Source organism: Shewanella sp. 10N.286.52.B9, assembly GCF_002873635.1.
Taxonomy (GTDB): Bacteria; Pseudomonadota; Gammaproteobacteria; order Enterobacterales; family Shewanellaceae; genus Shewanella.
This window is the reverse complement of record NZ_MCTY01000185.1, coordinates 1-53,775: the sequence shown is the minus strand read 5'-3', so window position 1 is coordinate 53,775 and position 53,775 is coordinate 1. Positions and strand designations below refer to the sequence as shown.

The following is a 53,775-nucleotide window of genomic DNA, read 5'->3' as shown; positions in this document are numbered from 1 at the left end:
TCGCCCTAGTTTTATTTAATGGCCACGGTTTTGTGTTTCACACTAATCTGATGCCATGTTGTCTGAGCGAGTTTAATTGCAACCAGACTCATAAAAACACAGCTCATCGCTGATTGAGCCGGCTTGGTGAGTGACAACATACCGCAACAGAGTAGCGGTATTTTTTGTTAGTGATTAGCACTTACTTCTAACTCCTAACTCCTAACTCCTTAGTGATTAGTGCTTGCAGATAGTGCTGAGGGTTAACTAAATACTGGCTCAATAACGCTATTTGTCAGCTGTTTTTTTACTGGGCGCGGTAAGCCTAATGCTGCCTCAATTGTTGGCTGGGGTTTACCCAGTAAATAGCCTTGGGCGTAATCAATTTGGTAGTGCTTGACCATATTTAGCACCTTGTCAGAATCCACAAATTCAGCCACGGTTTGAATATGCATTTTGCGAGCAAACTCAGATACGGTTTCAACTAAATGTTGGGCTTTTTTATCATGATCTAGGTGACGGATAAGCGAGCCATCAATCTTAATGATATCCACATCTAAGCTGAGTAAATGACTAAAGTTAGAATAACCAGCTCCAAAGTCATCAATGGCTATTTTACAGCCAAAAGGTTTTACTTTTGCAATGAAGTCTTTTACTAATTGGTAGTTGGTGATCTCATCACTTTCAAGTAATTCAAAGGTTAATCTTTGCGCCACCCCAGAGTATTGCTTCAGTAAATTAAGCAGCTGATTCACTTGTTCAGGTAGGGCAATATCATCGATAGAGATATTGACTGAAAACTCGTAGGGCTGTAGATGAAATAATGCAAAAGATTTTGTTAGCATACTCTGCATCAATAGTGGGTAAATACGCGATTGCACGGCGGTTTTCATAAACATTGCAGGCGTTAAATAATCGCCATCAGCTTGTTTTATTCGCATTAAACATTCAAATTTCGGGGCGCTATTGCCATCCAGTGGCTGGATTAATTGTACAAAGGGCACTACGGCATCATTTTGTATTGCCAGCGCCAACATACGGCTTTGCTGCATGTTGTGTTCAAAAGCTTGTGGGTTGACCATTGATAAAGAAAACAGCTGATAACGCTGAAACTGTTTAAGGGCAATTCTTCTGGCTAAATCAGCATGTTGATGCAGTTGTGAGTAATTACTATCAATACAGTGGGCTCCACCGGCGCTGAGGTTAACATATACCTCGTTGCCATCTATGGTGATGGCATGTTGAGTGACATCATCAATAATGGCTTCTGCTAGTTGTTGTAAGTGCAGATCTTCAACTTGATTGCTAAGGGTGACGACAAACTCGTTAGCGCCGGTTTTGTAAACCGTGTGCTGACTAGCGGCAGCGACGATCCGCTTGGCAATAACTTTGATAGTCGCATCGCCAGTTTTTACCCCGTAAAAATCATTTATTTGGCCAAACTGATTAATGTTAAAGGCAATTAAAGAGTGCGCAGTTTTGCCTGCTAAATCTGCGTAAAGCTTTTTGCGGTTAGGCAAGCCTGTAAGGTTATTAAAATAAGCCTCGGTATACAGATTAGTATTTTGCTGCTCAATTTTATTAAAACTGGTGACCAAGGACTGACGCATTAATTCGAAGTCTTCAGCCAGTTGTTGAATTTCATCTTGGCTATTTATGTAAAGTTTTTGGTTTAAATTACCCTTAACGATTCTTTGGGTCCAACTGGTCAGTATTAGAATGTCTTTGGTGACAATTTTACCGACGCGCATAAACAACCAGCTAGCGACAGCAATCAGCCCCAGCAAAAGCAACAACTGAAAAAACAGTATATTTAATAGTTCAGTGCCATAAAGCTTTACTTGAATCGACGCACCATAAAAGCCTTTTAATTGACCTCGGTAGACAATAGGCTGCATCAACTGGCTAAAACCTAGTACCCATTCAGCTTGTTGGGTACGGGCGGTTTCTATTTTACGCATATTGCGTGGGCGTTTTTTTACCTGTAATTGCCCAGTAAGCGCTTGTTGTTGTGCCTTGGGAATTAATTGCGCCCATAAGCCCTTCATAAAGTAATCTTCAGAGCTAGCAAAGCCAAGTTTTGAGGCTCTATCTTGTTGGATGGTTTCATTCTGACGGCGGTGATGCAAACTGACTAATTGGCCGTTTTTATCCAGCACCGCAAAATCAGACAAGGTAATTTGAAATAAGCTGTTTTGTTTTTTATCGATGCGGGTAGTCGCTTGAGAAAAAAAACGCTCAATGGTCGCTGAGATTTGTTGTTGCTGGCTTGCTATGTTGTCAAAATCAATTTGTTCACTGGCTAGCAGTAAGTGCATGTTATGCAAGGTGTCACTAACCGAAAGCTTTATCAATTGGCGGCTTTGATGCAGTTGATAGCCAAAAAACACCACTTGTACACAAATAAGGATCAACATGTTGCTGATCATCAGTTTACGGTGAAAGGGCATTTTTAAATGCAGTAACCAATATAAAAAAGGCTCTAATACACAAAATAGTAAAAATGCCCCCACAATCGATAGAGTAAATAGCTGCACTGTGGTGGCAATCTTGGGCCAGTCAAACACGTGTAACACAGAGTTGGTATCACCCCAAGGGTTACTGGTTGTGTTAGGGGTATTCGGATCTAAAATCCAAATCGGTGTCGGCTGTCCATCGAGATGCAGCACCAGTTTATATTCAATGTCACCGGGATGAATGGAAAGATCATATTGCCACTGGTTAGCAGAGACTTGCTGCATTTGATAATAAGGGTCGTCACTATACCAGTCAGAAAAACTGCCACTGACAAAAACCTTATTCACTTTAGCATCAGGGCTAAGACCATAATCTTGATTGAGGGCGTCAGAGAGCGGCAAGGTTAGCGTGATGCGATAAGGGCTTAACGCATCTGTAGTCATTGCATTAATTAGCCAAGTTTGAATCGGCCACAAACAGACTAGTGCAACCAAAATGCCCAGCCTCATTTTCCATTTATGTAAATAATGAGCAACTATACTCACAGACACGACCTTGTATCTTAAAAAAGTAACTACAGATGACTATATTACTTAGCCTTTGGTAAGCAATATGAGCTGCAATTTCACAGAGGTCAACAAATAGCAGTATAAAAAATGCCTTAAACAGTGTTCGGAAAAATCACCAATGATCGCAAGCCCTTATGAGGCCAGAGTTTGGGCTTAAAATAACTGATGTAACATGTTTAACACACTTGTATGAAAAATAACACCTTGGCCAGTTCAGTCTCACATCAAGGTGCTAATTTGTGAAGCTCAGCAAATAAGCTGTCTAGCAGATATAGCTTATTTTGCGTATAATAACTGCTATCTGTTTCTGCAATAAAAGTGCTATTTAAGCCACTTAAAGGCAGACAATCATTCATTTAAAGAGAACTCACCATGAGCAATATCCCACCATGTCCAAAATGTGAATCAGCCTACGTATACGAAGATGGCTCACAACTAGTTTGTCCAGAATGTGCTCATGAATGGAACCCAAACGAAGAAATCGTTGATCCAGATGCAATCATCCTAAAAGATGCAGTAGGTAACCTACTTGCAGAAGAAGACAAAGTGACCCTGATTAAAGACCTTAAAGTAAAAGGTTCTTCATTAGTGCTTAAAGTTGGTACTAAAGCGGTTATCAAACGTTTTGTTGATGCTGACCATGATATTGACTGTAAAGTTGATGGTCACGGCCAAATGATGCTCAAATCAAAGTTTGTTAGAAAGCAAAACTAAATCGCTTTTTAATTGAGTTTGATAAAAACCTGCCAAGTGCAGGTTTTTTTATGGCCGGCAGTTCAGTTGCCACCGCCTCATTGGAATCGAGAAAGTTATTGATTGGGATTGATAAAAGTTGTTTGAACTAGCCAAAGAAAAAGGGCTTAACCTTGCGGTTAAGCCCTTTTAGAATTTGGTGGAGGCGGCGGGATTTGAACCCGCGTCCAGAAAGCCTACATCCAAGGCGCTACATGTTTAGTCTCTCTTTTGGTTAACCAAGTACACTCCGAAAGACAGGATTGCAATTGGCGAGTCCGATACTATTTCGCGGTTCACCCTCGGACGGAGTTCCCTCGCTATCAAATGTAATATGACCATCTTGAATCCCTGCCCATTTGAGAGACGTGGGTAAGATGGCTAGCTAGCCTAAGCTGCTAGAGAGTAGTTAGAGTCGTTAGCAACTATAACAGTGCGGCTTTTTACGAGGCCAACCGCCCCTCGACATGCTCCCAGGGTTTCGTGAATCCTGTCGAATCCAGAATCGCCCCCAAAGTTTGTTGATTGTATCGGGTAAATACTAAAATACCTAATGTATTTGACCACAGTTACAATCGTTTGTTCATTATCCGTCCAGTCTCGACTTCTTCATTACTCGAGATTGTTCAACTTTCCACTCACGTTCTTTAGTGTCTTGGCGTTTATCGTGATCTTTTTTACCTTTACCGAGTCCTATTTCCACCTTTACCCAAGCGCTTTTGCGCCAGTAAAGTGACAATGGCACTAAGGTGTAGCCTTGACGCTCAATTAAGCCTTCAAGTTTATCAATTTCACTGCGCTTTAATAACAGCTTTTTAGTACGCACTGGGTCGCAAACTACATGGGTGGTTGCAGTGTTAAGTGGCTGAATGGTACAGCCATGCATAAAGGCTTCACCGTTTTTAATAAAAACGTAGCAATCTGCGAGGGTCACTTTACCCATACGCAAAGATTTTACTTCCCAGCCTTGAAGCTCTAAACCGGCTTCGACTTTTTCTTCGATTTTAAATTCAAAGGTGGCGCGCTTATTACGTGTAATCGTAGCGGGCGGATTCTTTGATTTTTTTGAATTCTTTTTTACCATAATCGCGTGTGATACCCGCTGTTATCCCATTTAAAAACTCTGCTTACTCGTTGACGTGTGGCAGAGATGGGGGAGAGAGAAAACTAATCTGTGGATTATACCCAAACGGCTTAAAGATGCGAGTACATTCATCAAGCTGTAATGGATGCGTTTTCTTGGGAGCATGTTAAAATCGACTCATTGTTAATATGAGTGTTGTTTTTCATGCCAAAAATTTCAAAAAGTGTACTGGTTCGATTTAGTGCAATGCAGATGTATGATCTGGTTAATGATGTGGAGTCATATCATGCATTTTTACCCGGCTGTGTGGGTGGGAAAGTGCTGGAGTTTGATGGACAAACTATGGTGGCGTCGGTTGATGTCTCTAAAGCTGGGATCCGTAAAACCTTCACCACTCGTAACCAAGTGGTGCCAGGTAAAACGATTGAGTTAAGGCTTGAGAATGGCCCTTTTAAACATTTAGACGGTTTATGGCGCTTTACCGAGTTAACGGACGATGCCTGTAAAGTTGAATTTGATTTAAATTTCGATTTTTCAAATCCATTAGCTGATTTGGCCTTTGGCAAAGTGTTTAAAGATCTGATGAATTCAATGGTGACGGCATTCACTGAAAGAGCCAAGGTGATTTACAATGACAAATGATGTTGAAACATTTGCGGTGGATGTGATTTATGCGCTACCGACTCAGCAAAAAATTATTAGCGTGAATGTGCTGCCTGGCACCACATTTATTGAGGCGGTAAAGCAAAGCAATATTGTCAGCTTTTTTCCAGAAATTGATTTAGCCAAGGTGAAGCTAGGGGTGTTTAGCCGTCAGGTCAAGCATGATGAAGTATTGGTGTCCGGTCAACGAATAGAAATATATCGGCCATTAATTGCAGATCCTAAAGATGTGCGTCGCAAGCGTGCTGAAAAAGCCAAAGAAGAAGGCCGCAGCAATAAGATAACGGGTGCAAAAGTTAACTGATTTGAACTAAAAGCGGTCATGTATTACTGCTATTACATAAATAAAAACGGAGAGAATGAAACATTCTCTCCGTTTTTATTTTTATTGCTTAAATCTGTTTTTCATTACTGCTCATCTTGCTGCGGTACATCATTTTCAGTTTCTAAGCGCTCTTCTTCAACAAGTGGGTGAATATCGCCCCTCATCGCTTTAGGTTCTTGCTCAGGTAGTAATGGTGCAACAACTGGGGCTGACACTGTTGGCAATGCCCCTTCGTTTAAAGGCGTATTAAAGTCATCACTGAGTTCATAGTCGCCTTCAACTTTGGTGAGTAAGTCGCCATCAAAGTATAAAATAAGTTCTTTATGAGTCACTTTAGCGTTACGGCCACTTTTAAAGTGATAAACGTAATACCAAATATTGTCTGCGAAACTATCACGCAACACTGGGCGACCTAAGATGTATTCAGCCTGCTCTTTAGTCATGTCGATACGCAGTTTTTCAACTTGCTGTAACTCCATGTAGTTACCTTGCGGTATATCTGGCTTGTAAATTAAGTAGTCAAAAACGCTACATGCACTTAGTGATACAGAAAGCGCAACGGCGCCTAAAAGGGTAAGACTTTGTTTTTTATTTATCATTGTCTGCGCTATTTCCTAAAAATCTGACGCCATCATACCCAAGGCTTCCCTATGCTGACAAGTGGCTATTGATACTTCATTACTACTTCAATGACGGTTATGACTCATTAGTGACTCAGTTAGTTCCCCAAATTTGACCAATGATGATTTTATTGGCGCTAAATATGTTGTGTAAATGTTTAAAAGAGGTGGTAATAGCGCTGCTATTTATATAAGTTTGATAGTAACTGGAGTTATTTTTAAATGCCGTGTGCCGCCATGGTAATGCTAGGGCATTTAGTGCAGAAAACTCTTAACCTTTTTTTGAAAAAAATTGAGCACAATGTCATTAACAAGAGTTGAACCGGGTGAGACTGGACGTTTAGTTTTTGTAGGGACGGGACTGCAACTTGCCGGCCATATCAGTAAATTAAGTCAAAGTTATATTGAGAATGCAGATATTGTATTTTCTATTGTGCCCGATGGTTTTGCTAACCGTTGGCTTGAAAGCTTAAATGGCAATCATATCTCATTACAGTGCCATTATGCTCAAGAGGGTGAAGTGAAGAATCGCCGCGACAGCTATGCTGAGATGGTTGAGGCGATTTTGCAGCAAGTTCGTCAGGATAAGCTGGTGGTGGTAGCCTTATATGGTCACCCTGGGGTATTTTCTTGTGTATCTCATTTAGCCATTAAGCAAGCGGTTAACGAAGGCTATGAGGCGAATATGCTGCCGGGTATTTCCGCTGAAGCATGTTTGTGGGCAGATTTAGGCATTGACCCCGGCTCTAATGGTCATCAAAGCTTTGAAGCAACACAATTTATGCTTTACCAGCATCATCCAGATCCTGCGACTTACTTGCTATTATGGCAAATCGCTTTGGCTGGTGAGCATACTTTGACCGAGTTTAGTACTGATCAACACCGCTTGGAGATTTTGGTTGATCACTTAAGCCAATGGTACCCACTTGATCACCAAGTTATTATATATGAAGCGGCAAACTTGCCAATTCAATCTCCAAGAATTGACCAAATTCCTTTAAAGGATTTGCCGTTTGCGCCATTAAGTATGATCAGTACTTTATTAATCCCACCTTCAATGCCGCTGAAGTTAAATCAGCTGATGATGAAAAAATTAGGGATTAATGCCAATGATATTGGTTAACAGAATACGGGTTATTGTGGACAATAACCGCGCTTGATAGCTGTACTAATCAATAGTGATAACAACCTTGAAGACAAATAAGGAAATAACATGTCAAATTTAACCGAGTTTTTTACTCAATTAAGCTCAGATGCCAAGTTGTTAGAGGCTTATAAGAAAGATCCTCGCGGCGTTATGCAGGCCAATGGTTTATCAGATAAAGACATTGACGCTGTGATGTCAGGGGATATGGCGCAAGTTAAATCCTTGGTGGGTGATGTTGAACTGAAATCAATTTTACTCGTCCATCACTTATCGTAATCTTAGCCTCATGCTAAAAGCGCTTAATCGGTTACTTTGCTCCACGTTATTCATTTTCTGCGCAGCAGTGAGTGCCGATGACGTCAGCGCTGACGATATTGACCAAAAATTAGATCTGCTAGATGTATCAATACTTAAAGATATTGATACCTCTAGCGCCAGCATTAATGAACTGTTTGGTTTGTTTGATAGTCTAAGTCGAGCGCAAAAAATAAGGCTTTATATTTTTGAGTCGGTACGGCTTATTCTTGCCGGAAAATATGAAAGTGCCTTACAGACTTTAGATAAGGCTCTATTACTCAACCCGAACGATGAGCAATTAACGAATATTTATGCTTATAAAATTTCTGCTAGTATTCCTTTAAAGCGCTATGAAGATGCTTTTAGCCTACTGGAGAAAAGCCTAGCACGCATTGACAGCTTTCAAGATAACTCGATTAAAATCAGTTCCTATGTCAGGCTAATGAATACCTATCTAGATTTAGATAAATATGACGAGGTACTTAGGCTTTCGAAGATTGTTTTTATGTTAAATAAAGGCCAAGATAGCAAATCCCATTGCTATGCCATGGTACTGACATCTGCAGCGCAATTATCATTGAACCAAATCCCTTATCTAGAACAATTACAATTATTGGCAGATACCCAAGATTATTGTCAGCAAAATAATTTCCCGTTAATTGCAGCTATGGCCATTAAAGGCAAGGCTATAGTTGAGTTTGAACACCATCATTATCAAACCGCAGAAGTGTTATTTCTTAAAGCGTTAGCAGCTTATCAACCGTTTAATTTTGAGTTAGAAATTAATAATATTTACGCTTATTTAAGTGAAGTTTATTTTCAGTTACAACAATTTCAACAGGCGGTTGAGTATGCCGAATTGGTCGATAAACTGACTAACGAGCCTAATAATTATAAGGCTAAGCAGCGTGCTTATAATGTGCTTTCAATGGTGGCTAGTAAACGTGGTCAATTTAAAGTTGCTTATCAATATCATGTGCAAGCCCATGCCATAGGGATGCTGTTAATTAATGATAAAAAGGTCAAAGAAACGGCATACCAAGTTGCAAAATTCGATAATGCAGAAAAGACTCGCCAGTTAAATAAACTGGCACAAGATCAAGAAATGCTAGCGAAAGAGCGCAGCATTATGAATAACGAAAAAAGCGCTTCGTTTATGTTTTCTACCGTCTTGACGGGCACGGTAGCATTTTTGAGTTTGTTGCTTGCCACCGCATGGATGCAAAGAAATCAATTTCGTAAACAAGCTCAAATTGATTTACTCACCGGCTTGTTAAATCGTGGTACTGGCGAAGAAAAAGCCGAAGATGAATTTGTCCAAGTGCTTGCCCGTGGCGGACAATATAGCGTTATAGTGATTGATTTAGACTTTTTTAAACAGATCAACGACACCTTTGGCCACGGCACTGGGGATTGGGCACTGAAAAAGGTTGCTGAGGTGATAACGGCGAATACCCGTAGTACAGATATCGTCAGTCGAATGGGTGGTGAAGAGTTTGCTATTTTTATGCCTTTTACCACAATTGAATTAGCAGTTGAGTTAGCGAAAAAAATACGATTTGATATTGAGTCGATTGATACTCGTTTTTCTGGTCATCAATTTACAATTACCGCAAGTTTTGGGGTTAGCCAAATAACGGCAGATGATCTAAGCCTTGATCCCATCATTAACCGTGCAGATACAGCCTTATATAAAGCAAAATCTGAAGGTCGAAATAAAGTGGTTTATTTATCATAGCTACCTGCTTTGGGCGTTTTTATCTGCACCAATATGGCTTCTGTATTTGCAAGCTTTGACCTTCCTTAGTGCAAAAATGCTTTAAATTGTGACTGTTTTTAACTTTTTATAAAAAAAGATGCATTTTTTTTCGACTAAACCAATAACTTTTGTGATGTTGATCCGGTTACAACTCCACCAGTCTAGAGTATATATTCTATATAGCCTATTTTGTTTACGTAAACGTCAAATTAAAACAGTTGTTTAAATTTGGTTGTGATTAAGCATATTATAACTCAATGATTTTAATTATTTTAATGGCTTTACCTCAGGGTATGTTCAAAACAAAATGCTATTTCTACTTTAGTAGAAAACTGCCTTAAGGCTGTACACAATTATTTGCGACATGTAATTAAAGTACTTGTGTAATTACCTTTTTGTGCTGTTGGTAAATTGGTTGGACAAGTTACCAACTAAAACCAATTAAATGTTGTTTTAATTTTTATCTGTTTTAAATCAGTGTTTTGTTGTGTTTTTGCTGTTGGTGTTACCAATTATTAGGTTGCTGTTTGGCTTGTTGAGGATGTTATTTGGTTGTTGCAAATGCAAACGTTTCTGGTTAGGTTTTAGTACGAAACAAACATTTGATGGTTAAAAAGTAGCAGGGTTTGTTTTTAGATATGTGGAAGTAAGTTGTCTGTTTATAAACACTGATAGAGGTGTACAGATAAATACGCTTACTGACCACCATTTAACTTTTAAAAACGAATTATTGCTCAAGGGGCTAAATATGACAGCAGAACAACTAATGGCTAAATATGCTAAATCACAGCCAAGTGCTGAAACTGATTTACCAACAAGCTCAGAGCTTGCTTTGATTGGCCCAGAAGTCCCTGGCCAAGAGGTTATCTTCAATGATGGCTCACTGTCATTATTGGCTAGTTTATGTGGTGCTTTTGCTGCTGAAGTTCCTGAGTTGCTATCACAGCGAAAATTAAAGCAGCAACGCATTGATGATGGTCAATTACCTGGCTTCTTACCTGAAACCCGCGCTATTCGAGATGGTGAGTGGGCGATTAGAGGGATACCTGAAGATCTTACTGACCGTAGAGTTGAAATTACTGGCCCCGTAGATCGCAAAATGATTATTAATGCGCTGAATGCCAACGTAAAAGTATTCATGGCAGATTTTGAAGACTCACTAGCACCAAGCTGGGAAAAAGTCGTTCAAGGTCAAATTAACTTACGTGATGCAGTGCGAGGCGATATTAGCTTTACTGCTGAGGCAACAGGCAAACATTACAGTTTAGATGAAGATCCTGCAGTACTTATCTGTCGAGTACGTGGATTACACCTTAAAGAAAAGCACGTTGAGTTCAAGGGCGAGTCTATTCCAGGTGGTCTGTTCGACTTCGCGATGTATTTTTATCACAACTACCATCAATTATTAGCTAATGGCAGCGGCCCTTACTTTTATCTTCCTAAGCTTGAAAGTCATGTTGAAGCGCGCTGGTGGGCAAAAGTGTTCGCATTCGTTGAAGAACGTTTTTGTTTAAAGTCAGGCACAATAAAATGTACCTGCCTAATTGAAACGCTGCCGGCAGTATTCGAAATGGACGAGATTTTATATGAACTACGTTCAAATATTGTGGCATTAAATTGTGGCCGCTGGGATTACATTTTCAGCTATATCAAAACCTTGAACAAACATGCTGACCGTGTTTTACCAGATCGCCAAGCAGTCACTATGGATACGCCTTTTTTAAGTGCTTATTCACGTCTACTGATTAAAACCTGTCACAAGCGTGGCGCATTAGCTATGGGCGGCATGGCAGCATTAATTCCGGCTAAAACAGCCGAAGAAAATGAAATTATTTTGCAAAAAGTAAAAGGTGATAAAGAGCTTGAAGCGCGTAATGGACATGACGGTACTTGGGTGGCACACCCTGGTTTAGCCGATACCGCCATGGCGATTTTCAATGATTATATTGGCGCCGGAACTAACCAGTTGCACATTACCCGTGATGTCGATGCACCGATATTAGCCGAAGAGCTGCTGACACCTTGTGATGGTGAACGTACCGAAGCGGGCATGCGTTTAAACATTCGTATCGCAGTGCAATATATCGAAGCGTGGATCCAAGGTAATGGTTGCGTTCCTATCTACGGATTGATGGAAGATGCCGCTACAGCAGAAATCTCACGCACCTCGATCTGGCAGTGGATCCAACATGAAAAGTCACTTTCTAATGGCAAGTTAGTCACTAAAGACTTATTCAAAACCATGCTGGCTGAAGAGCTAATTAATGTCGAGCAAGAGCTAGGGCAGCAAAGGTTTACCAGTGGTCAGTTTACTAAAGCGGCCAGTCTGTTTGAGGAAATTACCACCTCTGATGAGTTGGTCGATTTCTTAACACTACCGGGTTATGAGTTATTAACAGCTTAAATTCAGTAGACGTATTACAAAAGTTTAATTTATAGCGGCTGAGAAAGGTTATAGATTCGTGTCGCATCAACAAGAAGTGGGCACAGGTTACTTTGACCAAGTGACAAGCTGTATTCAAGGCGGTTAATCTTCAGTGACGGCATTGACCGGCTTTACCGAAGAAGAGCTGTTTTAATACCACTTCTGTAACAGTTTAGCTGCCATGCAGCTGATGTCCCCCGATGTAGTTCACCTACAGGCTACATCGGGTTTTATCCAGTATTTGGAATTTTAGCGCAAGCTAGTTGTCGTTCTTAATGCGAGGATTTTTACTTCCTACCCAGTAAGTTTTCAACCATTTGCTTGTGTTGCGGCTCTTATGAGCCGTTTTTTTTTGCTTAAAATTTATAGCGAAATCACAGCTGATTCAGTTAAACCTTCTAGTTATGTTATTGATTAATATCAATCCAAAGCGGCTAAAGGATTAGTGAGTCATTATCGAAGGCACCTAATGCTAGAGTAAATAACATAGACACTAATAGGGGGGAGTTTTGTTGCTGTATTCTTTTGCTTATGGACTTTTTTGACTGATAGCTCGTTAAACTCATATCTTGAGAAACTAATCGATTGTTTGGCTTAAGCGCTCAAGTAAGCAAAGCCAGCGTAGCTAAGTTGCTGGCTTAGGTTTTTAATCAATATTAACTTATCGATAGAGGTTATTTAGCTTGTTTCTTTGCGCCTATCAACCGCGCCACGGCTTTGGCATTGTCGTTAGGCACTGCAATACTTAAATGATATTGAATAATTTTCCAGCCATCATCAGTTAATTGTAGTGCACCTGTACCGCGACATAGACCATAACTGGCGCTTTCAAGTAATTCATCAAAAACAATGGTGTTATCAAACTGCAGTAGCTGGCGTGAGCTGACTTCATAATGCCAACCATCTGTAGGTCTGGCATAACCGGCAAATTGTTGCATATCCCAGCGCTCTGTGGCATCAGTGCCTAAAAACACCGCTTGCTGGTGATATAGCGAAAAGTAACTGTCCCAGTTCGCCTGGCTGGCATTTTGGTGTAGTTGGTCGAGAATGCTATTAGCTTGTTGCTTTGACTCGTCAGAGAGTGCCTCTTGAGCTGCTAGGGGTAAAGAAGACATTAAACATAAACTAGTGGTTAATAATAATCTTAAGATGGCTTTGTGCATGAAAATTCCTTGTCTGCTAAATGCTGGCTGGTAATGATAGCCGCGAAAATCAATGACTCAATGCTGATCTTAATGCCAATTGATTGGGTCTAGCTGATAAAACTGACTCAGTTCTTTATAAAGCAATTGATGCTGTTGGTAAAACGCTAACGGTTTCTCGAAAAAGGTTTCACTAATGACGGCAAAAAACTCAGCAGGATTGGTCGCACCATAGTAGTTAAACAGCGAGGGTAATTGATGCTGGGCACAATATTGCAGCGCTTTAAACTCACGACCGAGTGTTGCTGACCAAGTGGCATAATCGGTGAACTCTTTTAATGGCGGTGCGCCATTGGCATTGCCGTTTTCCTGATCTAGCTGATGAGCAAACTCATGAATAACCACATTTTGACCATCAAATGGCGCTGCAGCGCCGTCCAAAGTACTTTTCCACGACAAGATGATCTTGCCATTACCCCAGGACTCTCCCAGTAACACATTACGTTCATTAGAGGATACGCCGGCAAAGTCGGTGTTATTTTTCTCAACAATAAACGCATAGGGATACACTAAAATTTGATTTAACTTGGGGTAAAAATTGGTTTTTCGATTGAGTAATAACAAGCAGGCTTGCGCGGCAATGGTCACTCTTACTTCGTCGGTAATGTTGAAGCCATCACAGCCGACAAATTGTTTTTCATCAATAAAAATCTGGATTAACTTTTTTAGTTGTAGCTGCAGATCTGTGGGCAATGCATGAAAATAGGGTAAGCGACGCTTAAGGATTTGCCGCCATGCTTTAGGGAAAGGCCTTGTCATAAGCTGTTGCCTGCGCTTTTCAGTGCGTTGAGACTTAGTCATAATCAACGCGATGGCAGTTACCGCAACGGTGACAAGTAAAAACACTGCAAACATTCAGCTCTCCCAGATTATATTAGCTTGTCATTATGTTATTGGGTGAATTTGCGCCAAATTCAAGTGGCTGATTTTTATTGAGACAAAAAAAACTGGCAAACAACCAAGGTTGCTGCCAGAAAGAAGGGGAGGGAGTTTATTTTTATAGTTGATTTAACGTATTTGCAGTCGTTGCTCTATTTGCTGTTGTTCTTCAAGTGATAATGAAAAATGCTGTTTAATCATTATTCTAATTAACTTTGACTTTGCCGATTGGCTGCTTTGACTTAAGCAGTTTAATTGCTCAATTGCCGCTTCACTTAAGGTAAATGTTGCCCGTCTAAATGGTTTAGGTTTTTCATTTATGGGTTCATTCGCTTCAGCTTGGGTGGTTAATTCCCATAGTTGCTGCATCGCCTGTTGGTTTGAATCTGCATTTTTACAGGCGCTCGACTGCTGTGGTTTGCCCATAGCGTAAAGATTTGCTGCCTCAATAAAGTCATCAACTGACATTTGCGGCAAAAAAGGCGTACTACATGGCGTAACGGTTTTCTTCAGATCGGCCAGGCCCATAACTTCCCCCTAATTGCGTTACATTATCGTTATTATTTCGCTGCCTGATTAGCTGTTTGGCATCGCTTACTTCTAGCAATTCACAAGCAATATTACGGATTTCAACCGCGGCTTTTCCATTGGGGTCTATTTCAATGACTGACAAGCCAGACTCTTCACTGTCGTCATAAATATTTCGGCTGTAAGTAATCGCATCAAGCACGTTAATATCGTAAGTTTTACATACCTCTTTAGCTTCGAGTATTCGACCTGCTTGGTTAGGCAAACTTGGACACTGAGTTACCACAAAAGAGGCTTTCATGGTGGGATTAATCATTTTGCAGGTAGCGACAATATCATCCATGTGACTGACCGTTTTTAGGTCTCTACGCTTGGGTCTTAGGGGCATTAAGGCGTGAGAGGCCACTGATAATGTAGCGCGCAGGGCTAAATTGTCTTGGCCGCCGCAGTCAACGAGTACATAATCATAATGTTTCTCAAGACTGAGTAAGTCGTTACGGATTTTTCCGTACAATTGGACGCAATTTATTGCTGGTAATTCAGGGTTGTTATTGCGCGCTTGGATCCAATCTGATGTGGTTCTTTGCGGGTCGCAATCGACCATGATAATACTGGCTGTGGCTTCTTTAGCGAGAAATACTGCGATATTTTGGGCTAAGCAGCTTTTACCACTACCGCCTTTTTCACCACCGACTAAGATAATCATCAAAACATCTCCTGATGTGGTATAACGCCATTGGATTGTCAATCATTATTGATTCGCTTGGTTATAAAAGGTTGATTTTTTGTTGGCGCTTTATGTTGCACTTGTTATTAACTTTATGTTGCTATGACTTGGTCGTCAATGTGCTATAAATTGACGTTTTTAGTGGCTTTGACAGGCGTTTGTTTTTTGACAAAATAGCGGCTAATGGCGATTTTTTGACTGTGTTAACCTTATGAGCTATTCACTATAATTTTAGTAATAAATTGAATTGCTTAAGTTGATTATTTGATAAATTAATGACCAGAAAAGTGGCTAGTGTTGCCAACCGCTAAATGTAAATGACTCTTATCTATAACTAAACTTTGCTTTTGTATTTATCGCTATTCCAAAATGTTATATTGCTATTGTTAACTAAATCTCCTGAACAAAAAGACTTTGACACTATGAATGAAAAATTATTATTAGAAGCCATTAACCAAACCATGCCATTTGGTAAATATGCTGGACGAAAGTTACTGGAATTACCCGAGCCATACCTGGTGTGGTTTCATAGTAAAGGTTTTCCTGAGGGGAAGTTAGGCGAGCAATTGGCATTGATGTATGAAGTAAAACTTAATGGTTTAGAGCAGATGCTGCAGCCGTTATTAACAAAGTAAATCCACTGGTTAACGTGTTTGTAAGACTTGTCTTTATCAGTTGATATCTTGCCTTGTGCTGCTGAGGATTAAGATTTAAGTGAGCGGCTTGCTTAAATAGAAACTATTAATCACCTGCTGTTGACTGATTTGGTAGCTTGGCTGGATCAGTGTAAACCCTTGCTTGATGAAAAATGCTTTTGATAAGTATGACGCATCAACATTCAATTCTGCGTAGCCTTGGCTGAGAGCCCACTTTTCTAAGGTTTCATAAAGCTGACATGCTAGCCCTTGTTGCTGATAGGCGGGGGCGATATACAAACTATCAATATAACCGCGGCTTTTAAAATGGGTTTCGACATTGATAACCCCAATAACCTTTGGCTGCTGACTTGCTAAAGTATCGGCTTTGTTTGTTGCCAGCATTAACCAAGATTGCGATCGCGTCAGCCGTAATTGCCAATGTTTTGCTGAGCGCGGTTTAGTTGACCATGCGGCTAACTGGGCTTGAGAGTATCGTCGGTGTGAGATTTGTCGAACACTTTGATGAACTAGCTCACTGACTTGCTGAGTAAAAGCAGGCCTGAAGGTGATAATTGAATATTGCGCTGTTTGAGTCATGGCTGCTTGATATCAGATAAAAAATCGGCTAATGAGAATTAGCCGATTATGGGGTATTTATTGCTAAAGCGAGTTATTTTTTCTCGATTTTGCCAACAAATAATAATTTATCAAAGGTTTTGTTTAATGTGCTGCTGGTGAAATCTTGCATCCACATTTGCTCATTCATGATCACAGTGTCACCTTTAGTGATCGCAACTTGTGGGCCAGCAGCCCAAAAAGTTTTATCTTCTGCTTTAACTTGAACATAGGTATAACCACCGCTGTTCATCGTTTCTACTACTTCACCTTGGTGCATAATACCAGCAGCCCATGCTGATGATACGCCTAATGCTAATGTTGCTGCTGCAGCTAATTTGATCAGTTTTGCTTTCATGAATACGTTCCCTATTTGATTAGGCTAAATTTTGCAATGATTCAGGTCATGAATCTACATAAAGATAGTTTATTAAATCATGAAGCGCACACAGGGTCTGTGATCCGCGGCAGATTTGTGAATACTAAATTACTACACAAGGCAAAATTTAAACTCAATATTACCTGTGGCTAATATAGTAAACATTAGGCTGTAATGGGTTTTCGATTAAGTTTCCATGCTGGGTAACAAAATCAACAAAGGCTTCAGGTAACGTCTTGGTATCTAAGTCTTGTTGCCAATGGGCTTTTAGTAATGCGTCATAACCTTCTTTACCTAAGGCGGTATAGGCCGAAGACACCCCAATATAGAGCTTTTCAGGATCAATTGCCGACCATAAACCGTCTTGATATAACTCAACGGAGGTAATACGTTGATGCATCGCTAAGGTGCCATCATAGAAATAGCGGATACCATAAGTGTAGGGGAAGCTACCAGCGCCAGTGCCAGTTACCCCATTATTGGTGGCGGCATTAATGGCCGACTCCAGCACTTCATAAAGGTATTTGCCTTGAATTTGATATTTCACTAATGGCAACTCAAAAGGCAAAATCCGCCCTAATACATCCGCCATTGATAAGCTGCCTTTATTTAATGACTGCCGAACGCCACCGGCATTATGTAAGGCAAAATCGAGTTTTTCACCTGAATGCTTAGTGGCTTTAAACATACTTCTACAAACCCAAGGGGCAATTTCACTGCCATGGGGAAAGTGCTTACTGGGTAAACGGGTATGAATGAAATCATGGGGTATGTAAGCAAGCACTTGCTCTTCTAGCGCATTTAGCGCTGGGCGGTATTGCTCCATTATGGTGTTATGAATGCTTTCACAGGCCTGATCACCACGGATAGCAGGGTGGCTGATAAGCTTGGTTTTTACGCTATTTATTTGCTGCTCTGTGGGCAAAGTATTGAGGTTAGTAAGCTGATTATCTTGCTTAGGATTAAACAGCACTTCTAATTCATCATCAATCATAAAGTAGTTATTACCATTTATGGCAATACAGGCGCCAGAGCGATCAAAAGTGATATTAGCTAAGCCTAAGACTTCAGCGTATTTACTGGCATGGATGATAGGGGTGTTATTTACCCGCTCAGCATAGGGAGTGTGGCTAAGACCTAGTTCATCGAATCGACCTTGTAAGGTATGTGAGTGCCCACCAACTATGACGCTGATCCCAGATACTTTTTCTGCTAACTCTCGGTCTTGATCTAGCCCTAAATGGCTGAGGACAATAATATGCTGTATGCCTTGCTGCTGCAGACTGGCAATGGTATTAGCCGTCGTGTCAATGGCATTGATAAAATGGGTATCAGGATCGGGGCGAGCAATCAGCGGCATCTGATCCAGCGTAATCCCGACAATGGCGATGTGAGTATCATAAAACGGCTTAACTAGCACCTTGGCACATTGGGTCTGATTGTCGTAATCATAAAGCATAGGGTGACCACTTAGGCGGCCTTCTTTATCGGTTAACTCTTGGCTGAGATCCATATTGCCAGCTAACACCGGAAATTCGATACGATTTAAAAAAGCCAGTACTGGGCTATTACCTGCATCTATTTCATGATTACCTAACACCATAGCATCGGGTTTGAGCATATTGAGTAGGTGCGCGTTAGCCGCGCCTTGAAATTCTCTAAAATATAAGGTGCCTTGAAAGCTATCGCCGCCATGCAAAAACAAAAACTCATGGTTATGTTGAGCAGCTTGTTGCCTTGCTGATTCAATTTGATGGCCTAAACGGGCGTAGCCACCTGTTTTCGTGTTGACGTGATAATGCTGTTGCTCGACCGATAAGGAAAATTGAACACTGCTAGGCTCAAAATTAGAATGAGTATCGTTAATATGAGCAAGGCTAAGGCGATAGTTATTGGGCATCTTTTACTCTAATACAGAAAAAGGAGGCTGTTCCTGATCCGGCGTTTAATGAACTTAATGGGTGACTGATTTTTGTAGCTGTTTACTTTAGTCGTTGTTTACTTTAGTTGCTGCTAATGCATAGCCGTTAAACCAAGGCTGTGGTTATATTAACTAAATTAAAAAGGGAGCTTAAGCTCCCTTAAATCTATAGCTATAAAGCTAGAGTATTATTGCGGTGGGGTTTGAGATTGCTTGGTAAACTCACCGTCATCAGATAATACAATGCCTTTATGCTTCATGCGGCTACTCCACAATTTACGCGCTAATTGCTGCATATCGGTGACAGGATCGTTTGAATCGACAATTTCTAGTCCCAGTAAAGACTCAACAATATCTTCTAAGGTGACAATACCTTCACCAGAACCATACTCATCGACAATCATAGCGATTTTAGTATTTCGCTTAATCATCAATTCAAATATCGGTAAAATCTTGGCGGTTTCAGGAATAACCAGCAGGTTTTTCTTCAATACACCAATGGATTCTTTCTGGGTGTAACGTTCTGCTTGAATGATATTATTACGGTTAACATAACCAATAATATTATCAGGGTCGTCTTCATATACAGGAATACGGGTAAAGGGTTTAGCTAAAAACTGCTGCACAAATTGCCCTTGGGTCAGAGTCACCGGTAATTTAAACATCACGGTTCGCGGTGTCATAATCGCTGAAACGGGCATTTCTTTAACCGATAACATTTGCGTTAAAATGGCAGACTCTTGTTTATCAAGTTCACCTGATTGTCGCCCAATTTCGGCCATCGCACTCATTTCTTGACGAATATACTGCCCTTCGTCGCCTTTACCCATTAATTTGGTGACTTTTGAAGACATCCAGATTAGTGGTTTGGTAATACGCTCTAACCACACTAAAACTAGCGACACTGATGGCGCTAATGAACGCCAATAGTTTGCACCTAAGGTTTTAGGAATGATTTCTGAGAAAAATAAGATGAGAAAGGTCAGTACCCCGGAAAATACCCCTAGCATTTCATCGCCAAAGACCTTTGCCGCTTGAGCACCAGCAACAGCTGCGCCTACGGTATGGGAAATGGTGTTGAGAGTCAGGATAGAAACCAGTGGTGATTCCACGTTTTCTTTCTGTTTATTAAGCCGATCGGCAGCTTTACGATTCGTTTTAGCCAAAGTGGCAATATAACTAGGCGTAACAGACAGTAGTACCGCCTCAAATACACTACAAAGAAAAGAGATTGCAATGGCGATAAATACTATAATGATAAGGGTTATCATAAAGGTGGAATTACACCTCCAAATGGCAGACCAATATTAGTCCGAGGAAATTCTAGCATAGTCTCTAAGCTTTGTTGCTACTTCTATAGCCAAATTTTGTTAGGATCTGTATAATTCGCCGCCCGCAAGCAAGTTTTAGGTTTTTTGAGGTTACACAACATGAGTGAAAAAAAGATCAATTTATTGGATCTTGATCGAAAATCGATGAGAGCGCTATTCGCAGAAATGGGCGAAAAACCGTTCCGAGCCGATCAATTGATGAAATGGCTTTATCACTTTGGTGTTAGCGACTTCGAAGAAATGAACAATATTAACAAGGCACTGCGCGCTAAGTTAGCTCGAAAGTGTGAAATTGTTGCCCCTGAGATTGCTAGCTTTCAAAAGTCATCTGATGGGACCATTAAGTTTGCGATCAATGTTGGTCAAGGCCAAGAAGTCGAGACTGTTTACATCCCTGAAGAAGACCGTGCAACCCTGTGTGTATCATCACAAGTGGGCTGTGCATTGGAATGTACTTTCTGCTCAACAGGGCAGCAAGGCTTCAACCGTAACCTCTCAGTGGCTGAAATCATCGGTCAAGTATGGCGTGTATCAGAATTTTTAGGTTTCCATAAAGACACTGGCGATCGTCCAATCACTAACGTTGTTATGATGGGAATGGGTGAGCCACTATTAAACTTAGCCAATGTGATCCCTGCAATGGACATCATGTTAGATGACTTTGGTTTTAGTCTGTCTAAGCGTCGTGTGACCTTATCGACTTCAGGTGTCGTGCCTGCGTTAGACAAATTAGGTGACGTGATCGATGTGGCTTTAGCGGTGAGTATTCATGCGCCAAATGATGAGCTGCGTGATGTATTGGTGCCGGTAAACAAGAAATACCCGCTAGAAGAATTTTTAGCTGGGATTCGTCGTTACCTAGAAAAGTCCAATGCTAACCGCGGACGTGTTACAGTCGAATACGTGATGCTTGATCATATCAATGACAGTACAGATCAAGCCCATGAATTAGCCAAGCTAATGAAAGACACGCCGTGTAAGATTAACTTAATTCCGTTTAATCCTTATCCTGGTTCGCCATATGGTCGCTCTTCTAATTCTAGAATTGACCGTTTTTCTAAAGTATTAATGGAATACGGCTTAACGGTTATTGTGCGTAAAACCCGTGGTGATGATATTGATGCGGCTTGTGGACAATTAGCCGGTGATATTCGTGATCGCACTAAACGTTTAGCAAAAAAACAAATGCAACAAAATCAGATTTCGGTCACAATGGATTAACTCATTGTTTGTATAGATTAATAGGCGTTGGAATATGCATGGATTGCCAAAGTTTTTGATTGTAGTCGCGATGGCATTACCTCTAACGGGTTGTGTTACTGAGCGAACTTATAGCGGTACTGATATTCCTGTTGCCGAAAGAACCTTAGATAAGCAAGCCGCAGCTATTGAGCGAATGCAGCTGGGACTGACTTATTTAAATCGAGGCAATATTGAACAAGCTAAATTTAATTTAAATCGTGCGGTTGAATATGCACCGCAGTTAAGTTCAGTGCATATCGCGATGGCGTATTATTACCAAACGGTAGGTGATACTGTACGTACAGAGGCGGCTTACCGTAAAGCCATTGCCGCGCCAGATGCAGGTGGTGATGCGAAAAATAACTTTGGCGTGTTTCTTTGCCAGCAAGATAAATTCGCACAAGCTGAAGAAATGCTATTAGCCGCGATTGAAACCAAACAATACACTCGCACCGCTTCAAGCTACGAAAACTTAGGCGTGTGTAGTATGTCTGCAGGTGACACCGAAAAAGCCAAGGGCTATTTTGAAGATGCGCTGCGATATGATCCAAGACGACAATCAACCTTGAAAGAATTGATTGAGCTTGCGATAGTAGAAAATGATTATCAAGCCGCTAAAGCGAATTTAACGCGTCTTCACCGTGTGGCACAACAAACACCAGAAAGCTTAGCATTAGGTATTAAAATTTCCCGTGAGTTAGCGGATGATGAAGCGGTAAAACGCTACGGAATTACTTTAATTGCCAAATATCCTGCTTCAGAACAAGCGAAAGAATACAGGGCTAATTTGCATTAATGACAAATAAAATTACAGAGATAGAAACAGATAATAATCTCGAGCAAGCTGAATTACTCGAAACTGTTTCAACAGCGGGTATGCTGCTACGCACTGCCCGCGAAAAAAAGGGTGTCTCGATAGATGCTGTGGCATTACAGCTGCATTTGCGTCCCAGTGTTATTGAAGATATTGAAAATGATATTTTTGATAATATTGCTTCAGCAACCTATGCCCGCGGCTACGCTAAAAACTTTGCCAAGTACGTTGAAGCAGATGTTAATGCCGTTCAACAATGTTTAGCCCAGCAACTTCCTGATGAAACTGCTGCTATGCAAAGCTTTTCTCGCAAAACTACCCGCGAAGCCCGTGACAGCCGTCTCACCTTAGTTACTTATCTCATCGTAGCGATATTACTTGCGCTATTATTGTTGTGGTGGGTACAAAAAGACTCAATGCTAACGGGAGTTGATTTATCAAAGCCGACAGCAGAAGAAGTCGCAGCTGCTAATGTGGCGCAGCAAACACAAGACTTATTAGAGCCAGAAATCGATCCTAAACTGGCTTATCGGGAACCCGTTGCCAGCGAGGTAATCTCAGCACAAAGTCAAAACGATGACGCAGTTCAAGTGAGCAGTAATGTTCAGGAGAGTAACCGTGTTATTAAGCCAGCAACGGCGACTGACACACTTGACTCTGTTGCTGTGTCACCAGCAATAACAGCTGCAGTTGATACTGCAGTAACCACTGCTGATGTGATTGAAACTGATACTATATCGCTTAGCTTTAGTGATGATTGCTGGGTTAACATTATCGATGCCGATGGTAAAACATTGGTTGATGGCGTTAAGGGCTCAGCTAGAGTCGTTGAAGTCACCGGCAAGGCACCTTTTAAAGTGATATTGGGTGCGCCGCAAGTTGTCACCATGAGCTTTAATAATGAAAATGTCAGCCTTGCTGAGTTTTCTGACCGTGTGGCCAAGTTAACCCTGCCTAAAGCCTAGTCTTTAAAGCTTAGTGTTAACTCAATTTTGGTAAGTAGTAGAGCAACAGATTATGTATAACGAATCTCCAATCATCCGCCGTCCTTCTAGCCGCATTTATGTAGGGGATGTTCCGATCGGCGATGGTGCACCAATTGCGGTGCAATCGATGACAAATACTAAAACCACTGATGTCGACGCCACAGTTGCACAAATTTTGGCCCTTGAAAAAGTCGGTGCAGACATAGTGCGAGTCTCAGTACCAACAATGGATGCCGCTGAAGCGTTTAAGCTTATCAAGCAGCGCGTTAGTGTACCTTTAGTTGCCGATATTCATTTTGATTACCGTATCGCACTTAAAGTGGCTGAATACGGTGTTGATTGTTTGCGGATTAACCCCGGCAACATTGGTAATGAAGAACGTATTCGCAATGTAGTTGAATGTGCGCGTGATAAAAATATTCCAATTCGCATTGGTGTTAATGGCGGTTCATTAGAAAAAGATCTGATGGACAAGTATCATGAGCCAACACCAGAAGCATTGCTTGAATCAGCCATGCGTCATGTGGATATTTTAGACCGTCTAAACTTTGACCAGTTTAAAGTCAGTGTAAAAGCTTCAGACGTATTTTTAGCGGTTGAATCATACCGTTTACTCGCCAAGCAAATTAAGCAGCCATTGCATTTAGGCATTACTGAAGCAGGCGGCGCTCGTGCGGGTTCGGTTAAATCAGCAGTGGGCTTAGGCATGTTACTGGCTGAAGGTATTGGTGATACTTTACGTATCTCATTAGCGGCAGATCCAGTCGAAGAAATTAAAGTCGGTTTTGATATCTTAAAATCATTACGTATTCGCAGCCGCGGCATTAACTTTATTGCCTGTCCGTCTTGTTCACGCCAAGAGTTTGATGTGATTAACACTGTCAATGCGTTAGAAATGCGCCTTGAAGATATCACCACCCCAATGGATGTGTCGATTATCGGCTGTGTGGTCAATGGCCCAGGTGAAGCGTTAGTTTCAGATATTGGTTTAACCGGTAGCCACGGAAAAAGTGGTTATTATGATGACGGTAAACGTCAAAAAGAGCGCTTTGATAACAACAATATAGTGGATTCACTGGAAGCAAAAATTCGCGCAAAAGCAGCGATAATGCAAAACCGAATCGATATCAAAGACGCAACAGAATAAGTTAGTTTTAGATAAAAACACACTTACCAGCAGTGGTAGGTGTTTTTTTTGTGTAAGGCATATGATTAATTAATTAGCTAAAAATTAGGCGAATTAAACGTGGCAAAACAGATCCAAGCAATCCGTGGAATGAACGACATTCTGCCAACTCAAAGCCCTTTATGGCAACAAGTCGAAGCGGTTATTCGCTCTACTGTTAGTGCCTATGGTTACAGTGAAATCCGTACTCCTATTGTTGAAAGTACTGATTTATTCAAGCGCTCAATTGGTGAAGTCACCGATATCGTTGAAAAAGAAATGTATACCTTTGCTGATCGCAATGAAGACAGTTTAACATTGCGCCCAGAAGGCACAGCATCGACTGTTCGTGCGGGAAATGAGCATGGTTTACTTTACAACCAAGAGCAACGTTTATGGTACATGGGACCTATGTTCCGTCATGAACGTCCTCAAAAAGGTCGTTACCGTCAATTCCACCAATTTGGTGTTGAAGTGTACGGCATTGCAAGTGCGGACATTGATGCGGAAGTATTGATGTTATCTGCAAGATTATGGGATTCATTTGGCATTAAAGACCACGTTAAACTGGAACTTAATACCTTAGGTGATCCTGCTGAACGTGCTACTTACCGTGATGCATTAATTGCATTTTTAGAGCAGCACAAAGAGCAATTAGATGAAGACTCACAGCGCCGTATGTATTCAAACCCGCTACGAGTATTGGATTCTAAATCGCCACAGGTTCAAGCCTTGCTAGCTGATGCGCCAGAGTTAATGGATTATTTAGGTGAAGAATCAAAAACACATTTTTCAACCTTATGTGAACTCTTAGACGCTGTCGGCATCCAATACACAATTAATCCTCGTCTTGTGCGTGGTTTAGATTACTATAACCGCACCGTTTTTGAGTGGGTAACGGATAGCTTAGGCTCTCAAGGAACGGTACTTGCTGGTGGTCGTTATGATGGTCTGGTTGGTCAATTGGGTGGTAAAGATACCCCTGCAGTAGGTTTTGCAATGGGACTTGAGCGTATTGTCTTACTACTGCAAACCCTTGAGCTTGATAAAGATGTCGCGCCAGTTGTCGATGTTTATGTCACGGCAATGGGCGAAAACTGCTTAGTTGAAGCAATTAAAATTGCCCAAGAGTTGCGTCAAAGCCTGCCAGCGCTTAAAGTCATGAGTCATTGTGGCGGCGGTAACTTTAAAAAGCAGATGAAACGTGCTGATAAAAGCGGTGCGCAGTACGCCCTGATCATTGGTGAAAACGAAATTGCCAATAACCAAGTTGCAATTAAGCCACTGAGAAATAAGAACGAACAACTTTTAGTTGCCCGAGAAGAGTTGGCGACTACGATAAAATCATTATTTTAATATTAGCCCTTAGCTAATAAAAAACAGAACTGAATAGAAAGGGGAAGTGCGCGTGGAAATTTATAGCACAGAAGAACAACAAGTAGATGCTATTAAGCAGTTCTGGAAAGATTACGGCAGCTCAATCATTGTGGGTGCAGTCGTAGGTCTAGGTGGATTGTACGGTTGGAATTATTACTCTGACGTAAAAATTGAAAAATCGGAAGCTGCATCAGAAGCATTTCAACGCATTACTGCTAACAGCGACAGCAGTGCAGTACAAGCAGCTATCGCTGAGTTTGGTGCACAGCACGATCAAAAAGGTTACCAAGCCTTGCTTGAACTCATGTCAGCTAAAGCTGCTGTCGATGCAGGCGAGTTAGATAAAGCAGAAGCGGCTTTTACTAAAATCATTGCTGCAAAACCGGGTGCTGCTTTAGAGTCTTTAGCGACGTTACGTCTATCTCGCGTGCAAGCAGAGCAAGGTAACATCGGCACTGCAATTGCGACATTAGAGCAAATTACCGATGAAGCATTTAATGCTCAACGTGATGAGTTAAAAGGCGATTTACTTGTGCGTCAAGGTGACATGGATAGTGCACGTTCAGCTTACCAAGCTGCTGTTGATAACGGCGGTTCGTTAACCAGTCCTGCATTACAAATGAAGCTAGACAATTTAAACAAGGCATAAGGAATTAGCCGAATGAAGTCTTTATGCAAAACTTTGCTAGCAGCGGGCTTAAGCGTCGCATTGCTATCTGCTTGTTCTTCAAATGATAATGAAGAAGAAGTTGTTACTGAACTAACTGAAATTCAAGCAACTGTTTTTCCAGAAGTAAACTGGCATGCCAAGGTTGGGGGCGGAGTCGGTGACTTTTATTCTCAACTTAAACCGGCTATTCGATATGACCATGTATATGTGGCCGATCGCAACGGTGAGGTCGTCGCCTTTGAAGAAGCAACAGGCAAAGTGGCTTGGCGTAAAGACTTAGCTTCAGAATTTAAACATACTGAGCTGGCGAAAACGAAAGAGGCACGCATTGCCGCAGGCGTTACCGCTGGCCGTAATAAAGTCTTTATTGGCGGCGAGTCTGGTTTATTGGTGGCATTAGATGCTCAAACCGGTGAGACCGTATGGTCAGCAGTTGCAAGCGGTGAGCTGTTATCGGCTCCAACTGTGTCTGAAGATTCAGTTGGCGTGCATACCAGTGATGGTAACTTTGAAGCATTTGATATTGATGACGGTGCTAAACTGTGGACCCATGAGATGCAACTGCCAAATCTAACGCTACGCGGCACTAGCTCAGCAGCTTATGATTCAGGTGGTTTCTTCCTTGGCACTGCTGATGGTAAAATAGCGGTTATTGTCAAAAACAATGGACAAGTGGCTTGGGAGCAGGCGGTATTTAACCCAACCGGTGGTAACGAGTTTACTCGTATGGCCGATGTGGACATGACACCGTTAATTTTGGGCGATAATTTATACGCGGTAAGTTACAATGGTAACTTAGTGTCTATGGAGCTAAGAACGGGTCGTGTTGTATGGACGCGTAAGTATTCAAGCTTCAATGAATTAGCGACAGCAGGGGTTGGACTATACTTAGTCGATGACCACAGCCGAATTTATTCAGTAGATAGACGTAACGGTCTTGAATTATGGAGTAACTCTACGTTAATGAATCGTAGTTTAACTTCACCTGCCGTTATAGGCTCTTATATTGTTGTAGGTGACTTTGAAGGTTACTTACATTTTATTGACCGCAACTCTGGCGAAGTCGCTGGACGTGTTGAGGTTGATAGTGATGGTTTATTCTCACAACCAGTAGTGGTTGGAGATAAAATTTATGTGCAAGGTCGTAGCGGCAAAATCGCGACGATTGTACTGCCATAAATTGAATAGCAAACCTTATTAGAGCCCCTGGAAGTGTGTTCCGGGGGCTTTTTATTTTAAAGTTTTTAGAGGCAAAATCATGATCCCTGTAGTGGCCCTTGTGGGGCGACCTAATGTTGGTAAGTCAACTTTATTTAATCGCCTTACTCGCACAAGAGATGCGCTTGTCGCCGATTTTCCTGGTTTAACTCGTGACCGTAAATATGGACGTGCGTTTTTAGCTGGTTATGAATTCATTGTGGTTGATACTGGTGGTATCGATGGCACTGAAGAAGGGATTGAAACTAAGATGGCTGAACAATCGCTAGCGGCGATTGAAGAAGCAGATGTGGTGCTATTTTTAACTGATGCTCGTGCAGGCTTAACAGCAGCTGATTTAGCGATTGCTGAGCATTTACGTAGCCGTGATAAAACTACCTTTGTTGTTGCTAACAAAGTTGATGGTATTGATGCTGATTCAGCCTGTGCTGAGTTTTGGTCATTAGGTTTAGGTGAAGTTTATCAAATGGCAGCTGCGCAAGGTCGCGGTGTTACCAATATGATTGAATACTCTTTAGCGCCTTATGCTGAAGCTATGGGTATTACTCGCCAAGAAGACGGTGAAGAAGTTGAAGATGTACGTGAGTACACTGAAGAAGAAGCCGAAGCTGAACAAGAGCGCCTGCAAAACTTACCTATTAAGCTTGCTATTATTGGTAAGCCTAACGTAGGTAAATCAACGCTAACTAACCGTATTTTAGGTGAAGAGCGTGTGGTTGTTTATGATGCACCAGGTACGACTCGTGACAGTATTTACATTCCAATGGAACGTGAAGGTCGTCAATACGTATTAATTGATACTGCTGGTGTGCGTCGCCGCGCGAAAGTACATGAAGTTATTGAGAAGTTTTCAGTGATTAAAACCCTGAAAGCAGTTGAAGATTCTAACGTTGTCTTGTTAGTGATCGACGCTCAAGACGGTATTACAGAGCAAGATCTTGGTTTGCTTGGTTTTGCACTTAATGCTGGTCGTGCAATTGTACTTGCTGTGAATAAATGGGATGGTCTTGACCAAGCATTTAAAGAAGGTGTCAAAAGTGAGTTAGATCGCCGTTTAGGTTTTATCGATTTTGCCCGCATTCACTTTATTTCAGCGCTTCATGGCACAGGTGTTGGTCATTTATACGAGTCAATTGAAGAAGCCTATGACAGTGCAACGCGCCGCGTAAGTACTTCAATGCTGACCCGCGTTATGCAAATGTCACAAGATGATCATCAGCCACCATTAGTACATGGTCGCCGAGTGAAGCTTAAGTATGCCCATGCCGGTGGTTATAACCCGCCAATCGTTGTGGTACACGGTAACCAAGTAAGCAAGTTACCTGATTCATACAAGCGCTACATGATGAACTACTTCCGTCGTTCATTGAAAGTTGTGGGTACGCCAATTCAAATGCGCTTTCAAGAGGGAGCTAATCCATTTGAAGGCCGCCATGAAAAGCTAACCATTAGTCAAGAGCGTCGCCGTAAACGCGCAATGAGCCACATTAATAGCCGCAAAAAATAAATTATTTTCTGTGAGTTAAGCAAAACCTGAATGACTGCAAAGTGATTCAGGTTTTTTTATGTCTCTGATTTACTGTTGTTTGAACTGAGGTGTTTGAACTGAGGTGTTTGAACTGAGGAGTTTGAACCGAGGTTATTGACAGTTATTGGTTTGGTAAGGTGAAACTTGAAATGATCTAGCATAAGCGAATGTTAAGTTTTACCACTTATAGTCATAATTCACTTTCAATCGCTGAGTTTTTTATGAGTACTCACAGCCATTTCCCTGCTATCCATCGTCTTCTGCATTGGGGGCTTGCGTTGTCGATGTTGGTGATGCTGTTAACCATCTTACTGCGTTTAGGCTGGATGGAGAAAAATCATATGGCAGAGATGATCCAACAAGGGCTATTGCCGCTTGATATACTCATCAGCGATAAACAAGCCGTCATCATTGCTAAAAGTATCCGTAATGTGATGTTCCAGTGGCACCTATATTTTGGTTATGCGGTGGCTGTTTTTGTGTCGCTGCGCTTTATCTATATGGCAAAATGCGGTTTACAATACCCTAGCGCATTCAGTAAACAGGCTAGCTGCCGTGAAAAATTTCAAGCGTGGGTATATTGGCTATTTTATCTGGGTATTGCGTTATCGGTCTCCACAGGCTTGTTGATTGAATTTGGGCCAGAGTCCATTGAACACCAAGCTGAAACCGTGCATAAACTTGCCTTGTGGTATTTTATTCCGTTTATCAGTTTGCATTTGGCCGGAATAATACTGGCCGAATTTACCCACGATAAGGGCTTAGTCTCGAGAATCATCGGCGGGTAAACACAGTCACCAGTTGTGTTGAACTAAGCCTATTGAGCAGCGTATCAGCGGTTGTTCTAGCTATTGCTTCAAGACCGCGTCATGGCGTTAGTGCTAGCGCGGTGATTATTAGTCCTCATTAACCAACTCTTGTTCGCTATCCTATACTCGTCAGACCTTGTTAACGGGTTAATCTTTACCTATTTAACTCTCCAACTTAACACTCTGTTAAACTAACTCGTCACAATGCTTAATAAAACCTTAAGATTGAAGATTTAACTTAGATGATATTGAATCATTAAAAATTAGTCATTCATGACTCCTGAAAAAATAATATTAACAAAGCGAGACTCCATGAAGCGATCATTACTAGCGAGTTTGTTACTCACATTGGCCTTTAGCGGCCCATTATTTGCCGCGCCTTCACTTGAGCATACTGTACTAACCAAAGATGGCACCGAAACCAGCTTGAAAGAGTTTGCTGGCAAAGTGGTGTATGTAGATTTTTGGGCCTCTTGGTGCGGTCCATGTCGAAAGTCTTTTCCTTGGATGAACCAGATGCAGGCCAAATACCAGCAGCAAGGCTTTGAAGTGGTTGCTATCAATCTGGATGTTGATACTGAGTTAGCCCATGAGTTTCTCACTAAAATCCCCGCTAATTTCAATTTGCGCTTTAATCCAGAAGGGGATGTGGCAAGGGAGTTTGATTTACCTGGTATGCCAAGTAGTTATTTGTTTAACCGCCAAGGTGAATTAGTGCAAAAACATGTTGGTTTTTTTGACAAGAATAAGCCTGCTTACGAGCAAGAAATTCAACTGTTGTTAAAGGAGTAAAACGATGAAAATATCGAGTTTTAAGCAATACATTAAGCTGTTATTTGCCTTAGCAGTTATCAGTAGTTTAGCAGGCTGTTCGAGTTTAGGTGTAGAGCCGTGGGAGAAGGATCAATTTGCCCGCGCTGATATGGCACTTAATAATGAAAAGTTAGATTTAGCATTGGATGACCATATTTACTTCAGTAAAGAAGGCACCAGTGGCGGACGCTCATTAGCTGGCGGAGGTTGTGGATGCAACTAACTTCGAAACTAACGCCGAAACAAAGCATCGCTAGTGCATTGGCCATGGCTAGCTGCAGTTTGTTGTCACAACAAGCTAGCGCACAAGAGCCGGTACCGGCAAACGATGATTGGAAAGTCGATGCCGCCATTATGTATTACGGTGAGCAAGACCGTGTACAAGCCGTTGAAGCTATTGGTAATGTGCAAAAAGCCTTTGGCGAAGATTCGCTGCTAGATATGAAAATCGTTGTCGACAGCTTAACCGGCGCTTCAGCCTCTGGCGCTGTAGCACAATCCATCAGCCAAACCTTTACTCGACCTTCAGGTAAGGGAGAGTATACGGTCGCCCCAGGTGAAACGCCCCTTGATGATACATTCCAAGATACCCGGGTGCAGTTAAGTGCCAATTGGCAGGAAATTTTAAATCCTGACTGGACGGTTAACTTAGGTGTTTATGGTTCTAAAGAATATGATTATTTATCATTAGGCTTAAATGCGGGGGTGGAGCGCAGTTTTAACAAAAACAACACCACCCTTGCCTTATCGGGTGCCTATACGAATGATACTGTTGATCCTGTGGGCGGACGTCCTGTGGCGTTATCAGAAATGGTATTTCGCGGTGATTATGATGGTGATGATGCCTTTCAAGCTGCATTTGACGCCACTCGATTAGACGGTGATGACACCAAGCAAACCGCTGATGTCATGCTAGGTGTGACCCAAATCTTGAATCGTAACTGGTTAATGCAAGCCAACTACGGTTTTTCAAGTGTGTCGGGCTATATGACCGATCCCTATAAAATTCTCAGTATGGTCGATGGTAATGGTGAGTCCCATGGTTATCGCTATGAAAACCGCCCAGACTCGCGCACTAAGCACAGTGTTTTCTTGTTAGCAAAAGGCGCATTGGACTCAGGGGTGATTGATTTCTCTTATCGCTACAATACTGATGACTGGGATATTCAAGCGCACACTTTAGAAACCCATTATCGCTATTACTTTACTCCAAGCTTATATGGCCAGCTGCATTTGCGTTATTACCAGCAGCAAGCTGCTGAGTTTTATCAGCCATTTTTGCGCACAGAAGCAGCATTACCTGAGTATGCCAGTGCGGATTATCGCATTGGTGACATGTCAGCGTATACCGTAGGGCTTAAGTTTGGTCATCGCTTATCTGGCGGCCATGAACTGAGCTATCGTATTGAGTATTATCAGCAAAACCCTGAAAACAACGGCACAGATATCCCTGGTGAGTTAAATAATCAGGATTTATTTCCATCGGTGAAAGCAATCGTAGCTCAAATAAGCTATTCGTTTTAAATAAATAGTCTTAAGATAAATAAACGCAAAACATCAGAGTTATTGAAATTGTTAAATAAAGCCGCTGTTACATCACAAGCCGCTACATCTAAGGCCCCACAGGTCGCGACGCTTACACGTCGCCCTTGGGGCTTTTTAGGTTCATTTAGCGCCATGGCAAGTCCATGTGAAATGTTAATGCGACTAGATGATGAGAAGATTGCCCAGCAGATGTTAAATATCGCTGTGGCTGAAGCCAAACGAATAGAGCGTAAATATAGCCGTTTTTTACAAGGTAATATTGTTTGGCAACTCAACAATGCCCAAGGGCAGGCGGTTAACATTGATGCTGAAACGGCGCATTTACTGCAATTTGCCCAGCAATGTTATCAATTAAGTGATGGCGCTTTTGATATCAGCGCAGGTCCTTTAATGAAGTTGTGGCGCTTTGATGGTAGTCATCAAGTGCCACCAGCTAGTGCGATTAAATCGGCATTAAAGCTAGTGGATTTTAGCGCCATTGATTTTACTGACAGCCAATTGACTATGCCTGCAGCAATGAGTTTAGATTTTGGTGGCATAGGCAAAGAGTATGCGGTGGATAGTACAGCGCAATTACTCAGCAAGCGTTGGCCTGATATCTCTGTGTTAGTTAATTTTGGCGGCGATATTGCCTGTCCCATCCTTAACCCAGATGGCTGGCAAGTGGGGATTGAAAACCCGCAGCAATTGGATAATGCCGCGGCGCTGTTAACCATACGCCAAGGCGCATTAGCCACTAGCGGCACCACTCGGCGCTACATTGAAGTGGATCAAAAACGCTATGGCCACATTATTAATCCTCGAACAGGATATCCTGTGGAGCAAGCGCCGCTTTCAGTGACGGTATTAGGGCCAAATAGCGTAACCGCGGGAATGTTATCGACCATGGCAATGTTAAAAGGCGCTGCTGCTGAAGCCTTTTTGAGTGAGCAAGGTGTTGACTTTAAAGTGTTTAGATAAGCTTAAATCGCGCTTTAGTTATTATAAAAGTAATAAGGGAATAACCGATGCGGGTATTGTTAGTAGAAGACAATCAGTTATTAGCACAAGGCGTGGTTTTGAGTTTGGCTAAAGAAGGGATCCAAGTGGATCACTTATGTTCTTATAACCAAGCATTAGCGGCGCTGGATAATGAAGATTTTAGCGCCATTATTCTTGATTTAGGTTTGCCTGATGGCAATGGCGAAGATTTATTAAAGCACTGGCGTAAAGCGGGAGTATCTTTGCCGATTATTGTGCTTACAGCCAATACGGATTTTGATACTCGCTTAAACTGTTTAGACATTGGCGCAGATGATTATCTCAGTAAACCGTTTGATGTGCGGGAATTAGTTGCAAGACTGCGAGCGATTGTTCGCCGCCAACACGGCTTAGATAACAATCAATTTAGTTTCGGCGCATTGACCATCGATTTCAGTTGTTGTGAAGTGCATTTTCGAGAGCAATTAATCAATCTGCCACGGCGGGAATATCAATTGTTATTGGAGTTTGCCCAATCAGCAGGGCGAGTACTAACCCGCAGCCAGCTTGAGCAATTAACCTATGGTTGGGATGAAGTCGGCAGTAATTCCATTGAAGTGCATATTCATCATTTACGTAAAAAAATGGCCCCAGAACTGATTAAAACTGTTAGGGGCATTGGCTATATTTTAGCTGAAATTCAATAAGTATTAATGGTCAGTAGATCATAAAAGGATATTATGTTTTCGTTACGTTTCTCCCTTAGTTTATTGATGTTAGTCGGTATCTTACTGACCGTATCCGTTGCCAGTGTGCTGAGTAGCCGCGATGCCATGTACGAGATAGAAGAGCTATTTGATGCTGAAATGGTACAAACCGCTAAAGTGCTGGATTTGTTTTATGTCAAAAGGCTTACTGCCGCCAAAGTAGCAAGCTTAATTGAGCAACCTATTCGCTTTCATGTGTCAGAGTCTGACATAGAAACCTTTGCCGAGCAGTCTACGGTAGAAACCCTCTCTTACGAGCGAAAGCTGTCATTTCAATTATTTACCGCAGCAGGTGAGTTACTTGCATACTCAGATAATACTGGTGTAAAACCGCTAACGGATTTTAACCACGGCTATGCCTATCAGGCAGTCGGTGAGCACACCTGGCATGTGTACAGCTTGTTTTCAACGGCGCAACAGGTGTGGATTGTGACTGCACAGCGTGATGATGTGCGCCAAGAGTTGGTGGATAAGATTAACGCCAATAGCTGGCGCTCGCCTTTGATTATTGCGCCTATCATGTTGCTTATCATGCTATTGGTGACTTACTACTTATTTAAACCCATCAAACTACTTGAACGTCACTTAGCTTATCGCAGTGCTCAAGATCTAGCGCCAATTAATATCCGCTTACCGTCAGAACTTATTACAATTCAGCAGTCGCTTAATAGTTATTTAGCCCGTATCGCCGATATGATGATCCGCGAACGACGCTTTAGTGCTGATGCCGCCCATGAATTAAAGACCCCCTTAGCCATCATTAAACTTCATGGTGATGGTTTAGAAAGCGTGATTAATTCATCAACCGATGAAAGCTTAAAGCAACAAGTAATGCCTTATACTCAAGCCATGGGGCAGGGAATTAAGCGTATGAGTCATACTGTTGAGCAACTGTTATTACTCTCAAGGGTTGATGCCATTGAAGCGATTAATAAGGCTGAATGCGACTTACAAAGCCTAATTGATAATGTGATTAATCAGTTAGTGCATATTGTGGCCGATTATCAGTGGCAGCTTGATATTCCTAAGGGACTTACCGTTAAAGCTGATAGCTTTTATCTTGAATTAGTATTAAAAAATATTATCGAAAATGCCTGTAAATACAGCCCTAAAGAATCGGTTATTAGCATTCGCGCTGAGCAAGATGCTAACCAATGCGTCATTAATATCATTGATCAGGGAATAGGGATGTCTGCAAGCGAAATTGATTTAGCCAAGAACCGTTTTTATCGGGTTGATGAAAATGTATCCCAAGGTGCAGGGCTAGGGTTATCCATTTGTCAGCTCATCATTATGTTGCATCAAGGTGATATGAGTTTTCATCAAGCTAAGCCTCAAGGGCTAAAGGTTAACATTGTGTTACCCAATTAAACTAACTTATTTAATCTTGGGATAGAAAAAGCCTGAGTCACAGTGAATGTGATTCAGGCTTTTTATTTATTTCAGACCCAGCTTCTAACTCAGCTTCTAACTCAGCTTCTGGCCCAGCTTATGACTTAACTTCTGACTCAGACAAAGCGCAGTTTATTTCACTCGTTACTTATTTCACTCGCTGTTTAGACGACGAGTGATGACTGCTTGAGCGACTACCACCACGGTTGTTGTGGGATGCATTACTCGCTCTTTGCTGCGGCTTGATGCTGTGGTTTTGGGCGCTACGGTTGTTATTCACTCGCGCTGTTTGGTTATAGTGCTTGCTACTTTGCTGTTTATTAACAGTCGGTCTGCTGGTCGCTTGTCTATTAGTAACCTGCCTGTTTGTCGCTTGTCTGCTGCTCGGTTGCTTGGTCGCTTTTTGGCTTTGATTAGCCTTATTTGAACGGTTTGGCTGTGATTTATTTGCCGTTCTCAGCGCTTTATCCTGCTGGCCATTATGCATTTTATTCGTATTACTTGGTCTAGTGCTCGGTCTAGTACTGGGCTTAGTGCTCGGTCTAGTATTTGGCTTAGTACTGGGTCTTGAGCTATAGCTCGGCTTAGCATTATGATTATTTTTTAATGCTTTATTAACACGTTGCTGCTTTGCTATATGGCTTGGCTTAGAGTTATGCAGCTGTGCAGGCTTACCTTTATGACCAGGTTTTTGAGAATGAGCCACCTTGTGGCTTTTATTGTAACGGGCACGATCATACTTATGGCTTACTCTCGGCGCTTTATATGCAACCCCGCGGCGATGAGCAGGTTTGTGCTTCCAGCGGTGTGAGCCTTGGCTATAGGCAATCTTATGGGGCTTACGATAGTAACGAGTCTTATGATGATTAATCACCACCACGCGTCTACTTGACCAATGCACCGCGCCAAAGAAGTAGTTAAAGTTAATGTAAACACTTGGCCCCCAATAAATCGGGCGGTTCGGGCGGTAATGCACATAAGATGGATAACGCCAATATACTGGTGGGTATGCATTCCAGCGCCAGCTACCGTAAACAATTCTTGGGTCGTAATAGGGAACATAAACCACTTCCGTACGGGCAGGCTCAATAATGATCTGCTTTTCTTCACGGGTGATGGTCATGTTTTCCATATCATCAAAACTATTGGCTTCATCGGCTTGATGGCGCAATGTTTGAATGCTGGCTAATACCGTTTCTTCATCTTGCAGAAATGCTTCACCTAACTCCTGAGTCCAATCAAGATCTTCATTAAGCTTTTCAAGCACAGTGGGAAAGGCCACCAATGCCATGACGCTAGGGTCCCAATCCTGTTGCTCGGCTTGCTGCATTTTTTGTTCGCTATCAAGCTGACTATTTTCTTGCTGCCAGCGATGGGCTTGTACTACCTCTAGAGGGTAGGTAGACGCAATCAGAATATGGGTTAACAAACTATCTGGATATAAGGCAATAGGAGCAAGCATTTGTGCCAGCTGCGCTTCAGACAGCTGCTGTTCAGTATCTTGACTGTAGGCTTGATCGCTCGCCAGTGTTTGTGCGCCGTTGTCTGTGGCCGCTAATACCGCAGGAGAAAGCATAATGCACACGGCAACTAGGCTTGTTCTGATGCGATTAAAAGTCGTATTCATTAATATCATATCGTCTCCAACTCCTTTTTGATAAAGGCAGTTTTTGAATGTTAGATATAGGATAACGAAGTGAAAATGAACACAAGATGAAAGCAGGGAATTTATTTTGAGTGAATTAAGCGGCTAATGGTAAAAGCTAGTCATTAAATGTGATGGTGAATTTAGCGCCGCCATAAGTGTCAGATGCACCGACGCTTAATTGCCCCTGATAACTTTCGACAATATCACGCACTATGGCTAAGCCAATACCGTGACCTTGTTGGTAGGTATCGGCTCTGATGCCACGTTCAAAAATCCCTTGCTGCTGCTCAGGGCTTAGGCCTTTGCCGTCATCTTCAATGATAAAGTGTAATTGGTTATCGGTTTGAACTACGCTAAGGCAAACTTGGGCCTTAGCGGCTTTACAGGCGTTGTCTAACAGGTTGCCAAGCATTTCACTTAAGTCAGCTTCTTCACCTTTAAATAGTATGTTGGCTTGGGCTTGGTAATCGATATCAAGGTGTTGCTGTTGGTATATTTTACTTAAGGTTCTGATTAACTTGCTGGCGACATCATCCACTTTAACCCCTAAATGCCAAGGCTTATTACCGCTAGTTTTGGCTTTATTGAGCTGATAGCTAATGATGTTATTGATATTGCTGGCTTGCTCTTTGGAGTCGGCACTTAAGTCTTTTTGGCTTTGCAGCACAGCTAAGGGGGTTTTTAAACTATGGGCTAGATCGGCTAAGGCATTTTTATAACGCTGCCTTTGCTGTTGCTCGGTTTTTAATAGCACATTGAGCTGTTTTGCCACCGCGTTGAGCTCTATAGGGTAGTTTTGCTCAATGCGAGTTTGCTCACCTTGCTCGACTAACGTGAGCTCTTGAGTAAAACGGTTTAACGGTTTTAATGTCCACAGCAACCATATGGCCTGTATCAAGGCTAGTACCACCATTAACACTGCTAACCATGTCCATAGAGTGTTGCTAAACTCACTAATTTGCCTTTGAAAATCTGCGTCATCTTTAATGATATGAACCGTTATTTGCATCGGTTTGTCATCTGTTTCAAAAGAAACAGTGAAGCTATATACCACATGATTATTGGGTTCATTACTAATGTCATCATCAAAGATGATTTGAGTAAGCTTGCCTTCGCCCATGGCCGGTATTGGTAATTGAGGCAGGGTTAAGCCTAAAAAAGATTCTGATGACCATACTTCATTAACGCCAGAGGGAGAATTTGAAGTGATAAGTGCATACAAACCCGAGCCGACAATATTAAATTGATTTTCCAATAAGTAATTGGGCATCACCACCTTATTGTCTTTGACTTCAGCCACTGCCAGCACCGAATACACATAGGCTTTTAACTGGTTATTAATCGATTGGGCGATTTGATGTTTAAAGGCATTATTAACCGCCGCGCCAATGAGAGGCAGTAACACCACAATTAACACTAAGCCACTGAGCATCAACCTTACTTTTAAGGAGTTAAAGAGTGCGAGTCGAGGCAAAGTTAATGGCTTTTTCATCAGAAGATTATTTACTTAGCTGGCGTAGGCGATAACCTTGGCCACGCAAAGTTTCAATTAATTTATATTGGTTATCAGGGTCGAGCTTTTTACGTAAGCGGCGGATAAACACTTCAATGACGTTGGAGTCCAAGTCAAAATCCTGATCGTAAATATGTTCAATTAAGGTGGGTTTAGAAATCACTTCACCCTGATGCATCATAAAATATTCAAACAGTTTGAATTCGGAGCTACTTAAAATAACCGACTGCTGTAAATGCGTTAACGCTAAGGTGCGGGTATTAAGACTAAAAGGGCCATTACTGATCACCGGACTTGCTTGCCCAGCTGAGCGGCGGATTAATGCATTGAGACGGGCGACTAACTCTTCAGGCTGAAATGGTTTAGTGAGGTAATCATCTGCGCCAGAATCTAGCCCTAGCACCTTGTCTTGCCAGCCATCTCTAGCGGTTAAAATCAAAATCGGATAATCGATTTGTTTTTCACGCAGCTGGGTAATTAAGCTCAGGCCATCTATTTTAGGTAACCCCACATCGATGATAGCGGCATCATATTGATACTCAGAGGCTTGAAACAATCCGTCTTCGCCATCAGATGAAATATCAACGCTGTAATTTGCCCCTTGAAGGTGCTCAGTGAGATTGTGTTGTAAGCCTAAATCATCTTCAACTAATAATATTCTCATGCCTAGCCTCTTGAATTTAGTTGCTAAAAATTAAGCTTTGGCAACGATGGCGGTTAAAGATTAGTTTCTTGAAACTGAACCTGAACGTGCATTGACGGTGGCGTAAAACACCATGCCTTTATTTGACAGTAGTTTAACCCGATAGCCAGGAGAGCCGTTCACTGAGGTTGATTGCACCGACAGCACTTTAGCCGAGTATTGCCTTTTAGCCAGTTGCGCTGCCTGCTGTGAGCTATTAACGGCTAACTTTTTCGACTGGTTGGTTTTTTTTTGATTGGGCGCATGCTGATTGGGCGATTGATGGGCACGCTGATGGATGCCTTGTTGACTCCAATTGCCTGAAACTGGCGCAGCCTGAACTAATCCGATACTGAGAAAACTCAATATTAAGATAGTCAGGGGAATGCGTAATTTCGTTGTTACTTTGCTCATTTGCCAAGTCCAATTGAATATTTATCTTTGAAATCAGTCATCAGTGTAAAAGATCTGCTGCAATATAGAAATAGCGCTTCGCTATCAAAACTGCCTATCTCACAGCAGTAGTTTTAATCATTATCTAATGGCTTTGATGAATTCTAGCTGAACGTGTTCAGCTTATATTCATTTTCAATGCACTTAAATAGAAAGCAGGTTTCACCAAGCGCATTGAAAACAAGGATTGATTATGATGACTTTATCTATTTCAAAATGGTCGCTGACGGCAGTAGTGCTTTTATCGATGAGCGGATTTGTACACACTGCTGTCGCCTCTGAAGCGGCTGCTTTGTCAAATACGGCGGCTTTATCAACTGAAGCACAGGCAAAAGTGCGAGTGAGCAGTGAAGGGCGACAATTAACTACCTCAGAAAAGCCAAACCAAGTGAAAGTTGACCCGCAGCGCATTAACGCATTGGTAAATAATGCCAAGCTGCTTGAGCCTGCGCTAGCCGTTGAGCGTTCAGTGCGCATCAAGCAGTTATCGCAGTTATCGCAGCCATCGCAGTTATCTAAACAAACCACATCACAAGCAGCGCCTAAAAATACCTTAACCAATAATGCCATAACCAATACTGCCTCTATGATGTATGTGCAGCCGGGGCTTAGGGATTTTACGATTTATCAGGCCTACAGTCATTTATATGATGATTTTGATGAAGATGGTTTTTATCAAACTTTTACCGTGACCTTTGATGCTGATGTTTACGGCTTTAGTGTCGGCGAGCCTGCTAATGTTTATGCTGAATTGTATTTAAGCCGAAATGGCGGCCCGTGGCAGCATTATTACTCCACCGATATTTTTACCATTTATGGCGAAGCTGAAGATGACAGTTATGAGGTGCTAACCACCTTAGCCCAAGGGTATAAAACCGATTACTATGACGTACTGATTGATTTATATGAGGTGGGTTATGAGGATATTGTTGCCACCATCAGTAGTGAAGAGGCTGATAGCTTATATGCCTTGCCGTTAGAAAGTAGCGATAGAGATACGGTTTATATTGAAGAAGAAATCATTGAAACTGAAGTGATAGTCAGTGGCGGTAGTACCTCAGGTGTCATGTTAATCTTAGCTGTAGGCTTGCTAATAATGAGACGAAAAAGTATGACGTCATGAGCTTATTAACTCACCACCGTGACTCTTATTAATTAACAGCGTCGCGGTGGTTATTCATTTCTACTTCACTGTTACTTCACTATTTATTTAACTAGGGACTCAATCTCACCATGATGTAGCTGAGTAACCAGTAAGTCACCTGAGCTTACTTGGTTCGCCTGTTCAACTACCTTGCCATCACTGTCTTTAGTAATACTGTAACCACGGCTTAAGGTGGCTAACGGGCTTACGGTTTCCAGCTTATGAGCGCTGTAACTGAGTTGCTTACTGGCGTTATCAACTCGGCTTTTCATCGCTTCATTTAAGCGATTACTTAGATAAGTCATTTTGTTTTGCTCAAGGGTGAGTTTGTGCACTGGCGATTGCTGCTGCAAACGGCTTTTTAATTGTTGTTGCCTCATTTGGGCGCGGGCCAGTTTGTGCTGCAACGCAGACTCAAGCTTTAACTGCATTTCATCAAAACGTTGTTCAAGCTGTTGTAGTTGCCTTTTAGGATCTTGTCTTTGCAGCTGGTGGCTTAATTCAGCAAGTTGGGTGCTTTGATGCAATATGTAATGACGATAGGCTTGCCTTAAACGCGCGAAAGTCGCAGTCAATTTTTGGCTTTTATTGCCTTTATCATCAGATAACAACTCAGCCCCTGCCGATGGCGTCGGCGCTCTTACATCAGCAACATAGTCACTGATGGTGGTATCAATTTCATGGCCCACAGCGCTCACTACGGGCAATGCACTGTTATAAATCGCGTGGGCTAAGTCTTCATCGTTAAAGCACCATAGATCTTCCAGTGAACCGCCACCACGGGTGAGTAGCAGCACATCAACCTCAAGACGTTTGTTGGCGGTAGTGATGGCATCGATAATTAATTTACTGGCAGTAGCACCTTGTACTTGAGTGGGGTAAACCACCACTTCAATGGACGGATCGCGCCGCGATAACACATGCACTACATCGCGAATGGCTGCACCAGTAGCTGAGGTAATCACACCTATTCGTTGGATATTTTGTGGAATAGGGCGCTTAGTTTCTGTTGCAAATAAGCCTTCTGCGGCTAATTTTAGCTTAAGCGCCTCATATTGCTGTGCTAGCAATCCATCACCCGCAGGCAACATCGACTCTAATAGTAATTGATAATCGCCGCGGGGCTCGTAAACACTGATGGCGCCTTTAACTAAAACCTGTTGTCCATTAACCGGTCTAAAGGCGACTGATTGATTACGACCTTTAAACATCGCACAACGAATTTGTGAGCGACTGTCCTTTAAAGTCATATACCAATGACCTGAATTTGGGGAAACAAAGTTCGAGATTTCGGCCTCTAGCCAGACCTTACCAAGCTCTCCTTCAAGCAGCTGGCGGACTTCACCGTTTAATCGCGAAACGGAGTAAACATTATTTTTTGAGCTTTTCATCAATTTAGGCCACCCAATCGGAACTTTTGACTATTTTCCATTTACCAACCCCAATATGCAAGGTATAATCCCGCCGCAATATTTACCCCTTCTAAACCCTACAATTTCTGGGAGATGTTGCATGTTAAGATTAAGAAATGACGCACTAACATTTGATGATGTACTACTGGTGCCTGCTCACTCAACCGTCCTCCCGAATACCGCTATTCTCAAAACACGTCTAACTAGAAAAATAGAATTAAACACCCCAATTGTCTCTGCAGCTATGGATACCGTAACTGAAGCTCGCTTAGCGATCGCAATGGCACAAGAAGGTGGTTTAGGTTTTATTCATAAAAATATGACCATTGAGCAGCAAGCTGAAGAAGTTCGTAAAGTTAAAATTTACGAAGCGGGTATTGTTCAGCAACCTGTTACAGTTAATCCATCAACAACCTTAGCTGACGTTAAGCAATTAACTGAGCGCAATGGTTTTGCTGGTTACCCAGTGGTTAATGACGCAAGTGAACTTGTGGGTATTATCACTGGCCGTGATGTGCGCTTTGTCACTGACTGGACCATGACTGTTGAACAAGTTATGACCCCAAAAGATCGTCTTGTGACGGTTCAAGAAGGCACTAAATTAGATGAAGTACAAACATTAATGCATTCTCACCGCGTTGAGAAAGTGCTAGTGGTTGACGCTAACTTCAAGCTTAAAGGCCTTATCACAGTTAAAGATTTCCAAAAAGCTGAACGTAAACCAAATGCATGTAAAGACGAGTTAGGTCGTTTACGTGTAGGTGCAGCCGTTGGCGCTGGTGCTGGTAACGAAGAGCGTATTGCTGCATTGGTTAAAGCCGGTGTTGACGTATTATTGATTGACTCATCTCATGGTCACTCAGAAGGCGTATTGCAACGTATTCGTGATACTCGCGCATCATTCCCTGACTTACAAATTGTTGGCGGTAACGTTGCAACAGCTGAAGGCGCATTAGCCCTAGTTGAAGCTGGCGTTGATGCGGTTAAAGTGGGTATTGGCCCAGGGTCAATCTGTACTACGCGTATCGTAACCGGTGTTGGCGTGCCGCAAATTACTGCAGTATCTGACGCAGCAGCGGCAGTTAAGCATCTTGATATTCCGGTTATTGCCGATGGCGGTATTCGTTTTTCAGGTGATTTAGCTAAAGCATTGGCAGCGGGTGCATCTTGCATCATGGCAGGTTCAATGTTTGCTGGTACTGATGAAGCGCCGGGCGAAACTGAGCTATACAATGGTCGTGCTTATAAGTCATACCGCGGTATGGGCTCTTTAGGTGCGATGACTCAAACTCAAGGTTCATCAGATCGCTATTTCCAAAGTGACAATGCTGCTGACAAATTAGTACCAGAAGGTATTGAAGGCCGCGTTGCTTACAAAGGTAAATTAAAAGAGATTATTCACCAGCACATGGGCGGCTTACGTTCATGTATGGGTCTTACTGGTTGTGCCACCATTAAAGAATTAAATGAAAAAGCTGAGTTCGTTAAAATTACTTCAGCAGGCATGGGCGAGTCTCATGTGCACGATGTCACCATCAGTAAAGAAGCGCCGAACTATCGTAGCGGCACTTAATAATTAATAAGGCGCTCATTTATTTGAGCGCCTTTTTTCAATTTCATTATGTATTTGAAATTATGCATTTGAGATTGAAGCAAACCTACTAGATCAAACCAGATATAAGGTAACCCATGAGCAACATTCATGAGCATAAAATCCTGATCCTAGATTTTGGATCGCAATACACGCAGTTAATCGCCCGCCGTATTCGTGAAATCGGTGTTTATTGTGAGCTTTGGGCTTGGGATGTATCTGAAGAGCAAATTAAAGGTTTTGCTCCTAACGGCATCATTTTAGCTGGTGGCCCTGAAAGCGTTACCGCTGCTAACTCACCAAGAGCACCAGAATATGTGTTCAATGCTGGCGTACCTGTTTTAGGTATTTGTTACGGCATGCAAACCATGTCTGAGCAGCTTGGCGGCAAAGTGATCCAAGGCGTTGGCGAAGGCGAGTTCGGTTACGCGCAGGTTGAACTGCAAACGGAATCAGCCTTATTCAAAAGCATTGAAGATGCCATCAGTGAAACAGGCAAGCCATTACTGGATGTATGGATGAGCCACGGCGATAAAGTATCTGAAATCCCAGAAGGTTTTGTTACTGTCGCTAAAACTGACACTTGCCCATACGCTGCAATGGCCAATGAAGATAAGCATTTCTACGGGGTGCAATTTCACCCAGAAGTGACCCACACTCGTCAAGGTAAGCGCATGCTTGAGCACTTCGCGCTAGAGATCTGTGGCTGTCCTGCTAACTGGAAACCATCATCAATTATTGAAGATGCTATTGAAAAACTGAAAAAACAAATCGGTAACGATGAAGTAATTTTAGGTTTGTCAGGTGGTGTAGATTCATCGGTTGTGGCCATGCTATTGCACCGCGCAATAGGCGACAAACTGACCTGTGTATTTGTTGATAACGGTCTGCTACGTTTAAACGAAGCCAACCAAGTCATGGAAATGTTTGGCGATCACTTCGGACTGAATATTGTTCACGTTAATGCTGAGCACCGTTTCTTAGAGCAAATGGCTGGCGAAGCAGAGCCAGAAGCTAAACGTAAAATCATTGGCCGCGTTTTCGTTGAGATTTTCGATGAAGAGTCAAAGAAATGCGTTAATGCAAAATGGTTAGCACAAGGCACGATTTACCCTGATGTAATTGAATCTGCAGGCAGCGCCACAGGCAAAGCCCATGTGATTAAGTCGCACCATAACGTTGGCGGTTTGCCAGATGATATGGAAATGGGACTAGTTGAGCCATTACGTGAGTTATTTAAAGATGAAGTGCGTAAAATTGGTTTAGAGCTTGGTCTGCCATACGACATGCTTTACCGTCATCCGTTCCCAGGACCGGGTCTGGGTGTGCGCGTTTTAGGTGAGGTGAAAAAAGAGTACTGTGACTTACTGCGTTTAGCGGATGCTATCTTCATTGAAGAGCTGCACAAAGCTGACCTTTACAACAAAGTCAGCCAAGCATTTACCGTATTCCTACCTGTTCGTTCTGTCGGCGTTATGGGCGATGGTCGTAAATATGATTGGGTAGTATCGCTGCGCGCAGTTGAAACTATCGACTTTATGACAGCCCACTGGGCACATTTACCTTATGACTTCTTAGGTCGTGTATCTAACCGCATTATTAATGAAATCGATGGTATTTCACGTGTGGTTTACGATATTTCAGGTAAGCCACCGGCAACCATTGAATGGGAATAACCCATTTAGATATTGCTGAATAAACTAAAAGGCGCTTCGGCGTCTTTTTTGTTTTAAACTATCTAATTCAATCTAACTGTTTTACAGCTATTTTTTACAACTAAAGCGTTATGAATTATCGAGCCCCCATGCCAACATCTACTGACATTGCAGATCCTATCATTGATGCCGATCTTGAAACCAAGCCTGAAACTGAGCCAGTGAATAAACTGGTTAATAAGCAGATCAATCAACTCGGTCAATTAGTTGAAACCGAGCTGACCGCTGAACAAACAGCTATTGATGAAAAGTGGATGCGAGTAGCAATGGCGCAAGCCAGGTTAGCAGAAGCCAAAGGAGAGGTGCCCGTGGGCGCAGTCTTGGTTAAAGATGATGAGTTGCTTGCTAGTGGCTTTAATTTAAGTATTTGCGAGCATAACCCCACAGCCCATGCTGAAATTGAATGTATTCGCGCCGCAGGGCAGGTGCTTGAAAACTACCGCATGTTAGACACTAGCTTGTATGTCACCCTAGAGCCTTGTTCCATGTGCGCTGGCGCTATGGTGCATAGCCGAATAAAACGAGTGGTATTTGGCGCAGATGATTTAAAAACCGGCGCCGCTGGCAGTGTGGTTAATTTAGTTCAACATGCTGATTTTAATCATCAGCTGGAGGTGACGTCTGGGGTATTAGCGAGCGAGTGTGCTGGGCAATTAAGTGCTTTTTTTAAACGTCGCAGAGAAGAAAAAAAAGCACTTAAAAAGTTACTGAAACAGCAATCAGAGTTGTTGCTGCAAAAAGGCGAAAAATAATTTCTGGCGGTTAAGCATTTTACGTTGTTTAAGCTTGATAGCATTACGGCGACGAGCGCTGTTATTAGTGTTTCTTCTCATGTTAAGCCTTACTACATTGGTGAGGTTTTATATTAGTTAAAGCGAGCATAAATCACTTTCGAAAACAAACCATCGCTGCCCGGTTTGCTGTAAATCTAAAACTGGGTTAGCTCACAATCCCCATTTGCTAATTCGTATCCCTTACTTGCATTCACTAGCATAAAGGTGATGGTTAAAAAGTTACCCTAGACAGTGTAAAGCCAGTAAGTGACGGTTTTATTGCGCCGCTGATTTTACAATATCTTCTGGATTTTTATCATCATTGGCTGAAGTCTTAGCTGGGCCAGTGGTGTCATTTTCAGCTTGTTGCTGCATAAGTTCAAGCTGTTTATTTTGACTATCGACCCACACTAAGGTGTCGTAATATCGGCGGATGTTTTCCACATAGTGAACCGCTTCATTACCACGAGCATAACCATAACGAGTATGTTGATAATATTTGCGTTGTTGCAGCAGTGGCAAGACCTCTTTGACATCTCGCCATGCACTGGGATCTTTACCCATCCCTTGGGCTATTTTGCGGGCATCCTCCACATGACCTAAACCCACATTATAGGAGGCAAGGGCAAACCAAATACGCTGACTGTCAGGGATTGATGCTGGTAAACGATCGATCATTTTTTGCAAATAAATTGCGCCACCGCGAATGCTTTGTTCTGCATCGAGGCGGTTATCCACCCCCACAGAGCTTGCCGTTGGCTGGGTGAGCATCATCATGCCGCGAACGCCAGTGGGTGAGCGCGCTTTAGGGTTCCAATGGGACTCTTGATAACCGGCGGCGGCCACTTTACGCCAGTCGAGATCGCCAGCATGTTTTTCAAATAAGGCTTGGTATTCAGGTAGCACATTATCAATAGCGCGAATAAACGCGCGAGTATCAACATAGTCAAAGCGCTTAACATGGCCAAAATACTTTTCATTTAAATGCTCAAGGGTGCCATTCCGTTTTTGCTGATGCCAAAACGACAATAACGAGCCCATTAAGCGGTCGCTGCCATTGGGGCGCAATAACCATACAACGTCAGTTTTATCATCTAGGACGATACTGCCCCGTAACTCAGGTAAATAGCGTTGATTTATTCGTAGACTTTTAGAGTCTGCCACCGTATAAAGCAACTCGCCTTTCGCCACCAAAGAAAACAATTCTTCGTTGTCTTTGTCATACACTTGCTGCCATTTAAGGTTTGGGTGTGATTGCTGCAAGCTGGTTAATGTATCTACCGCCGCAGACTCAGAGATGACATAAATATCACCGCTCAGATTATCAAGATTTCTTGGCTTTTGAGTGCCGGTTTTATAAATCAATACTTGATTGACCTCATATAAAGCTGGCCCCAGTAAAAATTGTTCACGACGGTTTTGGGTAGTGGTAATTGCGGCGGCAACAATATCGATTTCATCATTTCGCAGAGCGGCGAATAACTGCTGCCTGTGGGTGTAAGGCACCATTTCTAATGGCACATCAAGATACGCTGCAAACTTTGCCGCCATTTCATAATCAAAACCACTCTCGCCAAGATCTGAGTTGAGGTAGGTTTGCGAGCCGTAAAGCGTCCCTACCTTTAAGACGGTACGTTTGGGGGAGGTTTCAACAAATTCAGTGACTTCAAACCTAGGTGGCTCACAGGCCACCAGTAAAAAGCTGAATGAAATAATCGTTAAAAGTTTGGTCATATCCATCTGTAAGCTATTGGTATTAGGCACTGTGCACTATTCAATGTTGAGCCTGAAAATATAATACCGTTTTAAAAAATGTCAGCGCTTTAGATATTTTAGCAGTAGTTTGCTATTTCACCTAGAAACCGGCTCAAGCTGAGTAAAATATACGTTTGAATTGATTAAAGAAAACCAAATGACAATTGGCTTTTAATCGCGAATTAACGCTTAAATTTTAAGCGCTTTTATGTGTTATTTAAATTGATTGTTTTCGTTAACGGGAAACACTGTTCTCACGCGCCTTGGTGGGTGATTTATAGGGTGTGATTCCCTATAATAGCGCCAATTCTTACCCTGCCATTATAATTAATAAGGTGAATTGACGTGATTGAGATCATTCGCGGAGCCCCAGCACTTTCAGCTTTTAGAGTTCAAAAGCTTATGGAGGCCTGTGAAACAGCAGCGCTTCCTGTTGAGCAAATCTATGCTGAGTATGTCCATTTAGCCGATTTAAGTGACAAGCTTGATGATAAAGAATATCAGCAACTTGAAACCATTCTAACCTACGGACCTGCAATTGAATCTCATACTCCAGAAGGATCATTGATATTTGTAACACCTCGCCCTGGAACGATTTCTCCTTGGTCATCTAAAGCAACTGACATCGCCCAAAATTGTGGTTTAGGCAAAGTAAAACGCCTAGAACGCGGTATTGCCTACTATGTTGCAGGAGCATCATTAACAGCGCAGCAGTTAGAGCAAGTGAAAGGCTTAATCCACGACCGTATGGTTGAAGTGATTTTACCTGAGTTTGCCGCAGCATCAGTATTGTTTGAACGCACTGAGCCATTGCCCTTCAAAAGCATCAATATTTTAGCTGAAGGTCGCCGCGCCCTTGAAGTGGCAAACGTGCAATTAGGCCTAGCGCTAGCAGAAGATGAAATCGACTACTTAGTTGATAACTTTGTGCGCTTAAACCGTAATCCTAACGACATCGAGCTAATGATGTTTGCTCAAGCAAACTCAGAGCATTGTCGTCACAAGATTTTCAATGCAGACTGGACTATCGATGGTGAAGTTCAGCCTAAATCATTATTCAAAATGATTAAAAACACCTTCGAAGTCACCCCAGACAACGTGTTATCAGCTTATAAAGATAATGCCGCTGTCATGACAGGCTCTGTTGCCGGTCGATTCTTCCCTGATCAAGATGGCGTTTATAACTATCACACCGAGCCAATGCACGTGTTGATGAAGGTTGAAACCCACAATCACCCAACAGCAATTAGCCCCTATCCGGGCGCTGCCACAGGATCAGGCGGTGAGATCCGTGATGAAGGCGCAACCGGTCGCGGTTCAAAACCTAAAGCAGGTTTAACAGGCTTTAGCGTATCAAACCTTAAAATCCCAGGCTTTGTGCAGCCATGGGAAGGCGACTACGGCAAACCTAGCCGTATTGTAACGCCACTTGAAATCATGACTGAAGGCCCATTAGGCGGCGCAGCATTTAATAACGAATTTGGTCGTCCAGCCCTTGTGGGTTACTTCCGTACTTACGAGCAAGAAGTTGCCAGCCATAACGGTGTTGAAGTACGCGGTTACCACAAGCCAATCATGCTTGCTGGTGGTTTAGGTAATATTCGTGAAGATCATGTTCAAAAAGGCGAAATTACCGTTGGGGCTAAGCTGATTGTACTTGGCGGCCCTGCAATGAACATTGGTTTAGGCGGCGGCGCTGCGTCATCAATGGCCTCTGGTCAATCAAGTGAAGACTTAGATTTTGCTTCTGTACAACGTGAAAACCCAGAAATGGAACGTCGTTGTCAGGAAGTGATCGACCGTTGCTGGCAGATGGGTGACGATAACCCAATTCAATTTATTCACGATGTGGGCGCGGGCGGTTTATCAAATGCCTTCCCTGAGCTGGTGAATGATGCCGACAGAGGCGCATTGTTTAATTTACGTAACGTACCATCTGATGAGCCGGGCATGAGCCCACTTGAGATCTGGTGTAACGAATCTCAAGAACGTTATGTTCTGTCTGTGGCACCTGAGAATTTAGAAACCTTCAAGAAAATTTGTGAGCGTGAACGTGCGCCGTTTTCTGTGGTAGGTGATGCAACTGAAGAGCAGCACCTCACCCTTGAAGATAGCCACTTTGACAACAAGCCAATTGATTTACCCCTTGAGGTTTTATTAGGTAAAGCACCTAAAATGAGCCGCGATGTGGTCACTGCCAATGCTGAGTTTTCAGCGCTCGAAACCGCTAATATTGACCTTAAAGAAGCGGTATCGCGCATCTTGCATTTACCAACTGTGGCCGATAAGTCTTTCCTTATCACCATTGGTGACCGCTCGGTAACAGGTTTAGTTAACCGTGACCAAATGGTTGGACCTTGGCAGGTTCCTGTTGCTGATTGTGCCGTAACTGCAGCAAGTTATGACAGCTACGCCGGTGAAGCCATGTCTATTGGTGAACGTACTCCATTAGCATTACTTGATTTTGGCGCTTCAGCTCGTATGGCCGTCGCCGAGTCAATCTTAAACATTGCGGGTACTGATATTGGTTCATTCAAGCATATTAAATTATCAGCTAACTGGATGTCGGCAGCAGGTCACCCAGGTGAAGATGCCGGTCTTTATGAAGCAGTAAAAGCAGTGGGTGAAGAGCTTTGTCCTGAACTTGAGTTAACTATCCCAGTGGGTAAAGACTCAATGTCGATGAAAACTGCGTGGAACGAAGCCGGTGAAGATAAAGCTGTTACTTCACCAATGTCACTGGTTATCACTGCATTCGGTGTGGTCAAAGACATTCGCAACACTGTGACTCCAGAGCTTCGCACTGATAAAGGCGATACAGAACTGTTACTGATTGATTTGGCTAATGGTCAAAACCGTTTAGGCGGTTCTTGTTTAGCGCAAGTTTACAGCCAGTTAGGTGATGTGGCGCCAGACTTAGATGATGCAGCAAGCTTACGTAGCTTCTTTGAAGTGATTCAGCCATTAGTCGCTGCTCAAAAAGTCATTGCTTATCATGACCGCAGTGACGGCGGTTTATTCACGACACTAGTGGAAATGGCATTTGCGGGTAATACCGGCCTTAATATTGATTTAGCAGCACTTAAAGGCACAGACCTTGAGCGCTTGTTTAATGAAGAGTTAGGCGCGGTTATTCAGGTGTCTAAAGCTGATTCAGCTAACATTCAAGCTCAGTTCGCTGCCGTGGGCGTGTCTTGCCAATATATTGCCAAGCTAACCCAAGATGATCAAATCACTATCGTTGATGGCCAGACGCCAGTATTTAGTGACAGCCGCGTAGCACTGCGCACCATGTGGTCTGAAACCACTTATCGCATGCAGTCACTACGTGACAATCCTGAATGTGCTAAAGAAGAGTTTGAACTTAAGCAGCAAGCCAAAGACCCAGGTCTTACAGTTGATTTACGCTTTAACCCAAGCGAAGACGTTGCCGCGCCATTTATCTTAAAAGGTGTCGCACCTAAGATGGCGATTATCCGTGAGCAAGGGGTTAACTCCCACGTTGAAATGGCAGCAGCCTTTGATCGCGCAGGTTTCGAAAGCCGCGACGTGCATATGTCTGACATCTTATCGGGTCGCATCAACCTAGAAGAATTCCAAGGCCTAGTGGCTTGTGGTGGATTCTCTTACGGTGATGTACTGGGCGCAGGTGAAGGTTGGGCTAAGTCAATCTTATTTAACGACCGTGCTCGCAGTGAGTTCTCACAGTTCTTTGAACGTGATGGCACTTTAGCATTAGGTGTATGTAACGGTTGTCAGATGTTATCTAACCTGAAAGAAATCATTCCAGGAAGTGAGCATTGGCCACACTTTGTCCGTAACCGTTCGGAGCGTTTTGAAGCACGTGCGAGTTTGGTTGAAGTACAAAAGAGCCCATCAATCTTCTTTGAAGGTATGCAAGGTTCACGTATGCCAATCGCAGTATCACACGGTGAAGGCCGCGCTGAGTTTAAGTCAGTTGAAGCCTTAGCCGCCGCTGAAGCGACAGGCACAGTGGCACTGCGTTACGTTGACGGTAATGGCGCTATAGCAACCCAATACCCACAAAACCCCAATGGTTCGCCAAATGCGATTACCGCATTAACTACCACTGATGGCCGAGTGACGATTATGATGCCGCATCCAGAACGAGTATTCAGAACCGTTGCCAACTCATGGCATCCAGATGAATGGGGCGAAGACAGCCCATGGATGCGTATGTTCCGCAATGCACGGGTTAAGTTAGGTTAAGCTTCACTTAACCTAGATTGAGTTAACAGCAAAAAGGCGACCAAATGGTCGCCTTTTTATTGGATGGGACTTGTGTGGAGAGTATTGCTAACTCATTTCTGGATAGAAACGCGTTAGACATTTAACTCTATCTGTGAGTTTCAGATTAAAATTTCGATGAATTAACGCCCACGTTAAGGGGCTGATAATTGTTTGCTTAAATTGTGAAGCGAAGCGAAACCGAGCAAACTGTTAGCAGTCCCGCTTTAAATTCTTGTTATATTTCGTCGTCAACGAACGGTGTACCTACTGTGTCATTGAGAACTGTATGACACTCCACAGAGAACCAACTATTAAAAAGTTTCATATTTCTAGTTTTTGGCCACAGAGATTCATCAGTATACCACCCACTTAATTCGTCAATGAATAGTAAATCTAAGTTTAACTTAATCCATCGTTGTAATGACTCGGGATCATCAGAGTCTTCGTTTGAGATAAGATAAACATTTAAATCTTCGTTAGCTGAATCTAGTGTCAACCCTGGGGAGTTATATGGATCTGCTTTATTAACCCAATCAACTGCGGGTTGTTTATATCTTAATATTAAGGCTGCACGATTGAGCACATGTTCTCCTAGAAATATAACGCCCAGCATGGGCATGAACTAATGAGGTGAAAGTCCTCTGTAGGAAGATCACCGTTACTCTTTCTAAAAGAGAATAACATACTGTTATTAAAAGTTAACTACTAGCGAATGGCAAGGGCTTATCCGTGAGGATTGGTCTGAAGGAAGCCGCTAGCACTTTTTTATCGGCAACAGGCGAGCTGATGAATAAGAACATCATATGAGGCGTAGGCTAAAGGTGAGTTGGCAGGGTCTGCCCCGCGAAGCAAGGGTACAAGACGACGAAATCACGTGATCTAATGGCCACCGTAAATGATGCAGCAGTGCAAAGAAAGTTCATGCTCCTTCTCTACCAATAAAGAGTGGGGAGATCTGCTTAACTCGCGATCGCGAAGTTTTTGTACAAGCTAACCAGTAAGACTTTGGTTTATAAGTGCCTTGGCTTTTCAGCGTCATCGACTGAAAAGAGCGAACCAGATGAAAACCGATAGCGCGTAACGGGGTAACTCGGCATGTGATTAAGCAGAAGACCTAAAATGTTCCCGACATTTTTTGGCATTCACTCCTTCCATGGAGATTTCAGCAGACGGCATACGACTGCATGGATGCAGGAGGTAGAGCAACGCAGGAGCAGTTGCCGAGTAGCCGAACGCCCATCGTAATGGTTGGGACATGGTGAAGGCCTGAACATT

General features: G+C 42.5%; 46 protein-coding genes and 1 other RNA gene. 28 read left to right on the top strand and 19 right to left on the bottom strand.

Annotation, left to right across the window (positions count from 1 at the left end; translation table 11 throughout):
• Positions 1-242 precede the first annotated feature (242 nt).
• Positions 243-2,981 (bottom strand): EAL domain-containing protein, encoded by a 2,739-nt coding sequence (locus tag BCU91_RS13645; protein ID WP_133126609.1) that lies wholly within the window; start codon positions 2,979-2,981, stop codon positions 243-245.
• A 396-nt stretch (positions 2,982-3,377) separates the two neighbouring features.
• Between BCU91_RS13645 and BCU91_RS13640 the strand changes: the two genes are divergently transcribed.
• Positions 3,378-3,719 (top strand): zinc ribbon domain-containing protein YjdM, encoded by a 342-nt coding sequence (locus BCU91_RS13640; protein WP_076542642.1) that lies wholly within the window; start codon positions 3,378-3,380, stop codon positions 3,717-3,719.
• A gap of 176 nt (positions 3,720-3,895) precedes the next feature.
• On the opposite strand, the gene ssrA is transcribed toward BCU91_RS13640, so the two are convergent.
• Together ssrA and smpB are read right to left on the bottom strand one after the other, a co-directional pair.
• Positions 3,896-4,250: a transfer-messenger RNA gene (gene ssrA / locus BCU91_RS13635) on the bottom strand.
• A gap of 73 nt (positions 4,251-4,323) precedes the next feature.
• Positions 4,324-4,821, bottom strand: coding sequence for an SsrA-binding protein SmpB (gene smpB, locus BCU91_RS13630; RefSeq protein WP_076542647.1), 498 nt, complete (start codon positions 4,819-4,821; stop codon positions 4,324-4,326).
• Positions 4,822-5,025: 204 nt separating this feature from the next.
• On the opposite strand from smpB, the gene BCU91_RS13625 reads away from it, so the two are divergent.
• Together BCU91_RS13625 and BCU91_RS13620 are read left to right on the top strand one after the other, a co-directional pair.
• Positions 5,026-5,463, top strand: coding sequence for a type II toxin-antitoxin system RatA family toxin (locus BCU91_RS13625; protein ID WP_102440491.1), 438 nt, complete (start codon positions 5,026-5,028; stop codon positions 5,461-5,463).
• Entirely contained in the window at positions 5,453-5,788 is a 336-nt protein-coding gene (locus tag BCU91_RS13620) for an RnfH family protein (RefSeq protein ID WP_102440492.1), read from the top strand. The genes BCU91_RS13625 and BCU91_RS13620 overlap by 11 nt, the downstream gene beginning before the upstream one ends.
• 104 nt (positions 5,789-5,892) lie before the next feature.
• Here the strand turns inward: BCU91_RS13620 and bamE are convergent, their stop codons facing one another.
• Positions 5,893-6,408 (bottom strand): outer membrane protein assembly factor BamE, encoded by a 516-nt coding sequence (gene bamE / locus BCU91_RS13615; RefSeq protein WP_102440603.1) that lies wholly within the window; start codon positions 6,406-6,408, stop codon positions 5,893-5,895.
• 322 nt (positions 6,409-6,730) lie between these two features.
• On the opposite strand from bamE, the gene BCU91_RS13610 reads away from it, so the two are divergent.
• From BCU91_RS13610 to aceB, 4 genes are all read left to right on the top strand, one after another.
• Positions 6,731-7,552, top strand: a complete 822-nt coding sequence (locus tag BCU91_RS13610; protein WP_102520548.1) for an SAM-dependent methyltransferase — start codon at positions 6,731-6,733, stop codon at positions 7,550-7,552.
• A gap of 90 nt (positions 7,553-7,642) precedes the next feature.
• Positions 7,643-7,852: a hypothetical protein gene (locus BCU91_RS13605; protein ID WP_102477204.1), complete on the top strand. Its 210-nt coding sequence runs from the start codon at positions 7,643-7,645 to the stop codon at positions 7,850-7,852.
• Positions 7,853-7,919: 67 nt separating this feature from the next.
• Positions 7,920-9,611, top strand: a complete 1,692-nt coding sequence (locus BCU91_RS13600) for a GGDEF domain-containing protein (RefSeq protein WP_206747624.1) — start codon at positions 7,920-7,922, stop codon at positions 9,609-9,611.
• Between the two features lie 787 nt (positions 9,612-10,398).
• Positions 10,399-12,036 carry a malate synthase A gene (aceB, locus tag BCU91_RS13595; protein ID WP_102531715.1) on the top strand — a complete coding sequence of 546 codons (1,638 nt, stop codon included), beginning with the start codon at positions 10,399-10,401 and terminating at the stop codon, positions 12,034-12,036.
• 695 nt (positions 12,037-12,731) lie between these two features.
• On the opposite strand, the gene BCU91_RS13590 is transcribed toward aceB, so the two are convergent.
• The 4 genes from BCU91_RS13590 to BCU91_RS13575 form a co-directional block, all read right to left on the bottom strand.
• Positions 12,732-13,220 (bottom strand): nuclear transport factor 2 family protein, encoded by a 489-nt coding sequence (locus tag BCU91_RS13590; protein WP_102531707.1) that lies wholly within the window; start codon positions 13,218-13,220, stop codon positions 12,732-12,734.
• A gap of 69 nt (positions 13,221-13,289) precedes the next feature.
• Positions 13,290-14,114 carry a M90 family metallopeptidase gene (locus BCU91_RS13585; protein ID WP_102531706.1) on the bottom strand — a complete coding sequence of 275 codons (825 nt, stop codon included), beginning with the start codon at positions 14,112-14,114 and terminating at the stop codon, positions 13,290-13,292.
• Between the two features lie 153 nt (positions 14,115-14,267).
• Positions 14,268-14,666 (bottom strand): CopG family transcriptional regulator, encoded by a 399-nt coding sequence (locus BCU91_RS13580; RefSeq protein WP_102440598.1) that lies wholly within the window; start codon positions 14,664-14,666, stop codon positions 14,268-14,270.
• The gene (locus BCU91_RS13575; RefSeq protein ID WP_076542673.1) at positions 14,626-15,372 is read right to left on the bottom strand and encodes an AAA family ATPase; all 747 of its coding nucleotides are present in this window, start codon (positions 15,370-15,372) and stop codon (positions 14,626-14,628) included. Before BCU91_RS13575 ends, BCU91_RS13580 begins: the two co-directional genes overlap by 41 nt.
• A 443-nt stretch (positions 15,373-15,815) precedes the next feature.
• On the opposite strand from BCU91_RS13575, the gene BCU91_RS13570 reads away from it, so the two are divergent.
• Positions 15,816-16,028 carry a DUF3820 family protein gene (locus BCU91_RS13570; RefSeq protein ID WP_102440597.1) on the top strand — a complete coding sequence of 71 codons (213 nt, stop codon included), beginning with the start codon at positions 15,816-15,818 and terminating at the stop codon, positions 16,026-16,028.
• A gap of 75 nt (positions 16,029-16,103) precedes the next feature.
• Here BCU91_RS13570 and BCU91_RS13565 read toward each other — a convergent pair whose 3' ends face one another.
• The 4 genes from BCU91_RS13565 to BCU91_RS13550 all read right to left on the bottom strand — a co-directional run bounded on the left by BCU91_RS13565 (position 16,104) and on the right by BCU91_RS13550 (position 20,217).
• Positions 16,104-16,628: a GNAT family N-acetyltransferase gene (locus tag BCU91_RS13565; RefSeq protein ID WP_102531704.1), complete on the bottom strand. Its 525-nt coding sequence runs from the start codon at positions 16,626-16,628 to the stop codon at positions 16,104-16,106.
• 73 nt (positions 16,629-16,701) lie between these two features.
• Positions 16,702-17,004, bottom strand: a complete 303-nt coding sequence (locus tag BCU91_RS13560; protein ID WP_102440595.1) for an NrfJ — start codon at positions 17,002-17,004, stop codon at positions 16,702-16,704.
• Positions 17,005-17,164: 160 nt separating this feature from the next.
• Positions 17,165-18,925, bottom strand: coding sequence for a bifunctional metallophosphatase/5'-nucleotidase (locus BCU91_RS13555; RefSeq protein ID WP_102531703.1), 1,761 nt, complete (start codon positions 18,923-18,925; stop codon positions 17,165-17,167).
• A 209-nt stretch (positions 18,926-19,134) separates the two neighbouring features.
• Positions 19,135-20,217 carry a hemolysin family protein gene (locus BCU91_RS13550; RefSeq protein ID WP_102440593.1) on the bottom strand — a complete coding sequence of 361 codons (1,083 nt, stop codon included), beginning with the start codon at positions 20,215-20,217 and terminating at the stop codon, positions 19,135-19,137.
• Positions 20,218-20,376: 159 nt separating this feature from the next.
• Between BCU91_RS13550 and BCU91_RS13545 the strand changes: the two genes are divergently transcribed.
• The 15 genes from BCU91_RS13545 (at position 20,377) to BCU91_RS13475 (ending at position 35,542) form a co-directional block, all read left to right on the top strand.
• The gene (locus BCU91_RS13545; RefSeq protein WP_076542685.1) at positions 20,377-21,498 is read left to right on the top strand and encodes a bifunctional tRNA (adenosine(37)-C2)-methyltransferase TrmG/ribosomal RNA large subunit methyltransferase RlmN; all 1,122 of its coding nucleotides are present in this window, start codon (positions 20,377-20,379) and stop codon (positions 21,496-21,498) included.
• A 34-nt stretch (positions 21,499-21,532) separates the two neighbouring features.
• On the top strand, positions 21,533-22,315 hold the full coding sequence (gene pilW, locus BCU91_RS13540; protein ID WP_102477209.1) for a type IV pilus biogenesis/stability protein PilW: 783 nt from the start codon (positions 21,533-21,535) through the stop codon (positions 22,313-22,315).
• Positions 22,315-23,298 carry a RodZ domain-containing protein gene (locus BCU91_RS13535; RefSeq protein WP_102440591.1) on the top strand — a complete coding sequence of 328 codons (984 nt, stop codon included), beginning with the start codon at positions 22,315-22,317 and terminating at the stop codon, positions 23,296-23,298. Before pilW ends, BCU91_RS13535 begins: the two co-directional genes overlap by 1 nt.
• 52 nt (positions 23,299-23,350) lie before the next feature.
• Positions 23,351-24,466, top strand: coding sequence for a flavodoxin-dependent (E)-4-hydroxy-3-methylbut-2-enyl-diphosphate synthase (gene ispG, locus BCU91_RS13530; protein ID WP_076542693.1), 1,116 nt, complete (start codon positions 23,351-23,353; stop codon positions 24,464-24,466).
• A 99-nt stretch (positions 24,467-24,565) separates the two neighbouring features.
• Positions 24,566-25,840: a histidine--tRNA ligase gene (gene hisS / locus BCU91_RS13525; protein ID WP_102440590.1), complete on the top strand. Its 1,275-nt coding sequence runs from the start codon at positions 24,566-24,568 to the stop codon at positions 25,838-25,840.
• Positions 25,841-25,892: 52 nt separating this feature from the next.
• Positions 25,893-26,510: a tetratricopeptide repeat protein gene (locus tag BCU91_RS13520; RefSeq protein ID WP_076542697.1), complete on the top strand. Its 618-nt coding sequence runs from the start codon at positions 25,893-25,895 to the stop codon at positions 26,508-26,510.
• Between the two features lie 12 nt (positions 26,511-26,522).
• Positions 26,523-27,710 carry an outer membrane protein assembly factor BamB gene (gene bamB, locus BCU91_RS13515; protein ID WP_076542699.1) on the top strand — a complete coding sequence of 396 codons (1,188 nt, stop codon included), beginning with the start codon at positions 26,523-26,525 and terminating at the stop codon, positions 27,708-27,710.
• Positions 27,711-27,789: 79 nt separating this feature from the next.
• Positions 27,790-29,256: a ribosome biogenesis GTPase Der gene (gene der, locus BCU91_RS13510; protein WP_102520528.1), complete on the top strand. Its 1,467-nt coding sequence runs from the start codon at positions 27,790-27,792 to the stop codon at positions 29,254-29,256.
• 242 nt (positions 29,257-29,498) lie between these two features.
• The gene (locus BCU91_RS13505) at positions 29,499-30,065 is read left to right on the top strand and encodes a cytochrome b/b6 domain-containing protein (RefSeq protein WP_157936292.1); all 567 of its coding nucleotides are present in this window, start codon (positions 29,499-29,501) and stop codon (positions 30,063-30,065) included.
• A 333-nt stretch (positions 30,066-30,398) separates the two neighbouring features.
• Positions 30,399-30,878, top strand: a complete 480-nt coding sequence (locus BCU91_RS13500) for a TlpA disulfide reductase family protein (protein ID WP_102531701.1) — start codon at positions 30,399-30,401, stop codon at positions 30,876-30,878.
• Positions 30,879-30,882: 4 nt separating this feature from the next.
• A complete protein-coding gene (locus BCU91_RS13495) occupies positions 30,883-31,122 on the top strand; it encodes a DUF4266 domain-containing protein (RefSeq protein WP_198590472.1) in 240 nt (79 codons plus the stop codon).
• Positions 31,113-32,423, top strand: a complete 1,311-nt coding sequence (locus BCU91_RS13490; protein ID WP_102440586.1) for a DUF3570 domain-containing protein — start codon at positions 31,113-31,115, stop codon at positions 32,421-32,423. The genes BCU91_RS13495 and BCU91_RS13490 overlap by 10 nt, the downstream gene beginning before the upstream one ends.
• Before the next feature lie 153 nt (positions 32,424-32,576).
• Positions 32,577-33,404: an FAD:protein FMN transferase gene (locus BCU91_RS13485; RefSeq protein ID WP_102531700.1), complete on the top strand. Its 828-nt coding sequence runs from the start codon at positions 32,577-32,579 to the stop codon at positions 33,402-33,404.
• Positions 33,405-33,451: 47 nt separating this feature from the next.
• The gene (locus BCU91_RS13480) at positions 33,452-34,111 is read left to right on the top strand and encodes a response regulator transcription factor (RefSeq protein WP_102440584.1); all 660 of its coding nucleotides are present in this window, start codon (positions 33,452-33,454) and stop codon (positions 34,109-34,111) included.
• A 33-nt stretch (positions 34,112-34,144) separates the two neighbouring features.
• Positions 34,145-35,542 (top strand): ATP-binding protein, encoded by a 1,398-nt coding sequence (locus BCU91_RS13475; RefSeq protein ID WP_102531699.1) that lies wholly within the window; start codon positions 34,145-34,147, stop codon positions 35,540-35,542.
• Positions 35,543-35,711: 169 nt separating this feature from the next.
• Here the strand turns inward: BCU91_RS13475 and BCU91_RS13470 are convergent, their stop codons facing one another.
• The 4 genes from BCU91_RS13470 to BCU91_RS20190 form a co-directional block, all read right to left on the bottom strand.
• Positions 35,712-37,199: a DUF3300 domain-containing protein gene (locus BCU91_RS13470; RefSeq protein WP_241904089.1), complete on the bottom strand. Its 1,488-nt coding sequence runs from the start codon at positions 37,197-37,199 to the stop codon at positions 35,712-35,714.
• Positions 37,200-37,326: 127 nt separating this feature from the next.
• The gene (locus tag BCU91_RS13465) at positions 37,327-38,703 is read right to left on the bottom strand and encodes an ATP-binding protein (RefSeq protein ID WP_102531698.1); all 1,377 of its coding nucleotides are present in this window, start codon (positions 38,701-38,703) and stop codon (positions 37,327-37,329) included.
• Positions 38,704-38,710: 7 nt separating this feature from the next.
• Positions 38,711-39,388, bottom strand: a complete 678-nt coding sequence (locus BCU91_RS13460) for a response regulator transcription factor (RefSeq protein WP_102477216.1) — start codon at positions 39,386-39,388, stop codon at positions 38,711-38,713.
• A 60-nt stretch (positions 39,389-39,448) separates the two neighbouring features.
• Complete coding sequence (locus tag BCU91_RS20190) at positions 39,449-39,820, bottom strand: PepSY domain-containing protein (protein ID WP_133126440.1); 372 nt, start codon at positions 39,818-39,820, stop codon at positions 39,449-39,451.
• A gap of 232 nt (positions 39,821-40,052) precedes the next feature.
• Between BCU91_RS20190 and BCU91_RS20410 the strand changes: the two genes are divergently transcribed.
• Entirely contained in the window at positions 40,053-40,982 is a 930-nt protein-coding gene (locus BCU91_RS20410) for a choice-of-anchor H family protein (protein WP_241904088.1), read from the top strand.
• An 83-nt stretch (positions 40,983-41,065) separates the two neighbouring features.
• On the opposite strand, the gene xseA is transcribed toward BCU91_RS20410, so the two are convergent.
• The gene (xseA, locus tag BCU91_RS13445; RefSeq protein WP_102440579.1) at positions 41,066-42,394 is read right to left on the bottom strand and encodes an exodeoxyribonuclease VII large subunit; all 1,329 of its coding nucleotides are present in this window, start codon (positions 42,392-42,394) and stop codon (positions 41,066-41,068) included.
• A gap of 121 nt (positions 42,395-42,515) precedes the next feature.
• On the opposite strand from xseA, the gene guaB reads away from it, so the two are divergent.
• The 3 genes from guaB to tadA all read left to right on the top strand — a co-directional run bounded on the left by guaB (position 42,516) and on the right by tadA (position 46,473).
• Positions 42,516-43,988, top strand: coding sequence for an IMP dehydrogenase (gene guaB / locus BCU91_RS13440; RefSeq protein ID WP_102531697.1), 1,473 nt, complete (start codon positions 42,516-42,518; stop codon positions 43,986-43,988).
• Between the two features lie 116 nt (positions 43,989-44,104).
• Entirely contained in the window at positions 44,105-45,682 is a 1,578-nt protein-coding gene (gene guaA, locus BCU91_RS13435; protein ID WP_076542725.1) for a glutamine-hydrolyzing GMP synthase, read from the top strand.
• Positions 45,683-45,810: 128 nt separating this feature from the next.
• The gene (gene tadA, locus BCU91_RS13430) at positions 45,811-46,473 is read left to right on the top strand and encodes a tRNA adenosine(34) deaminase TadA (protein ID WP_102531712.1); all 663 of its coding nucleotides are present in this window, start codon (positions 45,811-45,813) and stop codon (positions 46,471-46,473) included.
• Between the two features lie 297 nt (positions 46,474-46,770).
• Here tadA and mltF read toward each other — a convergent pair whose 3' ends face one another.
• A complete protein-coding gene (mltF, locus tag BCU91_RS13425) occupies positions 46,771-48,228 on the bottom strand; it encodes a membrane-bound lytic murein transglycosylase MltF (protein ID WP_102531711.1) in 1,458 nt (485 codons plus the stop codon).
• Positions 48,229-48,597: 369 nt separating this feature from the next.
• Here mltF and purL point away from each other — a divergent pair, with 369 nt between their 5' ends.
• A complete protein-coding gene (purL, locus tag BCU91_RS13420) occupies positions 48,598-52,479 on the top strand; it encodes a phosphoribosylformylglycinamidine synthase (RefSeq protein ID WP_102531710.1) in 3,882 nt (1,293 codons plus the stop codon).
• 256 nt (positions 52,480-52,735) lie between these two features.
• Here purL and BCU91_RS13415 read toward each other — a convergent pair whose 3' ends face one another.
• Positions 52,736-53,083, bottom strand: a complete 348-nt coding sequence (locus tag BCU91_RS13415; protein ID WP_102440604.1) for a hypothetical protein — start codon at positions 53,081-53,083, stop codon at positions 52,736-52,738.
• Positions 53,084-53,775: the final 692 nt, after the last annotated feature.

Coding starts and splice junctions, on each gene's coding strand:
- BCU91_RS13470 (WP_241904089.1), bottom strand. CDS start 37,199: ATGATATTAATGAATACGACTTTTAATCGCATCAGAACAAGCCTAGTT.
- tadA (WP_102531712.1), top strand. CDS start 45,811: ATGCCAACATCTACTGACATTGCAGATCCTATCATTGATGCCGATCTT.
- BCU91_RS13475 (WP_102531699.1), top strand. CDS start 34,145: ATGTTTTCGTTACGTTTCTCCCTTAGTTTATTGATGTTAGTCGGTATC.
- BCU91_RS13625 (WP_102440491.1), top strand. CDS start 5,026: ATGCCAAAAATTTCAAAAAGTGTACTGGTTCGATTTAGTGCAATGCAG.
- BCU91_RS13575 (WP_076542673.1), bottom strand. CDS start 15,372: ATGATTATCTTAGTCGGTGGTGAAAAAGGCGGTAGTGGTAAAAGCTGC.
- BCU91_RS13620 (WP_102440492.1), top strand. CDS start 5,453: ATGACAAATGATGTTGAAACATTTGCGGTGGATGTGATTTATGCGCTA.
- BCU91_RS20190 (WP_133126440.1), bottom strand. CDS start 39,820: ATGAGCAAAGTAACAACGAAATTACGCATTCCCCTGACTATCTTAATA.
- smpB (WP_076542647.1), bottom strand. CDS start 4,821: ATGGTAAAAAAGAATTCAAAAAAATCAAAGAATCCGCCCGCTACGATT.
- pilW (WP_102477209.1), top strand. CDS start 21,533: ATGCATGGATTGCCAAAGTTTTTGATTGTAGTCGCGATGGCATTACCT.
- BCU91_RS13610 (WP_102520548.1), top strand. CDS start 6,731: ATGTCATTAACAAGAGTTGAACCGGGTGAGACTGGACGTTTAGTTTTT.
- BCU91_RS13505 (WP_157936292.1), top strand. CDS start 29,499: ATGAGTACTCACAGCCATTTCCCTGCTATCCATCGTCTTCTGCATTGG.
- BCU91_RS13490 (WP_102440586.1), top strand. CDS start 31,113: ATGCAACTAACTTCGAAACTAACGCCGAAACAAAGCATCGCTAGTGCA.
- BCU91_RS13585 (WP_102531706.1), bottom strand. CDS start 14,114: ATGTTTGCAGTGTTTTTACTTGTCACCGTTGCGGTAACTGCCATCGCG.
- bamE (WP_102440603.1), bottom strand. CDS start 6,408: ATGATAAATAAAAAACAAAGTCTTACCCTTTTAGGCGCCGTTGCGCTT.
- BCU91_RS13570 (WP_102440597.1), top strand. CDS start 15,816: ATGAATGAAAAATTATTATTAGAAGCCATTAACCAAACCATGCCATTT.
- BCU91_RS13545 (WP_076542685.1), top strand. CDS start 20,377: ATGAGTGAAAAAAAGATCAATTTATTGGATCTTGATCGAAAATCGATG.
- BCU91_RS13500 (WP_102531701.1), top strand. CDS start 30,399: ATGAAGCGATCATTACTAGCGAGTTTGTTACTCACATTGGCCTTTAGC.
- BCU91_RS20410 (WP_241904088.1), top strand. CDS start 40,053: ATGATGACTTTATCTATTTCAAAATGGTCGCTGACGGCAGTAGTGCTT.
- aceB (WP_102531715.1), top strand. CDS start 10,399: ATGGCTAAATATGCTAAATCACAGCCAAGTGCTGAAACTGATTTACCA.
- BCU91_RS13495 (WP_198590472.1), top strand. CDS start 30,883: ATGAAAATATCGAGTTTTAAGCAATACATTAAGCTGTTATTTGCCTTA.
- BCU91_RS13565 (WP_102531704.1), bottom strand. CDS start 16,628: ATGACTCAAACAGCGCAATATTCAATTATCACCTTCAGGCCTGCTTTT.
- der (WP_102520528.1), top strand. CDS start 27,790: ATGATCCCTGTAGTGGCCCTTGTGGGGCGACCTAATGTTGGTAAGTCA.
- BCU91_RS13580 (WP_102440598.1), bottom strand. CDS start 14,666: ATGGGCCTGGCCGATCTGAAGAAAACCGTTACGCCATGTAGTACGCCT.
- BCU91_RS13550 (WP_102440593.1), bottom strand. CDS start 20,217: ATGATAACCCTTATCATTATAGTATTTATCGCCATTGCAATCTCTTTT.
- guaB (WP_102531697.1), top strand. CDS start 42,516: ATGTTAAGATTAAGAAATGACGCACTAACATTTGATGATGTACTACTG.
- BCU91_RS13605 (WP_102477204.1), top strand. CDS start 7,643: ATGTCAAATTTAACCGAGTTTTTTACTCAATTAAGCTCAGATGCCAAG.
- BCU91_RS13555 (WP_102531703.1), bottom strand. CDS start 18,925: ATGCCCAATAACTATCGCCTTAGCCTTGCTCATATTAACGATACTCAT.
- BCU91_RS13535 (WP_102440591.1), top strand. CDS start 22,315: ATGACAAATAAAATTACAGAGATAGAAACAGATAATAATCTCGAGCAA.
- xseA (WP_102440579.1), bottom strand. CDS start 42,394: ATGAAAAGCTCAAAAAATAATGTTTACTCCGTTTCGCGATTAAACGGT.
- mltF (WP_102531711.1), bottom strand. CDS start 48,228: ATGACCAAACTTTTAACGATTATTTCATTCAGCTTTTTACTGGTGGCC.
- BCU91_RS13640 (WP_076542642.1), top strand. CDS start 3,378: ATGAGCAATATCCCACCATGTCCAAAATGTGAATCAGCCTACGTATAC.
- BCU91_RS13590 (WP_102531707.1), bottom strand. CDS start 13,220: ATGCACAAAGCCATCTTAAGATTATTATTAACCACTAGTTTATGTTTA.
- BCU91_RS13485 (WP_102531700.1), top strand. CDS start 32,577: ATGGCAAGTCCATGTGAAATGTTAATGCGACTAGATGATGAGAAGATT.
- BCU91_RS13465 (WP_102531698.1), bottom strand. CDS start 38,703: ATGAAAAAGCCATTAACTTTGCCTCGACTCGCACTCTTTAACTCCTTA.
- BCU91_RS13460 (WP_102477216.1), bottom strand. CDS start 39,388: ATGAGAATATTATTAGTTGAAGATGATTTAGGCTTACAACACAATCTC.
- bamB (WP_076542699.1), top strand. CDS start 26,523: ATGAAGTCTTTATGCAAAACTTTGCTAGCAGCGGGCTTAAGCGTCGCA.
- BCU91_RS13480 (WP_102440584.1), top strand. CDS start 33,452: ATGCGGGTATTGTTAGTAGAAGACAATCAGTTATTAGCACAAGGCGTG.
- BCU91_RS13560 (WP_102440595.1), bottom strand. CDS start 17,004: ATGAAAGCAAAACTGATCAAATTAGCTGCAGCAGCAACATTAGCATTA.
- guaA (WP_076542725.1), top strand. CDS start 44,105: ATGAGCAACATTCATGAGCATAAAATCCTGATCCTAGATTTTGGATCG.
- ispG (WP_076542693.1), top strand. CDS start 23,351: ATGTATAACGAATCTCCAATCATCCGCCGTCCTTCTAGCCGCATTTAT.